The sequence below is a fragment of the Nocardioides guangzhouensis genome (assembly GCF_004519545.1).
GTDB lineage: Bacteria > Actinomycetota > Actinomycetes > Propionibacteriales > Nocardioidaceae > Nocardioides > Nocardioides guangzhouensis.
Window position 1 is genome coordinate 1 of record NZ_SDKM01000025.1, and the last position, 57,671, is coordinate 57,671.

The window sequence follows — 57,671 nt, forward strand, 5'->3', positions numbered from 1 at the left end:
AGTCCTCGTACTGCCGCAGGAACGCCTGCAGGCCGGACTCCTTCTTCCCCCCGGCGAGCTGGTTCGGCCCGTGCTCGGCCAGCCGGCGGGCAGCCTCGGCAGCGCTCAGCCCCTGCTCGGGGTCAACGCCCAGCGCCTCGGCGACCTCCCGGGCATCTGTTCCGGCAGGTGTGCCCGGATGGATGTCAACCTGTGGCATCGGCGCCTCCTGCCTCTCTCACTACCGGAGACGGTGCCAAGGGCTCCCTCCGTCGGGTTCCCCCGAAGGGGGTGAAAGCAACTTTGCTGCTCGCGAGATCGGTAGGGTGCCAGCCGAATCCCGACGGGCAGTGCGGGGAGATCCCCGGTCTCGAGCTCGGAAATGGGGTGGAGACCGGACCCAAGGGCGGCGGAGCCGAGACCATTCACGAACAGCAGAGACGGGCAGAGCTGGTGGGGAAGCGCCGTCCTCGCTGGTTCCGGCCGCAGTAGCCGCAGGCGTCCCCGCGCGTGACGCCACCGGGGCCGCCGACGAGTCCGAAGGCTGGTGGTGGCGCATCCTGGCCGAGGCTGCTGCACTGACCGCCGTCGGCTTGGCGCGGACGATACGCAACCCCTGGAACTGACTCAGCGGGGCTTCGTCGAACACGCCGCGCACTCGCCTACCCGTTCGCGCTCGCGCTGATGGCCATGGAGATGCGATCGAACGGGGACGGTCCTGATCGGAATGGCCTTGGTGCCGCAGGGAACGTGACTAGCGCTCTCTGCGGAGCGAGGTCGTGATGCGAGGCGTCGAGACCACAGCCAACTACTGAATCGCGAGTCACGGCCGCAGGTTGGGCTGCTACGCGCTTCGTCCTCCGGCTCGTACAGTGCGGGTAGGGGGCAGTCGGAAACGAGGAGGCTGCGGCGTGGCTGCTGACGAGACTGCCGGCCGGGCTCGCGACGCAGACAGAGCGCGGCGGCAACTGCGACGCGGTCCCGATGCACGTGGCGAAGGTCCGGGGCGGCCGAAAGCCGCGTACGACGACCAGCACGGGATCGACCCGGTGATCGCCGACTGCGGCGTCTACGAGAACGGACGGCGGGTTTCCGGCCGGATTTCGTTGGACCGGGCGGCGGAGGCAGCCCACAGCACCTCCGGTTTCGTGTGGGTTGGGCTGCAGGACCCCACCGCGGAGGACATCGCCGTGGTCGCGGACGCTTTCGGGCTGCCGCCGCTGGCGGTCCAGGACGCGGTGCACGCACACCAGCGGCCGAAGCTCAACGTGTACGACGACGTGGTGTTCATGGTTCTCAAGCCGGTCCGCTACGTCGACCACGAGGAGGTGGTGGACGTCAGCGAGATCGCCCTGTTCCTCGGCCGCAACTTCGTGGTCACAGTCCGACACGGCCGCAGCGACGTGCTCGGCAGGGTGCGGGCCGAGTTGGACCGCGGCGGCTCGGAGTTGGTCTCCCATGGCCCCAAGGCGGTGCTCTACCGCACCGCCGACATGGTGGTCGACGGCTACGAGGAGGCCATCACCTCCATCACCGAGGACATCGACGAGATCGAGAGCCAGGTGTTCGGGACCGACGAGGACGACCACGCCGAAAGGATCTACAAGCTGAAGCGGGAGGTGGCGGAGTTCCGTCGAGCCGTACTACCGCTCGCCGCGCCGCTGCAGCGGTTGGCCGATGGCTTGATCCCCGGCATCGACAGCGCGGCCGCGCCGTACTTCCGGGATGTTCACGACCACGCCCTGCGCGCGTCGGACGCCATCGAGGGCCACGACCGGCTGCTTTCCGACGTGCTGCAGGCCGACCTGGCCCGGGTCGGAGTGCGGCAGAGCAAGATCGCGGTCCGGCAGAACGAGGACATGCGCCGTATCTCCGCGTGGGCAGCGATCGCGCTGGCGCCGACCGCCATCGCCGGGATCTACGGCATGAACTTCGAGTTCATGCCCCTGTTGACCTCGAGGTATGGCTACTTCGTGATCCTCGCCGTCATCGGGGGCGTCTGCTGGATCTTGTATCGGCTGTTCCGCCGCAGCGACTGGCTCTAGCCAGGAGCGGCGGGCGGGGCCGGTGCCCCACAGCAGGGCCACATCGTTGTGGAGGCTCGCACAGAAGCGCTCGCGCGCGGTCGAGGCATGTTGGCCTCATTTATTCGCGAGCTGGGGTGCCGTCAATTCGCGAACACCCCCCGTCCGTTGGGGTGTTCGTGGAAAGGAGGATGCCGAGGTCAGCGAGTTGATTCTGCGACCACGGCAGAGGGCCTGCACCCTCGGACGTCAGAATCAGCACCCATGTTCAGGTACCCAAACGCGGTACCAAGCAGCCTGGCGTCCGAGCCGCCTTTCACTGTCCGGTTCGGGTCATCACGAGCCAGCTACTGCACCTCCGATGCTCGGTAGCCAGCATCTTCTGCCGCATCCCGGTCGACGAAGCATTCTTCCGGAACTGTGCGGTCGTAGTACTGCCATCCCGGGGCGTGGTAGATCTTGTTGCCAGTCTGCGAAACGTTCCCCTTCACCGGGTGCTGCGCATCGCATGTCCCGCCGTCAGGTTGCGAGCTGGGTTGATCGCCAGACCTGCTGACCGCGAAGGCCAGGCCCGAGGCAACGATCAGGACCACGACGCCGATCAAGGCCGCGAGCCACCAGTTTCGCCGGCTGCCGGACCGAGCCTTGGCAGGCTGCGAGGTGGGCGCAGCAACGGCTGTGGCTGACACTTCGGCCAGGAGCCTCGTCACGGTTTGGCGGCACCATCCGTTCTTGTGGATGACCTGGTTGTTTGTGAAGTGCTGGACTTCCCACCCGAGATCCTTCAGTTCGCCATCCCTGACCAACGACCTGTCGCGCTCGTCGAGCGGAGGATCCGCCGACTTACGGGCGCCGTCGATCTCGATGGCGATGGGCCGCTTGCCAGGCAACATGATGGCGAAGTCGGGGCGGAGCGGGGGCTTGTAGGGCCGGTCGACCTCGTACTGAACGTGAACATGAGTCGGGTCCAGTCCCTCGACCTTCTTGAGCACCTCTTGCATGAAGATGAGCTCGTACTCCGAGCCGTCGTCCGCGCCGCTGTGCTGCTCGGTTTCAAGGTCGAGTCTGAGCCAGTCGAACCAGCCGGGTTCGTGGCTCCAACAGCGCTGACATGAGGTGACCTTGCCCCATGCCACTTGGCTCAGTGCGACCTCGGTAGGAGCGTAAGTCGACCAGCCGTCGCGTCTTGCTTTCTCCTGCCCGTCAATGAGTCCGGGGCAGTCGGGCCGGGAGTGGTAGCGAGAGCCGCTCCGGGTAGCCCAGACCTGTCTCACCGCGACACCCACATGACGCGAAGCCTAGACCGGTCTGGGGACGCGCGCGCCGCATGGGCGGTCGATCCTGCCGTTGATCGGGACGCTGAGACATGCCGCTCCCTAGTGGGTCAAGTGCGGGACTGTTTGGCCGGGAGGGCCCGCAACCTCGTCGTCGGGTTGTCGGTGATCTCGTGACACACGGCCCCGGGCCTCTCGGTCAGGGCACCCGGACTCGGACGGTCGCGCTCCACGGGCCGCGGCCCACGCGGTTCACGGCTCCGATGCGGTAGCTGTGCAGCCCCGACCGAACCCGAGGTAGCACCAGCCGCGTGGCCGAAGCGCCTGGCCTGCCAACAACGCGACCGTTGTCGGTCACCACATACCCGATCAGTGCGGTGCCACCGTTGCCCGGGCGCCGCCAGGTCAGCACCACCTTCCGACCGGTGCGGGCCGCGCGCACCGAACCCACCCGGTTCGGCGTCGTGGCGGGGACCACGGATGCGCTTGGCTCGCTGACCGACCGGCCGCCTGCCTCATTCATCGCCATCAAGGTGAACCGGTAGGTGCGGCCGTTGACCAGCCCAGTGACCCGGACGGTCCGGCCGTCCGGGCCGGTGCCCGCCATGGCCCCTCCGGGGGAGGCGGTGACGACGTAGCTGGAAATCGGTGCCCCGTTACCTTCGGCCGCCCCTGCCCACGACACCTGGACTGACCTGTCGCCGCGCACCACCGTTGGAGTCGGCACCTGCAGCGGGTTGCCCGCCGGGACCACGCCGTTCGACGCAGCCGACGCCGAACCCACGCCGACCGGGTTCACCGCCTGCACAGTGAATGTGTACGGACCTCCGCCGTTGACCAGGTCGCGCACGACCCCGAAGGTGTCCGTGCCGACCGCGACGGTCGCGCCGCCCGGCTCGACAGTGATCACGTGCCCGGACACGGCGGCGCCGTTCGGGTCTGCCGCCGTCCAGCGCACAACCGCGGCACCGTCTTCGCGGCTGGCCGTCACGTTCGTCGGCGCGCCCGGGAGCCCCGCCGGAACGGCTGTCGCGGTCGCCGCCGCCGAAGTCCCAGCGGCGTTGACCGCCGTCACCGCGTAGGTGTACGCGACACCGTTCGTCAGGCCATCGACCGTCGTGCCGGTGGCTTCCGCCGGCAGGGTGAGGGTCCGGTTGCCGGGCGAGACGGTGACCTCATAGCCAGTCACCGGTGTGCCGCCATCGGTCCCGGGAGCCTGCCAAGACAGGGTTGCCTCTCGGTCGCCGCGAGTCGCGGTGACCGAGTTGGGCGCGGCCGGCTCCACCGCGGGAACCTCGGTGGGCGGGCTGGCGAGCAGAGGCTCGACGTCAACGACACCGGGCCGGTTCAGGTTGTCGTCCTTGTCCGCGACCCAGCCCTTCACCTCGGTGATGTCGGTGCTGCCGAAGTAGTTGTTCGAGGCGTCCATGGCCCCGTCGATGCTGACCTCCAGAATGCGGGGCCGGATCGAGGTCTCGAAGACGTTCCCCTCGACCAAGAGCGGCGTGCCGTAGGCGGCCCACGACACCACTTGGGAGGTGCCGTTGTAGCCGCTGAACCCGCCCGTCGGGGTCTGCCGGAACCGGTTGTTTCGGATCACGGCGGCAACGTGGTTGGTGCCGATGTCGAGGGTGTTCACCCGAGTGAACACGTTGCGCTCCAGCACCAATTTCGTGGGGTACCAGATGTAGTTCCGCGCGCTGACGTCGGAGATACGCGAGTCGGTGATCTCGATACCGAGGTAGCGGCTGTTCCCGGTTCCCATGAGGGCGCCGGGGCCGGTGATGTTGGCGTGCCTGATCCGAGCCTGACGGGTCGGTTCGTTGTACGCGGTGCCGGCAGATTGGAACAAGGGCACGTCGGTCTGAATACGAACCGGGGCCTCAGCGGTGCCGGCCACCGTCAGCCCACCCTCCAGCTGGAAGGACGAGTCGACCACGACCTCCGCGCCAGCCTCGATCGTCAGCGTGCTGCCGGCAGCGATCTGGACCGGGCCCTGGACCAGGTAGGGGCTCCCACTAGCCGGCCACGTGGTGTCGGACCGGATGATGGTCGAGGTCACCACTGTCCCGTCCGCGGCAGCTGCCCGGCCTGCACCATCGATTCCGACCATGGCTCCGGCCACTGCCAATGCGCTGGCCAGCACCAGCGTCCCAGCTACCTTGAACAGGCCACAACTGCGCACAGCGTTCCCCACGAGATCTCGTTCCTGAGCGCACTGCGCCCGGCGGCCCAGAAATGGGCGCCCCACCGCCGATGATGGTGCCTGACTGAGCCCCTGTTCACCGAATTCCGGAACAGTCGCATCCCTGAGGCACGCGAAGGCGCGACCGGCGCCGCAGCGTCCGGTCCGTTCGGCGTGATCAGCGAGCTGGCAGCGGTCGAATCGTCGCCCCTGAGCCGAGGCTTCCGTGGGCTCAGTCTGCCCACTCGACCTTGATCGACCGGACGCGATTGGTCATGCGGCAGGGTTTCCCCGCCTCTTCGACTGTCAGGGCATGGTTCCAGTGGTCGTCGTCGAAGGTGTCGTAGCGCAGCAGCTCGAGCTGCCTCGTGAACTCCTCCACGAGGCTGGGCGGAGCGTTGGTGACACGGACCCGGATCCAGCCGTGCCACTCGTGCTCGACCCGCACGGAGAAGCGGCCGTGGGGGAAGTGCCGCTTGAGCTCCAACCGCAACAAGGCCGCGGTGTCCTTCGTACTCAGGTGGTGATCTGCGCGGCCGTGTCGCACGGGCACGGGCGCGGAGAACGGGACCCTAAGGTCCGAGACGCGGGGGTTCAGCGGGAGGGAGGTCATGGAGTTGCTCCTGAGTAGTGGTGGGTGCCAGCCCAGGTGGTGCCGGCCAAGGTGAAGGTGCAGGGGATCGCCAGACTGCGCAATCGCCGCACGCCGGCGTGCGGTCCGCCCCCTCACGAGGGCTCTGCCCTCCGACCGTTCAGCCACGGACGTCGAGGAGAACCACCGCACGTCGCCCACGGGACTTGTCGCCCGGCGCAGCGCCGCGACGGTGCCTATCGAGCGCATCGCGCTCCGTGTCACGGACCGGCATCCACGCCGGCCGGGCACCCACCGCCCAGGAGGGCGAGATGTCCACAAACAAGCAGAGCCCGATCACCGGCCGGGTCGTCGCACTGGCTGAGGTCAAGCAGCGGCGCCGGTTGGAGAACCTGATCTACACCCGCCGTCGGGTCGCGCAGCTGGCGGCTGAGCACCGCTCCCACCGGCTCGACGACGCCGTCGAGCTCTACGTCCTGCAACTCGAAGTCGAGACCGTTCTGGCCGACGAGTTCCCGGACGCCTTCGACACCCACTTCGCGGACTGGGCCGACGAGGAAGCCGCTGCCGAGCACCACCCGGAGGCGACGTCGCCGACCTGCAGCATCTGCGAGGCCATCGCCAAGAACCGCGGGGGTGACCACTCGCCGCACGCCGCCTGACAGGCGGATCACCACTGTGGGGTGGGCCGAAACCGGCCCACCCCACAGTCACGCGCCTAGTCTCTTGTCGCAACGACCGAGAGTAGACAAGAGGCGCCCACCTACCGCACACGAACTCAGCCTCGACGGACCCGATGACCGCTCCAGCGGCGCCGCCGGTTGAACAACCCCACGACAGCTCCATGCACGCACCCGAACGGGATGAGCACCAAGCCCCCGGGTACGAACAGCCTGAATCCGGCGCTGATCGAATCCGCGCGGCATGTCGTAGTGCACGGCATAGGAGACGCCGCCGATGGCCGCGCCGGCCGGCGTTCCCGCTAACTGGCGGCACCGAACGTAGAGTCTCGACACGACTTGTCGCTCGGTAGGGCGATCTCCCTCTTCGCGGGAGCCTGCGGCTGGGCCAGCCGAGCCTGGCGAGAAGTTCCGCCACCGGCCCGGCCGCCTTCCCGTCCATCACCAGACGCGGAGTCCTGAGGTGCGGCCTCGTCAGGATCGGGGTCGTCGTAGTAGCCGCTCATGTCCCACTTGGAGGCCCCCTCCGCGTCCGCGGGATCTTCTCCAGTCACCGCGATCTCGTCCGAGTACAGCTCGCCCGCGACGTTGTGCACGAGTTTCTTGTTGAATGCCCATTGTGAGTAGTCAGGGGCTCCGGCCGGTTCTAGCTCGTGCCGGTCGGTCTGGACGACCTCGATAACCGCATGGATCCGCTGGAAGGACAGCCGGCAGCGGCCCTGGTCCTTCACCGCGATCGCGTCCAAGGGCAAACCGGCAGACGCCCCAGCCGTCAGCCGGGCTCAACCACGGCGTCCTCGTCCTCGCGGTCCGCGTATTGTCTGCGCAGAGCCTGGGTCAGGGCATCTGCGGCCTGCACCAGCTGGGCCGGGATCTCGACATCGCCGGCCAGCGCGACCGCCACCGCCATGGCCCGCAGATCCTGGACGGCAAGGCATTGGAGGTATTCCAGCCCTCCAACACCGGTTGATCCCGCCAGGAGCCCACCGTCAGCCGCGATCTGCTCCAGACGCTTCTGGAGTGCGGCGGCACGGAGGAAAATAAGCACCTGCCCGGACTCCGGCCGGTCCAGCCCGATCCGCGACCGGATAGTCTGCAGGATCAGGGAGCGCAGGCCCCGGACGTGCTCAGGTGACGTGCCCCCAGTGCCCCCGGTGCCGACTTCAGCGAAGGTCTCCCAGAGCAGGGCCAGGACCAGGTCGAACGCGGGCAGCCCCCAGCGAGACGCCAGACCCCTGCGGAAGTAGTCGGCTGCCGCGTCGAGCATCTCGTCGCGGCCGCCTTGAGACCAGGCCGTCAAGATCGCCAGCATCCCGGCGGGCAGTACGAACTCGACCTGGTCAAGAGTCACCTGGGCCGCGGACACCAGGCTGCGCGCTCTCCCGACCAGCTCCGCCGCCCGTTCGCCCTCTCCGCCGGCCGCGGCCGACCACGACGCGCACATCAGGTCCTCCACGGCCGACAGCAAGGCCGGCGCCGGGCGCAACTCTGCGCCGGCCAGCGTGGAGTTGGGCTGCGCGACGAACCGCACCAAGTCGTCCCACCACAGATTGGCCGGGTCGCCTCGGGAGAGCCGGGCACGGACCCGACCCCAGGTGTAGGCCGACTCCTGGTCGCCCATCCACTCCAGCCACGGAATCCGCGGGGGACCCAGTGGCCCACCGGTCAGCTCGTAGAGGTAGCCGCTCCACTCAGTGGCGGTCCACGCCCAGGGCATCAGCCCCTCGTCGTCGAGGTCGTCGGTGTCGAGCCGGGTCAGGGTCGCACATACCGTGGCGAGGGCGTGGTGGGCGACCGCGGCGGGCCCAGGTTCGGTCGCCAGCGTCTGCGGAGCGACGCACACCAGTGCACGCTGCAGGGCGAGGATCCTCAGCTGGAGCACCAGGAAGAATCGGTCGTCGTCGGACCGATCTGGCAGCAGGGTCGCCGGCGGGCTGTCCTCGAGCTCGGCCACGGCGAGGGCGAGCCGTGCCGGCGCCCACGGCCAGGCAGGGTCCTGCGAGTCCGGGCCTAGGTCCCAGAACGGCAGCGCGGGGCCGGCCGTCATCGACGCATACCCGAGCTCGCCGTCGCGAGGCCAGCCGGAACGGTTGCGGGCCTGAAGCCGGGTCGCCTCGACTAAGTCGGCGCGCAGCGGGCCGAGCTTGATGGCGGCACGCGTCAGGGTGGACGGAGCGAAGCCCGCGCTCTCGCACAGCCGGTCCTGGGTGACCCGCGCCCTGGGGTTCTCGCTCAGCAGGTCGATGACGTTGCGAACGATGTGCGCCCGTGTACGAGCCCTGCGCGCAGCACCACCCTTGACGGCCCCCTCCTTCGTTCCAGCCATGAGCGCTCCAATCGAACCTTGCAATCAATGGGAATGATTTGGCCTGTTCCACCATCGTTCGCGTTGGAATCCTAGTTGATCCCAACCCACGAGGGGAGAGCACATGAACGGGAGCCGGAGCCGTCACGGCCAGGTCCCAGCCAGAACAGGCAAGCCATCGAAAGGGAGTGACCCAATGGAAGGAACGCAGACGGCACGGAACGCCGCTCAGGTGGTGCACTACGCCGAGCAGCTGGTGGACTGCGGTCAGGGCAAAGGCATGGTCCGCAACCTGGCCGAGTACGCCGGCTGGGACCCGGCCCTGCTCGCCGACGCGCTCGACACCTGGCTCGATCAGTGGAATGAGGACGTGCGGTTCCAGCACCTCCCTTACACGCCGAACGGGCACGTCGACTCGCTGGCGGCGCGGCAGCGCTGGGAGGGCATCAAGCAGGCCCTGGGCAAGGCCTACGAGAACGCCAAGAACCGGGCTGCGGGACGCAGCCGGCGACTTCAGTGCGAGGCCGCACGGGTCCGGGCCGCAGCGAACAAGCGCAAGGCGAAGGCGCTGGATGCCGGCTAGCGGGCGATCCCCCACCCGAGCAAGACGAAGACCCCTTCTCCAGGCGGAGAGGGGGTCTTTGCGTGCGTGTGGAGACTCAGATGCCGGTCAGCCCGTCGAACGGGCCTGTGGAACCGGACGATCAGGTTCGCGCCGGCGTGCCGGTCCAGGGTCGCTGAGGCCCGGACAGGCGACTCGGTGTCCAGGACACTGTCGACCGCCCGCTGCTGTCGACCGCGGTTCGCACGACCCGGGTGCGGCGCCTCGCCGTACGCGTGCCGGGCCGCCAGCCGCAGCGTGTTCGCGAATGCCTTCTTCGTCAGCTGCTCGGCTTACTTGAACACCTTGCGGAGCTCGATCAGCGCCGCCAGCCGGGACACCAGCTCCCAGCGCCTCCTTGCCCCGACACGGCACCGTGGCCCCTCTCGTTGACTCGGGGCCGAATTCGATAGCCGTTGTTGGCTGAGGTTCGGTTGCCGGCCGGTCAGTCGGGCGACCCATCACCGTGCCGACCTGGCCGCCCGGGCCGAGGAGGTGGCTGGCGGCACCGACGCCGCACCCGTCATCGACCTTGCCGACGAGGCGCCCTCGGGCCGCATCGTACCGAACGGCCCAGGCGCCCTCGACGGGCCGACAGTCAGGGGCACAGGTACTCCCGGACGTAGCCGTACATCTCCCGAGCGTCGGCGGGCGACGCCCCAACTGAGACGTCCTCGTCGACCAGGTCTTCCCACGTCGTCACGCCGCCCGCAACGTCCTCACAGTGCGACAACATCAGCAGCGCCAGGTCCTTCGCTTCCCCGAACCCCAGCGTCGTGCCCTCCCCGTACCCGTACCCGGTGTCGTCCGCGACCGCGCCGAACAGCCGAACGGCCTTCGCGTTCAATGCTCCCTGCTCGGGGTCCGGCGGGGCCGGCTCCGGTGACTTCTGTTCCTTCAGGGCCCTCGAAGCTTTCTGGGCAGCAAGCAGCCGCTCCTGGGCCCTCATCATCCGCAACGCCACCTTCGGGCACGCATCAAGCAGGTCCAGGGACGAACCGGTGCCGTGCTCGATGACGTAGGTCTCCAGCGCCCTGACCAACGCCTCTGCTTCCAACGGGGGGATCTGCCGGGCCGCGGCACACCGCATCTGGGTCTCCGCGTCGGCTACATCCTGGCCGTACGGGCTTGGCGTTCCCGACGCGCCGTTATTCGGGTCCGGGTCGCCCGGCTTGGACGCATCGGCGATCAGCAGCGCTACGAAGACCGCTGCCGCACACCCGGCGAGTATCCATTTGGACTTGCCCACGAGCTCCCCGTCTCCACTCGGGCATACCTTCACGGCGGATCCTAGGCGTGCCCGGCGGCGTGTCGCTGCACATTCGAGTGACCGGGCGCAGCGGGGGCGAGGTATACGCTGCCGCGGTTCCCCGGGGGACGGAGCGACCTCGGAAGCGGCGTGCCCGTCGACGTCTCGGACCCGCGCCCGGGACCCCGCACGGGTCCCATGCGAAGTGCATGTGGAGAGTCTTGAACGTTGGGCGGGAGTTCCACGAGGGACACTCGGTGCCTCATGGAAGTGAATGGCGAGGACAGCACGAGTCTCCAGCCAAGGCGCCCACTCTGTCTCAGTCGCGCCGGTGTGCCCCGAGGGACGCGAGTGAAGCAGCCTCAGCTGCGCGCGTCGAGGAGACGCACCAAGGCGTCGAGGACCCGCCTGGCGGCCCGGTTCCAGGCTCCGGCGCTCTCGAAGTGCCGGGCCAAGTGCGGGCTGAGCGTGTAGTAGACACGGATGAAGGCCCGGCCGGTGGCGGACCGGGCCAGGTGTTCGTCGCGGAACCGCCGGAGAGTGAGCACCGGCTCCGAGTCGTAGGAGCCGTACACGGCGGTGGCGATGTAGCAGGCGCCCTTCGCGGGCGCGGTCGTCCTCTGTGGACCCGCGGCTGACTGGGCGGTCCGCTCATGTTCGCGCCTGTTGGCATCGGCTTCGGCGACCAGGGACAGGGCCGTGGGCTCGCCTGCCTCGGCGGCCTTGCGGATCCACGCCCAACCTTGGGCTGCGGCCTCTCCGCCGGCCGCCAGCGCGCCGCGCTCGATCAGGTCGAAGCTGCGTACTCGCAACAGCGCGCCGAGGCCGGCCATCGCGCGGACGTGGCCGCCCTCGGCGGCAACGGTGAGCCATCGGATCGCTTCGTCGGGCTTGACCTGCTGTCCCATGGCCTGTCCCATGGTCAGCCCGAGTGTGGCCGCGGCCTCGAGGCTGCCAGCCTCGGCGGCCCTTCTGAACCAGCGAGCCGCACTCTCGAGGTCACCTTGCTGCTTCACGGCGACGCCGAGCCAGTACATGACCTCGGCCTCGAGGTCGGCGTCCAGGTGCCCGCCGTCGAGGACGCCGGTGAAGCAGCGGATCGCCTCGTCGAGGTCTCCCCGCCGTTGGGCGGCGAGGCCCTCCTCGGCCAGCGACAGGGACGAGAGGACCTTGGGGCTTGCGGCCGGTGCAGGCACTGGGTCCGCAGACGCGGGCTCCTCGTCCGGAGGGTCGCTGAGGAGCAGCCCCAGGTTGTGCAGGATCAGCAGGTCTTCGTTCTCAGCGCCAGGCACCCGGGCGACGGCCTCCCCATAGGCCACCCGCAGTTGCGCCATCTGCCGCTGCTTCGCGGTGGAGGCCGACTGCACCTGCTCGGTCAGGCCGCGGTCCTCTAGGTGGTCTGCCGCCCAGGCCGGAGCTTGAACGTTGGTTCGTTGCGGTGCGACCAAGGACTGCCACCGTTTCAGGTTGCGCGCGACCCGGTCCAGGTCGGCATCACTGGCCCTGCCCTGGGGAACCGGTCGGCCGAACCCGCTCTCAGCCACGAGAGCCCCCCAGTCTCCGGTCGCGTGCGGCCGCGGCCGCAGCCCTGGTCGGGCCCTTGGTCGGGTATTCGGGGTGGGGTCGCATGACGAGAGCGTAGGGCCCGCTGGTAGGGGTCATCTCGACTTTGCGCACCCAGCATCCTGCGATTCGCCGCGCATACCGCGTCCGACGCGCACCCCTACCGATGCACACGTCGCGGTGACTGCAGGCGCACGGGTCCTCTTCACGGCGGTGTGCGGGAGCGTCCAGAGAGGAGGTGGCGGAGTGTCCCCGTCGGAACCGCTAGCGTCCTGTCCAGAAGCGACTGTTCCCGTCGGGCTCAGGACACTCGAGCCAGACTTCGCGACAGTAGATGGCGTATCCGGCACCGCTCCGGACAGTGCCCGGTCATGCCTACAGACACCCACCCCGCAGCCGCCCCGCGCCTCGGCGCGGACCGCGCCGAACTCGAGGAATTCCTGCTCGCCTACCGCCCCACCGGTGTACCCGACGAAGCCTGGACTTCCGTGCACGGTGAGGCGACCCGCCTGGTCCTGGACGCCGGGGAACTGACCCGCCTCCGGGTGGAGAAGGACATCCAGGTCCTCGGCGCCGTTGCTGCGCACCTCCTCGACCGCGGCCGACTCCTCACGCTGGATGAACTGCTGTCCGAGACCACGCTTCTGTCCTACGACGCCACCCTCACCGCCAGCCGGAAGACGCGCGAGAACAAGCGCGGCATCCTGCGTCGGCTCCAGAGCGTCCACCACGGGGTTCCCTGGCGGCAGGCCCGGCGCTCCGACGGAGAGCGGGTCGCGTCGCTGATCAGCCACAATCTGGTGCCCCACCTGCACCGAGTGGAGCTGGCAGCACGGGACCTCCTTTCACTTCCGGCCGCTCGGCGAGGAGACGTGGACCAGACGGGGGCCACTGACTTCTTGGAGGCGCTCGATCGGGCCAGGGCGGCCCGCGTGGCGGGAAGGAAGACGACAAGCCCGGAAGCCAGCACTTGGCGCCGCGCCCGAGCCTTCGCTCGCGAGCACGGGATGGACATGACCGTTCCGGTCCTTCGGGCGCTGGTGACCCACGAGCTGCTGACCGCCGAGACCCCGGTCGCCACCGCGATTGGTCGGCACGGTCTGACGCGGCGCGATCTCGACCTCGCCCTGACCTCTGCCGCGGAGCTGCCCAAGCTGCCCGGCGAGGACGTCCGCGCGCTGCTGCGGGGAATCTGACCCCGCTCGAGCCGCCCAAGTCTCGAAACACCACGGCCCCGTTGTGCAGGCATTGCACAGCGGGGCCGCGTCGTCACGGTACCGATCCAGATCGCCCGCCACAGCCGAGCGACTGGACGGAACGGAACCCTCATGACCAGCCAGAACCAGCGGCGCAAGAAGCCCAACAAGGCCGCCTTCGCCCGCGCCCTCGCCGCCGCCGAGGCCGAAGCGCAGGCATCCCGCACCCTGAGCGCCGACCTCGCCGCCGTCATCGACAACCACCAGCCCGCCAACCCCACCGGCCGCCGGATGGAGAAGATCCGCCCCTTCCTGCACGCCGCCATCGCAGCTTCGTCGCTGCAGGGCACCGAGAGCGTCCGCAAGCACTGCACCCACTTGACCGAGCTCGCCGCCTACGCCCTCGGCCGCGGCGCCGCCCTCGACGTCGCCACCCTGCTGACGACGACGTTCATCGACGAGTTCGTCCGGGTCGGCATGGCCGACGACGGCGACCACCTGCGCGCCGAGCGCCGCCGCCGGCTGCTGGCCCTGGCCCGCACCGCCAACCCGGGACCGGACGTGCCGGCCAAGCTGACCCCGATCGGGCACAGCGCGATCAAGCCCTGCTACTCCCCCGCCGAGATGGCCGTCATCCGCCGGGTCAGCCAGGTGCAGCCCACCCAGGCCCGCAGCCGCGACCTCACCCTGGTCGTGGCCCTCGGAGCCGGCGGTGGTCAGGACAGCGTGGACATGCGCGACCTCTACACCGACCACATCGAGGACCTCGGCCCGGACGGCATCCTGATCCACGTCCAGGGGCCCCGCCCCCGGGTGGTGCCGCTGCGCGCCGCCTACGAGGCCATGCTCCGGCAGGCACTGACCGACCGCGGTCCCGGTGAGCTGCTCATCGGCACCAAGCAGGACCGCCGCAACACCGCCGCCCGGGTGATCGAGCGGGCCGCCCTGCACAAGGTTGCCCACATCGAGCCCGCGCGGCTCCGCGCCACCTGGCTGGCCGACCTGATGACCGACCCCATCCCGGTCGCCCTCATCCTGCAGGCCGCCGGCCTGAAGTCCGCACGCACGCTCAGCGAGCTTCAGCCCCACCTCGGCCCCTGGCTCGAGCACAAGCAGGTCTCGGTCGAGGGCGTGCAGGTCCTGCGGGGTGAGCAGCTGTGAGCGCCAAGCGCATCACCCGCCCCATGCTGGAGCGCAGCATCCACATCGTCGACACCAGCGGGATCCTCGACATCCTGGCTCCCCCGCCGCCGCCCGGCCGCCGTGGACGCAAGGGACGCATCCGGGAGAACATCCGGCTCTGGCTGCTCGGCGTCCTGCTGTGCACCCGGCTCGGTCACGAGACCACGGTGCGCGGGGTGCACGAGGTGCTGACCGAGGCGCTGCCGCGCGACATGCAGTGGGAGCTCGGAATCCTTCGCCCGCTGACCACCCGCGCTCCCAAGCTGCCCGGGGACTACGACCCCGAGACGGCCAGGCTCACCAAGTCCCGCAAGCCGCGCAAGGAGCTGTGGGTCGAGGAGGGCTACGAGCGCCTCGGCTACGACGACCTGATCAACGCCACCACCAAGATCCGCGCCGCCCTCGACTACGGTCACGGCACCCAGCCCAACCTCGACGATGCGGAGCGGGAGCGGCGGCGGAGCCTGGTGGAGGACGCCGTGCACCGGCTGATCACTGTCACCGTCGTTCCCCGGGTCGGGACGTCGTTGGCCATCGACGGCACCGGCCAGTGGGTGTGGTCTCGCGGGTCCGAGACCGGGCGCACCAAGGCCAAGAAGGACCTCAAGAATGGCAAGGACAAGCTCCCCAGCGAGGACGGCAGCGAGGACCTCGAGGTCGCCGACATTGCCCTGGACGAGGAGGGCGGCAGTGCACCGTCCGACGACGAGGAGCGTCCCGTGCCCGCCGGCGCACGGGGCCGCTGCCTCGACGCCGCCTGGGGCTACAAGACCAGCAAGACCGGCAAGCGCGAGGTCGGCTTCGGCTTTCACCAGCACACGCTCGTCCGCACCCCCGACCCCGGCATGCCGGCTGACGCGGAGCCGCTGCTGATCGAGGGCCTCGTGGTGGTCCCGGCCAACGCCGATGTCGTCGATGCCTCCTTGCGGCTGATCGACCGCGCGGCGGAACGGTCCAAGGTCACCCGGCTCATCGGCGACCTGCTCTACACCAACCTCAAGGCCGACCGTTGGGCCGTCCCGCTCGCCCAGCGGGGCATCAAGCAGAGCCTGGCCATGCGGTCGGACTCCGCCGGCATCGTCGACATCAACGGCGCCCTGATGCAGTTCGGGTGGATGCACTGCCCGGCTGCCCCGATGGACCAGCGGCCGATGCCGGCCGACTTCGCCCGGGACGAGGACAAGGACCACTACGAGGCCGTCGAGCAGTTCAGGGCCGACTGGGCCTTCGACCGCAAGGAGTCCGGCCTGGGCGCCAACCGGTCCAGCAAGTGGATCTGCCCGGCGATGGCCGGCCGGACCGGCTGCTGGGCGCGCGGCGCGGCCCAGGTGGCCGCCGCCCAGGTCCGCGAACTGCCGATCGTCACCCCTCCGGAGGATTGGCAGACCCGCGGGTGCTGCACCAACAAGACCATGGACTTCACCCCTGATCCCACCAAGCCTCACGACCAGCGCAAGCTGATGCAGCCCGAGTACGTCGGCACTCGCCGCTGGCGGCGCGAGCGGAACCTGCGGAGCTTGGTCGAGGGGGCGTTCGGGATCCTCAAGAGCAGCAGCCGGCAGCGGATGCGCCGAGGTCAGAACCGGCTGCCGGGCCTGGCGATGGCCAACCTGATCAACGGGCTCAAGGGAGCCGTGTTCAACGAGGAGCAGCTGCGCGCCTGGCACGAGGAGACCGGTCGTGGCCCGGCACATCACCCGCTGCTCCAGCCCGACCCGCACGACTGGGGCTTCACCGACCTCACCCGTGAGCAGGCCAAGGCCATCGACGCCGGCTACCTCGGCACCGGTCCTGGCGAGGAAGTCACGCCGTTGCGCGCGGCCTGACCGGAATGACAGCACCGCCTCCCGCGGCGCCTGCACCTTGAGAATTCAACAGCGGAAGATCTGTGAGTACGCGAGGACTCGGCGACGAGGCCGGTCAGGCGACCGTGACGTCGGGCAGGGCGCGGTCGCGGACCTGGCCGAGGATCGCCACCAGGTCGTCGACCTGGTCCTCGGTGAAGATCATGTCCGGTCCCTGGGGGGCGTTGTCGGTGAACGGCGACTCATACAGTCGGGCGACCTCCATGACGCCGTTGGCGGTGAGGTGCTCGACGATGAGCTGGATGAACCGGAGCTGGTTGGCCGAGAAGGTGGCATCGGTGAGGTAGCGGTCGAACGCCGCGGTCGCGGCCTCTCGGTCCAGGCCGACCAGGGAGCGGACGAAGAGGCCGAGGCCGTGCGCTTCCTCCCGGGCCCGGGCGATGTCTTCCTGGGTACCGGCGCCGGACTCGAGCAGCATGGTCTCCAGGGCTGCCAGGTCCTCGGGGGTGAGCTGCAGGTTGCGGCGTAGCCGCTGCAGGGCGAGGTGGTCCTCGTGGTCGCGGAGGTAGGCACGGGCCTTGGCCCGGAACCGCTCCCAGTTGGTGCCTGGGGTGACGCCGGGGAGGTCGACCACGGTGCCCTCGCCCAGCTCGTCGGCGAAGTCGGAGTAGACGATCGCGCGCCGGGACTTCTCCACGAACCGCACCAGGCCACGGACCCGGCGGCGGGCGAGCTCGAGCAGCGGCAGGGTGACGTCCACCCACCAGGAGTCACCCGCCAGCTGGTCGAGCAGCAGCTCCTGGGCCTTGACCGAGGGGATCGTCGTCTGGCCGAGCAGGGCGCCGGCGATGTCCTGGACCTGGGTACGCAGCCGCTCGAAGAGGACGGCGTCGCCATCGAGGCGGGCGAGCTGCAGCCGCAGCAGGATGAGGTCGAACCGCTTGGCGTCCTCGTCGTCGTCGCGTTCGGAGGACGGCAGTCCGGCCAGGTGTCGGGCGACGTCGCCGGCCTCCTCGGGGGGCAGGTCCTGCCAGGCGTTCCAGTCGCGGTACTTCTCCACCCACTGCCGGGCGGGGCGGACCAGGAAGTTCTCGAGGTTCATGCCGGTGACGACCTGGTGCAGCGACCAGGCCACGTCGACGCGCAGCCCGCGTTCGGAGGTTTCGCCCTCGCCCACCGGCGGATCCTCGGCGTCCGTGGCGACGGCATGGTCGAGGGCGGTGACCAGGCCGAGGCGGGCCTCGAAGAGCCGCTCGGCCAGGGACTTCTGCACCGAGCCCTCCGAGGTGGGAAGGTCCTGGCTGAAGAACTCGAGGTTGCCGCAGAAGTCGAAGACGTAGAAGTTCTTCTTGTCCTGCCCGGGTCCGAACAGGTCCGGGCACAGGCGGGTGCCGCGGCCGATCATCTGCCAGAACTTGCTCTTGGCGCGGACCATCTTGAAGAAGACCAGGTTGACGACCTCGGGGACGTCGATGCCGGTGTCGAGCATGTCGACGGAGATGGCGATGTGCGGGGCCCTGTCCTTGATCGAGAAGTCGTCGATGAGGGACTGGGCGTAGGTCACCGAGTGGGTGATCACCCGGGCCAGGTGGCCGGCGTGCTCGGGGTAGTTGAGGTTGAACCGTTGCTCGATGAACTCCGCGTGCTTCTGGCTCTTGGCGAAGATGATGGTCTTGCCGATGCGGTCGCCGCCGGCGACCTTGTGCCCGTCGGTCATCAGGGTGGCGAGCACCTTGTCGACGGTGTCGGCGTTGAATAGGAACCGGTTGAGGTCTTCGGCGGACACCGCGTCGGGGACCTCGCCGTCCTCGTTCCACTCCAGGGAGTCCCAGTCGTCCTTCTCCTCCTCCGACAGGTCGTCGTACCGGATGCCCTGGCGCAGGAACTTGGTCGGGACCGAGACGCCCACCGGGGGCACGAGGTAACCCTCCGCGACGGCTTCGTCGAGGCTGTAGGCGTCGGTGGGGACGCCGTCCTCGAGGTGGAACAGGCTGTAGGTGTTGCGGTCGACCTCGTCCTTGGGGGTTGCGGTGAGGCCGACCAGCAGGGAGTCGAACCAGCCGAAGATGGCGCGGTAGCGCTGGTAGACCGACCGGTGTGCCTCGTCGATGACGACCAGGTCGAAGTAGCCGGGCCCGAACAGCCGCCGGCCGGCGTCGGTCTCGTCGATCAGGTTCATCATCGTCGGGTAGCTGGAGACGAACACCCGGCCGTCGGCGTTCTTCTCGGTCACCAGGTTCACCGTGGTGACGTTCGGCAGGTGGGTCTTGAAGGCGTTGACGGCCTGGTTGACCAGTGCGGTGCGGTCGGCCAGGAACAGCACCCGCTTCACCCAGCCGGCGCGCATCAGCTGGTCGACCAGGGCGATGGTGGTGCGGGTCTTGCCCGATCCAGTGGCCATCACGAGCAGGGCGTCGCGTTGCTTGGCGGTGAATGCGTCGCCCACGGCGCGGATGGCGCGTTGCTGGTAGTGGCGGCCGACGATGTCCTTGTCGATGGTGGTGTCCGCCAGCGGGAGGCGGCCCGTGCGGCGCTGCACCGTCAGTTCGAGCTCGTCGGCGGTGAGGAACCCCTCCATCCGGCGGGGTGGGTATCCGGCGGCGTCGTCCCACAGCCAGGTATGATAGCCGTTGGTGTAGAAGATCACCGGCCGGCGGCCGGTCATCTGCTGAAGGCAGTCGGCGTAGAGCTTGGCCTGCTGCTGACCGATCGCGGGCTCGACGGTGGTCTTCTTGGCCTCCACCACCGCCAGCGGTAACCCGTCGCTCCCCCACAGCACGTAGTCCACGAAGCCCACACCCTGGGCGTTGGGCATCCCGGTGACCTCGAACTCGCGGTCCCGAGCCTCGGTGAGCAGCCAGCCGGCTTCGCGGAGCAGCTCGTCGATGATCAGCTCGCGCGTCTGCGCCTCGGAGTAGTCGTGGGTGTCGATCGCGGCGGTCGCGGCCTGCGCCGCCTCGATCTGCCGGCGGAGCTCCGCGATCTCGGCGTCCTTCGCCGCGGCGAGGTCGTCACGCTCCCGCAGCGCGCGGGCGTGTGCCTCGTCCTGCTGCCGGAACTTCTCCGCCAGCTGCGCGACCTCGGCCCGGCTCAGCGGAGTGTTCTGCCCTGCCAGCTTCGGGTCGAACACGGCGCCGGTGGGCACCGCGGCCGGGTCGGTGGAGTAGCGGAACGCCGTCCACACCACGATGTGGTGCAACTCGCGGAGCACGTCGACCGCGACGCGAGGAGGCAGCGGCTGCACGTCGTGCACGGCGCGGTTGCCCAACTTCCGGATCAGGTTCAGCTTCTGCCCGATCCCCACACCCACCCGGCGCTGGAAGGCCGGCTCGTTGATCCGCGCAGACAAGTCGTCCCGGTAGGGCACCGGCAGCCTGTCGACGTCGTAGATCAGCCCGACCAGCTGTTCGGCCCCCCGGCGGGCGTAGATGCACGCGGTGCGCGGGTCAGACGCGAGGTATCCCTCGGCGCGCACGCAGTCCGTGTGGACCTCCGGCCACACGGTCTTGATGAAGTCGAAGTTGCTCACGCCTGAGTCCCCCGGATGCCCTTTAGATGCCTAGATTGAACGTATCGGCCGATTCGCGGAGGGACCCTGTGAATGCAGAGGTCCGTAGCGATTCGCGGAGCTCAAGTAGAGCTTCTAGGCCGTCTTGGGCTCTCAACCCCAAGGCCCTGATCGCCTGCATGCGCACCACGAAGCGCAACTGCTGTTCCATTGGGGGAGCGATGACATAGAAGGCCTTGATGTCCTTCAAGTTCACGGTCTTCTGGGCCGCGCCTCTTGCGGCGGCGTCGGCTTGCCGCCTCACCGCTGGTGACGCCATCTGAACCCAGAGAAACTCCGGATGAATGAGCTCGCGATGCGGTTTCAGATGTGCGATGTGCCTCTGGAAAGCGAACTTCCTCGCCGTTCGCACAACTGCCGGAACGCCGTACGAACCGACCGTCGAGTAGAGGACGTCACCTGGCTCAATGGGGCAACGGGCTGTCAGTTCTGCATGTGTTTCGTCGGAGATGAATTTGCTCGTCTCCAGGTCGATCTCGCCAGAGGCGATGTTGCTGACGAAGAGAAAGGGATGACCCGTTTGCGCCCAGGTCGGCGATTGGTGTGTTCCGTCGGTGATCCGCGTGCAGAGCTCGGCGAGCGGCACAGGTTCTGAAGCGCAATCGTCGAACATCTCGCGGAAGAGTGCCTGCGGAAGGGCATTGAGGTAGGCGAGGGCTTGGCGCCGCTTGGTGCGGAGCTCGTCAGCCTGATCGAGGATGGCGGCGATGCGGCGCTGCTCTTGGACGGACGGGAGAGGCACTTCGACCCGCGCAACGGTTGCCTTCGAGACCTCCTTGAACGTCGCCCCGTTACCCAATGACTGCAGGTATTCCTTGTGGGAGCTGAGCCAGTGGTAGAGGTACTTGGCATCAACGAGGCCAGCCTTTGGAATGAGGCTCTTGAAGCCCTGATTCGTCGCCATCGGAATCGTGTTGATGGCCACGTGTCCGATGGGTGCCCGTGAGCTCAGAAGCACAGAGCCCACCGGCAGGATCCTCGCAGAGCAGCTGGCCAGTCCGGCGGCAGTGAGCTTGCGTGGCGTGCTCCCGATGTATGCACGCTCAAGCACGCTCAGGTCGGCAGGCGTCGCCCACGAGATGTCCCCGCCCCAGTACTCGGCTACGGCGCTCTTGGGCGTCGCACCAGACACGATCTCGCAGCACTCACCCAATGCCACTCGCTTCAAGAGAGCATGCCCTTCAAGTCGGCCAGCCCGCGCTGGATCTCGCCATCCAGCTCCTCGAGGTCAGCAATGATTTCGAGTGGTGGGCGGTGCTCGACCTCGTCGTGCACGACCTGCTTGTACCGGTTCAGGGAAAGGTCGTAACCCTGCCCGACGATGTCCTCTTTTTGCACACAGAAGCTCTGCTCGGTCCGAGGACGATCCCGTTCTTCGCGGTCGCGCTGAGCCCATCGGGCGAGGACGTCAGGCAGGTCATTGGCCGCGACAGGCGTGCGCTTGTCGTCGAGACTGAATCCGTCCGCCTGGACGTCGTAGAACCAGACATGATCGGTCCCACCGCTGTTGGTCTTGGTGAAGAAGAGGATCGCGGTCGAGACCCCGGCGTAGGGCCGGAAGACACCAGATGGCAGCTTCACCACGGCATCGAGCTTCTGGTCTTCGACCAGAATCCGGCGCAGGTCTTTGTGCGCCTTGGAGGACCCGAAGAGGACCCCGTCGGGGACGATGACGGCGGCCCGGCCGCCCGGCTTCAACAGGCGGAGGAAGAGTGCAAGGAAGAGCAGTTCGGTCTTCTTGGTCTTGACGACGCGCTGAAGGTCCTTGGACGTGGACTCGTAGTCCAGGCTGCCGGCGAACGGCGGATTCGCCAGAATGAGGCTGTACAAGCCCTCCTCCCCGGCGGCCCCTTCCGAGAGCGAGTCGCGGTAGCGAATGTCGGGGCTCTCGACACCATGAAGAAGCATGTTCATGCTTCCGATACGCAACATCGTGGAGTCGAAGTCGTAGCCGTGGAACATGCTGCGGTGGTAATGCTGACGCTGCTGCTCGTCGGTCATAACGGACGGGTGTTGGGTGCGCACGTACTCCGAGGAAGCCACGAGGAAACCGGCGGTACCGCAGGCTGGGTCGCAGATCTGGTCGGTCGGGCCGGGCGCAGTCAAGTCGACCATCAACTGGATGATGTGCCGCGGAGTGCGGAACTGACCGTTCTGCCCGGCCGACGCAATCTTGCTGAGCATGTACTCGTACAGGTCGCCGTTGGTGTCGCGGTCCTGCATCGGCACGTCGTCGAGCATGTCGACAACCCGGGACAGCAGTGCCGGCGTCGGGATGGTGAACCTGGCGTCCTTCATGTGCTCGGAGTACGTGGAACCGTCACCGCCGAGCTGGCGGAGGTAGGGGAACACCTGCTCCCCGACCACCTTGTACATGACGCCGGGCTCGAGATCCTTGAAGTGCGACCACCGCAGTTCGGCCTGACCAGACTGGAACACCGGGTTCTCGATCGGTCTGCCCGTCCTGTTCGACTTCTTCTCGGCCAGGGTCTGCAGGTCGTCGAGGCGGCGGATGAACAGCAGGTAGGTAATCTGCTCAATCACCTCCAGCGGGTTGGAGATGCCGCCAGACCAGAACGCGTCCCAGATCCTGTCGATCTTGCTCTTGAGCTCACCGGTGATCACCGGGCAACCCTAGACGGCTCCACCCACAGGCACTTGAAGACACGAGAGCCGCCCCGACGGGTGTCAGGGCGGCTCTCGTTCAAGAGGGCTGGCTCTCCGCGGCGTGCGCCGCGATGACCGGCAATCTGCGAAGAATCTCCGCCAATTCTGCGAAGACCTCCCGTTGAAGCCCACGGGAATCGAATACGCGTCCTTGGTACGCCGGAGGAGTAGGCGAAGGAACCCCGGGTGCGCACACCGGCTTCTACGCGTCAGAAGCGTCTGGTGCGTGCTGGGGGCCGCCGGGGTCCATCAGCCTGGGCTGATAGCACGAAGGGTCCAGGACGCCAAGGTCGGCAACCGTCCACCACGTGCGCTGGTTCACGTCACGGCTTCGCCGCGGCGAGAGCTTCGCGCGCTCACCCACTGCACGGCGGACATCCCCCGGCACCCTCTCGGTCGCCGGCATCCGCCGGCCGCTCCCAAACGAGCCCACCGGAGGTCTCCGTGTCCCCCAACCAGCCCACCCCCGCTGATCCCGTTCCCTGGCCCCCCGACCAGACGCCTGCCGACCTCAAGGGCCTGGCGCAGGCGCTGTCTCACCTCCGTGTGTCCTCGTCGGCCACCCCAGCTCACTACCAGCGCATCACCAGCTTGGTCGAGACCGCGCCTCGGAAGATCACCGCAACACGGTTGGCGACCGCGGGCTTCCTGGACGGCGTCCAAGCACGCTCTGTTCTCGCCCGAAATGAACACCGGGATCTGACCCTCACGTGGGTCGCGGCAGGCACGGTTCACAATCGGGCGCTCACGTCCTTCGAACAGCGCCTCGCGGTCGTGTGCAGCGCTCGGGACGTGGGGCTCGTGCGCAACGCGGGGGCCGTGCCGATCGTTGAACTCCGCGAGATCCACCCTTCGAATCTCGCGCTCGCCACGGATGCCTGGATTGACCAGACGCGGCAGAAGCTCGAGGCCCAGGTCCTCGCGTCAACGCCCTGTCCTCCCGGGCAGGTCGTGGTGGTGGACGGCTCGCTGCCGCCCGGATGCGGTCGTGACGACGCGATCGGCATCGTGAAGTCGGCTCTGGACACCACCTGGATCAGCGACCCGGCCCTCTTCCCCGCTATCGGGGGGTGGCGTAGTCCTGCCTTGAGACTTTCGGCGCTCTGCCAAGGTGAGAGCGACCGCCTCACCGCATTTGTCCGTCTGCGCACAGCCACCGGAGCGCACCCGTGGGGATTCTCGCTGATCCGTGTTGAGACCTTCGACAACGCCGGCGGCATCGACTTCCTCGACGCCGCCTGCGCCCTCGCCGTGAGCCAGGCCCAACACTTGGGAAGCGCTGACCCGCGCGCGGAGTGCCAGCCCGCCGGCATGTATCAGACAGAGCTCTGCCTCAAGGCGCAGATTCCGCTCGCCCTCCGAGTGCTCCGCTGACCAGCACCCGGCGTCGACCGCTCGCACGGAGTGGCGACTGTGACGAAGTCCTAGCGGTGAATCATTGCGCGCTCCGATCTGCGCCGAACCATGCCGTTCATGAGCACCCCTGGAGGCATCCCCACGCACACGCTCACCCCCCTGGCTCTCGCGATCGGCGATGCGCTCGACGCGGGCTGGGATCTCGCCCACCTGCACGACGCGGTGCTCGCAGACTGCCCGGCCGAATCCTCCGCTCGGGACGTGCTCATCGACGTGGTCCTCGCGGCGCACGCGCTGCTGGTTGGGCTCGACCCAGCATGGCTCGAGCTCTGCCTCGTTTGGCCCGCACCGAGCTTGGACACCGCGGTCGTGCTCGCCACCGCCCGAGCGCGGCACCTCTCCTCGAAGAGCTGAAGTCATTGGTTGGGCCTGCTGCCCGCGCGCTCACGGTCCGCACCCGACACCCCGTGTCCGCATCACGGGTCCCACCGGGTCCCGGGTGCCCAAACCAATGGAGAAGAACCCATGCCCAATCAGTTGGAAATGGACCTCGAGAAGCGCGTCCACGATTCCCTCCCTCCGACCAAGCAGCGCCGACTGCGGTGGCTGGTCGCCGCGCGCAAGTACGCCGCCCAGGCCATCGCCGAGGCCAGCTGCCTCGGCCTGCACGACGCTCCGGGACTCGATCGCCAGGTCGTTCTCGCCGAGTCCGCGATCGAGGACCTCATCCCCGACCGGGCCGCGGCCGCAGCGCTCATGGCGGAGTACGCCGTTAGCGACGCCGCGTTGATCCACAACCGCGGCGACAGTCCCCTCGGATTCGACTGCGCCGTGTGCTCTGGTCGGTACGGGATCGAGAGCATCCTTGCCCGAATCGCCGATCTAGGCGACTAGCTCCACCTACTGCGGCCGGCACTTCACAGTGCCGGCCGCAGTCGTATGACCAGCGCTGGGCGTGAGACGCCAACGAAGTCGCTGGGTGGTTCAACCTGGCCACGCCTTGTCCGGTGAGCAGGTTGCGGATGGACAGACGCGGCGGACGGTCCCGACCATGTCAGTTGACTCAACATCGGCCACGGAACGCGCAGAAACGATGGCCGCGCCGCTCACCGACCCCGCATTCGTTCGAAAGCTCCTGCGATGGGCCGAGGACCCGGAATCTCCATCGCCAGAGGGCTGGTCTGGCGATCGACTGTTGTTCAAGGTTCTGGTCGTCGACGACCCTCACAGCGACCGCAGCCAGGGCAACGGCTGACCCGACATCAGTCTGATGACATTCGAATTTCGGTGAGCGATGGCGGCCTGTTGAGTCAGCTCAACGATGTGCCCTACACAACTTGTGAGCCTATTGCATCTCGACGAGGACCGAGCACGGTCTCCCGGCAACACCGCCCTACCGCCAGGAGAATCCATGCCGTTCAACAACAAGTACGCGCGAGAAAACAAGAGCGACCGCGCCCTAGCCGTCTTCGAGAGAGCCGGGCTGCAGACTCGGGACGTCGCGGCCGCGCTGGTGAATCGGATCAGCGCCGAGACCAGCGCGAAGTTCGAGACGCAGACCGATTCGGGCGTCGCCAAGTACGGGGTCCTGTACCCCGAGCTGACGTCCCTGAAGCAGAGGGACGCGTGGGTGTTCGAGGTCTGTGGGGGCGCTAGCGGCCGACGAGCGATGGAGGAGCGCACCCGACTCGGCATGGTTCCGATCTACGCACACCAGGTCAGCCGCTCCGCTGTGAGCCCTAACGCGCTGGTTGCCTTCGCATGTGTGGTCGGCCGCGTTCTGGTCATCGACGTTCTGAACTCGGCGGCAGAGGACAACATCGAAGACCAAGACGACGTCGACGACTTCGGCCACAACCTGTTCACGCAGTTGGTCCGGCTGGCGGTCGTCGCGCACGAAGGCCACCTGACGGACCTCATGTTTTCGCGCTGGGACCGAATGCTCCGCAACAGCCGCCACGGCGCCTACCTCAAGGAAACGATCGCCCGACGGGCCCACCTGCTGACACTGTGGGTGGACGGCAACCGACGAGACGTGAGCGCGCTGGGTTCGGAAGTCGAGCAGGTGGTCGCGATCGCGAACAAGCTCGCGGACGCCGAGAAACAGTTCAGCGGCGCCTACTCCAAGTGCCAGAACCACGAGTGGACCCGCCCCGAGTTCCACCTACCCTCGGGTGCTCGTCTCGGTGTCGGGCGCGACAAGAACACCGTCCACTGGTTGCCCGGTGAGATCGCGGTCGTTGCGGAGCTCTACGCTGCCTGCGCCCGTGGCGTACCGATGGCGCGCATCACTGACCTCGCCGTCGAGAAGGGTCTGCTGATGCGGCACCCACAACACCGTCGACCGGACGGGTCGATGAAGACTCTGGCTGAGGCGTATCCCGGCACCAACCGCGACACAGCTGAGCGCGACAAGGCTCGCCGCGAGGCGGCCGTGGCTACGCTATTTCGCGAGCCAGCACGCCGGGCCTACCGCACCGGCCGCTACCCGTTCCGGATCGTGGCCCCCGCACCTGGCAAGGCCATGGTCGATGGCGCCAAGGTTCAGTTCGCCAGCGGGCCTGAGCCTGTGTGGCATGAGCGTGAGCGAGGCAGGTCGCCACTGGACCTTCGGCACTACGGCTACATGGACTTCGAGCTCGACTGGGGCCTCCCCATCATGCCTGACGATCGCGCGACCCCGATCGACGATTCGACAGATCCGGTCGAGGGCCTGCATCTGAGGCGTAGTCAGTGGGAAGCCATCGAGAAGCGATACCACCGCGCAGATGCGAGCTTGCCGGCGAACGACCAGCCCACCTTGAACCGAGGCCGCGGCGGCGCCACCAGCGTTGACGACGACGCACGGCGGCCGTTCGTCGGGCTTGCGACGTGGATCGACCGAAGCACCCTCAGCGGGCTGACTCCTGGGGAGCAGCTTCAGGTCGACGAGGACGGTGCATTTCGGAGGGTGGAACGCAAGATCTGTGGGGCTGGCGCGGGCCTGCTCACAGTTCGCGAGCGCATGCCTCAGGAGCGCGGCTGGGACACGAGAGAAGGCACTCATGTGGTGACAGTGGCCGATGGGGCCCTCGCGCGAAGCGTTGTCGGGTTCCTTCGGCGGATCGTGCACGAGGCCGGAGAGGGCACTGTCCAATTCACATCTTCTCGACGCGTGAAGTCCGGCACCGATCGCCGTACCCGACTCGAGCGCGACGCCTCAACGGCCGAGCGGGAGGCCGACGACCACGCAAGGCAGGCGGCCGCGTTCCGCGTCATGGCTGCGGCAGCCCTCGGACAGCACGACGACATGACCAGTGACGACGCCCTCAAGGCCGCGCATCCGTACCAGGAGGACGCCGCCGAAGCCGCACGGTCGGCAGAAGCGGCCCGCGCCACCGCCGCCTCCCTACGAGCAGAGGCAAGCACCCTCAGCGGGACGCGCCAGGTCGAACTCGACCTGACGGAGCTATCCGTCCTGGCTGACGTCCTCGAGGCCAAGGCAGATGAGCCTCAACCCCGTTTCGTCCGGGAAGTGTCGGACGCCTTCGTGGCCGTCTTCCGGGACACGTTCCGCCTCGTGCCCGACGATACGAACCCACGGCTCGCTTGGTGGTCGGGCACAGCCCACGTGACAAGGGACGGCGAGACCATCACCCACGCGTCGGGACGCCTGCCGCTCGTGAACCAGCGACGGCCATCCACCTCGTCTTCCTCGGCGCCGGCGCTTGCCGAGGCTCTCGCTGCCGTACACCTGCGAGACGGATTGCCGCTATCGGATGCGCTCGACCTGCATCAGGGCGAGCGCAAGCGCGCCCTCACGCGCATCCGTGGGTGGCTTGCCGACAAGGAATTGACCAAGCGCGGGTTGCGCGAGGGCCTCCTGGACTGCCCAATCCCCCAGGCGAGACTCGCGGTCTGGGCGACAGTGACCGACGACTATGATGCGGCCGCACATCTCCAGCAGGGCTTTCGGCAACACCTCGGCACCGTCTACCTCAGCGATCAGCACCACCACTTCCGATGGGTCTACGGCCGCACCCAACTCGCCCGTCGCGCCCTCAACGCCATGCTCAGCCAGACCCGGCATGGCGACGGGGTCCTCGTGCAAGAACTTGCCCGCAGCCTCAGCGCCGGCGTGGGCGAGATCAACTACCTCACCGACGGCGGCACAACCTCGAAGTTCACCAAGGTCTTGGTACGAGACCGAGCAAACCGCAATGTCGTCCGGCTCCGCGCCTGCCCGCACGACGGCTGTCCCGCCGCCGAGGGTCACCGATGGGCAAGCCACTACATCCCCGTACCCGAGACCCTCGTGGATGGTGGCTACGGGCTGCTCTGCCCCGACTGCCGGCGCCTACCGAACCAGCGTTACGCCCACGTGGTCTTCCCGGCGGCCTACTTGGAGTACTGGGACCTCGCGGAGGACGTCTACGAGCCGGGGCGGACGCTGCTCGATGGACCCTTCACGATCGTGCGTGACGAGTCGCACTACCGGCCAGCAAGTGACATCTCTACCCGTCCACGGGAACTGGGCATCGAAGAAGCGGCGGCCCTCCTCGGCGTCCGAGCTAGTGCCCTCAGACATTGGGACAACCGCGGGCTCGTCCACGCGCGACGAGTCCAAATGGGCCCCGGAAGGCCGCAGCGAGTCTTCGCGCGCACCGAGCTTGAGCGGATCTCCACTCTCCCGTTCGTCCTTAGGTACTTGGCATCGGAAGGCTAGGTGATCAGGAATCGCCCACGCCTGGCCGGGTTCGTCCACCAGCTGTCATGGGATCGGTTCGACCCGTCCCCAAGTCGAGGGCGCGCCTCGTCCGCACCGATCACCATGCGAGTGCCTGTTGGGCCGCCCTCAGCCAGGTCGTGGCACAACGGATCGCCCACCGACGGGAGCAATACCTTCACTCGCATCCATACGATTGGGGACGCCGTCGCCTGCCCTATTCCGCCCAGAATGACGCTCGCTAATCACCGCCGAAGCAACATCGTCTTGACGGCTTGCGTACAAACCGGTATTGAACGGGTACTTTCTGGCGTCCGATCTCAGTCGCTCAGTCGAGCGTGTCATGTGAGGGACCGCGTTTCTCCCCTTCAACTGTCCGTAAGCGCAGGTAGGGTGCCGCCACAAGATCTACAGGGGGAAAGAACGTGCCGAACTACCCGTACATCTCCGGACCGGCAGGGCTCGTCGCAACGTTTGGCCAACTGCGAAAGGGCTTTCCGACCAAAGTCGACGCAGGCTACCTGAAGCGGTTCAACATCGCGCCCGCCAACGAGTCGTACGTCATCTCGATCCTGAAGTTCCTCGGCCTGATCGACGAAGAGGGCAACCGAGTCGAGGACAAGACCGACTACTTCTGGGGCAATGACGACGCGTTCGCCTCGGGCTTGGAGGGCACGCTCCGGAACGCCTACCAGATGCTCTTCGATGAGATGGGTGGCGACGCGGCCCTCGACGCCGACAAGAGCGCCTTGGTGCACTGGTTCCGCGCCTCCGACAAGACCTCTGACCTTGTCGGTCAGCGTCAGGCGACGACGTTCCAGACCCTGGCCGCGCTGGCGGGACATGGCGACCTTCCTCCCGTCCGCAGCACCGCTGCCAAGAAGACCGCCGCCGCCGGCAACACCGGGGCGACCAAGAAGACGACCGCGGTCAGGAAGGTGGCTCCGAAGAAGGAAGCCGCGACTGCGTCCGCGACCGGCGAGGGTGACGGCGAGGTCGGAACCGGCGTCAAGGTGCAGACCGGGCAGGACGTCGGGCTGACCGTCCGCGTCGAGGTCAATCTGCCGCCAGGCGGCGACGCAGACACCTACGACGCCATCTTCGCGAGCATCAAAAAGCACCTGATGTCGTGAGCGGCCCGCTGGACCGCTTCGAACGCATCGCGAGGTCTGTCGGCGCGGAGCAGGCCGAGCGCGTCGTAGAGGCCGCCGACACTGCCGTGGTCATGGAGGCCGCCCTCGTCGAGATCATCCCGGAGGCCGAGGCCGAGGAGGCGCACCCCTTCGAGTCGCGGAACATCCACCCCGACCTACCGCCAAAGGTCCGGAAACTCTTCGACGACGGCCACTGGGAGGAGTCCGTATTCCACGCATTCAAGTTCATCGAGAAGGAGGTCAAGCGGATCAGCGGGGTTCGCGGGAAGATCGGATTCGACCTCATGATGAACGTCTTCAACGAGGAGAAGCCCGTCCTCCAGTTGAACGCCCTCTCGACCGACTCGGACCTCGACGAGCAGCGCGGCTACAGGTTCATCTTCGCAGGGGCCACCGCAGGCATCCGGAACCCACGGGGGCACGAAGTCGAGGTCGGCGACACGCCGGACGAAGCCCTGGACTACCTCGCGCTCGCCTCGCTCTTGTTGCGCAGGCTTGATGCTGTGAAACTCCGCTAGCACCACCCGCTGGCAGCAATGCGGGAGCCGTCGATCAGTTGGGCCGCAAGCCGGACAGGGCATGTCGTGGCCCAGCGGCACGTCCAGCGCCCTAGTAGCCCGGTTGGCATCGCCAGGACCGCGTCAATGGGCTGGGCCATGGTCTCGTAGTTCGCGGTCGTGAACGTCGTGCCGATCAGCCCGGCCTCCTTGGCGACGATGGCCCACATGGCGTCCTGGAGCGCGTTCTCCAGCCACGGGCCACGGGCAGCATCGACGGCTTTGCATGCGAGGTACCAGGCACGTTCCGAGCGAGCGGCGACCTGCTTGCGGACGGCGGTCGTCGCCGGAGCGGCGTACAGGTTCTGCCGGGCCGTGTAGATGGAGGCCTTGGTGGACGAGTAGGTGCTCTCGATCGTGTCGCGCTGGGTGCTGGTTGTCGCCGCCAGCAGGTCGAGGATCGTGGCCACCCTGCGTCCCGCCCCTCGTCGCCCGAGACGATCTGCCGGATCGTGCCGACACCGCCGGGCCAGGTCACAGCCTCCATCCCGTGAGTACTCGCGCCGCGTTGACCACGGACGTCCCCACCACGGGGAGTACTTCATACCCACCCTCGTCGGGCTACTGACGCTCTGCACGACGCTCTGCTCGGACAGGTAGGAGACCAGCGTCTCGCTGAGGAGCCAACCGTGGTTGTAGACCTGCGTCCCCAGAGAAGCACCGGAGTCGTCGGTGACGATGTTCGGGTCGCGACGACTGCGGAACACCGACTGGCAGAAGCCGCTCGGGGCTACGGTGTTCAGCGGATCGTCCCCAGCGGGAGCCTGCTTGGTGAGATTCATGGGTGCTCCTTGTGAGGTGGGACGGACGGTGCGAGCACTGCTCGATCACTTGCCCCACAAGGGCTGGGCCACTGGCCCCTCGACAACCAACTGGTTGACGGGTCAACGATACCTCGTCCTCAGGGGGAGGGGTTAGCCGATCTAGTTCCGGCTCGGTATGTCGACTAACCGACCTATGTCGGCTAAGGTGCTCTCATGAAGGCTCGACGGACGCAGGCGCGATTGGCAATCGCTGCCGCCCTCTTGGCTGGCCCGCAGAGCGTGAAGTGGGGCTACGAACTATCCCGACAGGCCGGGGTGGGTGCCGGGTCTATGTATCCGTTCCTGGCTGAACTGCTTGCGGCCGGACACTTGACGGACGGGTGGGAGGAGCAGCCGGCAGCAGGTCGACCGGCCCGGCGCTACTACCGGATCACCGACTCGGGCGAGGAGTACCTCCGCGACTTCCTCGCCTCGGCTCCCGCCGCTAACCGCTCACGCCGGCACACAGCCATCCGGCGGCGTCCGGGGACGGTAGAACCGTGAGCGCCCTGACGTTGACCTGGACCACGCTGGCCGTGCTGTTCGTGCTCGGGGCCGCGCCGGTCTTCGTGGTCCGTCTGGCCGCTCGCATCTACCCGAAGGGTCACCCCCGTCGCGCCGAGTTGGTGGCCGAGATGCAGCACGTCGCGGGGCTGCGCATGGCCCTGGCGCGCTGGTACTGGATGAGCGAGACGGTTGCGCTGGCCGTCTGGGAGGGAGTGGCCGCACGGCTCGACCAGACCGTGGAGGGCACGCCTGAGATCTTCACGATCACCACCTACGGGCCAGCCACGGCCACGATCTCCCGTGGGCCCGACAGGCTCCACTTCACCTTCGACCGCCCGGCCAGCGAGAGAGTGCTGGACCCGTCCAATCAGGACGACGCGATGCTGATCGACCGTATCAAGCAGCAGAGGAAGGCCGGTCGCAGGTCGCGCCCCTTCAGGTCGGCTCTCGCCTACTACTACCTCGTCCGCATGACCATGGTGCGGACTAGGCCGACGCGATACCGCCGAGTGCGCGTGCCTCGGCCCGACGGACGGCACCGAGCACATGCTCGTACGTCCACGTTTCGACGTCGCGGACCTCTCCCGTCCGGTCGTCCTTGACCGGACGGCGCACTCCCTCCGCCATCAACTGACGGGCAACAGCGGAACCTGAGAGCCCCGCGGCATGGAGCGCGGTGATGCGATCCTCGACCTCGACCGGGATGACGCTGGGGCGTCCGGTGTGCTTGCCCTCCCTGCGGAGTTGGGCAAGGACTGCCGAAGTCCTCTTGCCGAAGAGGCGACGCTCGAAGTCACCGAAGAGCGAACTGGGCGAAGGCGAGCCATCCCTCCGGCGTGCTGGTGTCGAACGCCTGCTGGATGGAGTAGATGTTCCACCCGGCTCCCCCCTCAGCCACCGGGTCCACCAACCGGAGCAGCCGCCAGCCCTTGCGGTAGAGCCGGTCCACGTGCCGCACCACGACCACGTCGGCGTCCCCGCCGTCGACAAGCGCGGCGACCTCGGCGAAGCCAGGCGGTCGTCGTCGATGCCCGACAGGGCGAAGTCCTCCACGATCCGGAGCAGGTCCCAGCCCCTGGCCTCGCAGGCCTCGCGGACCTCGGCCTCCTGCTGCCGCAGCGACAGCCGCTGCTCCTGCTCGGTCTTGTCGCGGTCGGCCTTGCTGATCCGGACGTACCCCACTGCTCGCATGTCGTCTCCTCGTCCTGCCACGGGCAACCGGGCGGTTGAGGTCAACTCGCTCACTGCCGGATGCCTCGAGGTCGCGAGTGGTTCCGAGCCTTGTGTCGATTGCGCAGACCGGAAGTGTCCGCACCGTGCTGGCCATGATGAACACCCCTGAAGTCGCCTTGGTCGCGACCGTCGACGACCGCATGATGGCCAACAACTGGCCCGTAGTGGCCCGTGAGCATCCTCGCGTCGGCCCGCCAGGAATCCGCCACGAAGTTCTTTGGCACCGCACCGGTAAATCTGCGGACTGCCTGTCCTGGCGTGACAACGCCGGACAGGTGCGGGGTCTGCTGTACCACTACCGGTGCGACTTCCCTCCGTATGAGCGACGCGGGAACGTCAACCTCTTGATCGATCCGGCGTGGCATCGGCGCGGACTCGGCAGCTACCTTCTGGCCGAAGCGGACAGGCGCTGGGAACTCGACTTCTCCCAACAGAGCTACACGACGGCCGGTCTCGCGCTGGTTCGGACGCACCTCGGCACGACAACGAGAAGGCCGTTCTGATCGGCGGTGGGCTACGACCGTCCGAGCCTACGTCGCCCGCAGCGCGCGGACGTTCTCGTCCGCGCGCCATCGTCGTGCTGTAGTGCTACGGACCTGCCGCGATCCGCGCATGGGCAGCCGCGTCATACCGCGTACGAGACTGGACCCCGGTCAGGATGCTTGGGCGGGGTCGGGGCGGTGGCTCTTCCAGATGAGGTCGAGGGCGACGCTCAGGGCCAGGATGACGAGCAGGGCCACGAGTGTCCCGGGTTCGTCGACGAGCGTGGTCACGGTGAACGACACCAAGACGACCACGGTCGTTAGGTCGGCGACCAGGAGTACCCACAGGTTGGCTCCGGTCTCCTGGCGGATGCGGAGGTGGCCGAGGGTGACCAGCGCGAAGACGACTAGCGCGACCGCGCTACCGATCGAGGCGATCGCGTTGAGGTCGAAGAAGACCGCCAGCACGATGGCGGCGATCGCCGTGGTCACGATCCCGGTCGAGGCGCGTCGGCCGACCCGCGCGCCCATGGCGGGTGGGAACTGACCACGGGCGGCCATTTCGTCGGCCAGACCGGTTGCCGGGTAGAGCCCGGAGTTGGTGGCGCCTGCCGTCGCGAACAGCGCCGTCACCGTCATCATCCAGTAGCCGGCCTGGCCTAGCGTCGGCTCGGCGGCAACGGCGAGCGCGGTGCCGCCGGAGTCGATGACCTCTTGCACGGTGAGGGTTCCGAACACCCCGATGGAGACACCCAGGTAGACGACGGTTGCGATCCCCAGCGCCAGGTACACGGCCCTTGGGAGCTGCCGCTGGGGATCGGCCAGGTCCTTGGCCGTGAAGGTGATGACGCCGAAGCCGAGGAAGGCGAAGAAGGTCAGTGCGACGCTGGAGACGATGTCGGCGAACGGTGGGTACCCGGAGAACGCCAGCAGGTCGCGGTCGGCGGAGGAGAGCGTGGCGACCGAGAACACTGTCAGGATGCCGACGACCACGACGACCACGACGGTCTGTGCTCGGGCGACCGTCCGCGACCCGAGCACGTTCAGCGCCGTCATCACCAGCAGCACCAGGACGGCGAACGGCTTGACCCAGGCGTCGTCGTTGGTGAACGCGTCGCTCGCGTAGCTTCCGAAGGAGACGGCGACCATCGCGGTGATGATCGCGTTCACCGCGAGCAGCATCCAGGCGATCGCACCTGTGAAGTGGCCATCGCCCCAGCCGCGGATCACGTACTCGAGGAATCCTCCGCCCGATGGGTAGCGCGCGCCCAACTTCGCGAACGAGTAGCCCTGCAGCACGGCGACGATGCCGGCGAGCAGGAAGGAAACCCACACCGCAGCGCCGGCGACCTCGCCGGCCGAGCCGAGCAGCGCGAAGATGCCGGCGCCGACCATCGAGCCGACTCCAATGAAGGCGGCCTGACGCACGGACAGCCTGGGGGCCGTGCTGTCACCAGGCCCCGACGGGTCACCCGACAGGTCCTCGACCATGGCACGACCCCCTCGCCCACCTGCGCCGCTCATGAGCGGCCTACCGTCAGGGTGCCGCTTCCTCCCACGCAAGCGCCATCCCCGGGCTTAGGTCATTCCGCGATGTTGCGAACCGGCGTTGCTGGTGCGGACTCGCCGATCTCCCTTGCTTGCTCGGCTCAGATAGCCCAGCCCGAGGCGAGACGGCCCTCGAGCCAAGGACTCGAGGGCCGCCGGTGAGACGGTCGGAGCCGTCAGACGGTGCACAGCGACTTCCCCGTCGCTAACCGGGTCACTTGGACTCCTTCACCGTCGTCTTCGGACTCGCCTTCCCGTGCTTCGCCGTCACGTAACGGCCCGAGATCGCGCTGCGGAACTTTCCTCCGCCGGACTTACTCCCCTTCGCCATGGACATCACCTCCCTTCACTTCAGACACACCTGTCACTCGACAGTGTGTTCGAAGTTGCGGGAAATCTACGGCCGGCGCGGCCGCCCAGGCACTACGTCTTGTGGTCTCGAAGAGTCCCGGGCCCGGTCGGGTTCCTCCGAAGTCACTGCAATCGAGAACCAACCTGCGGTCTGGTCTCAGCGCCGGCGCACTCGGGCGAAGAAGGTGCGCGTGGCCTCGGCGCTCTCGTTCGTGACCATCCGAAGGCCGCCGTGCTCGCGAACCGGATCCTCGACCAGGAGGCCCTTCCTGATGCGGGTATCGAGCATCGCCACGGAGACTCCAATCTCCTTTGCGAGCGTGCTCAGCCGGGTGGCTCGCTGCAGCAAGGCGTCCTGTTCCTTGAAGTACAGGCGAACGTTCTCAGCGGTGTCGACCGGTGCGTGGGCGTCACGCGCGGTGAACTCCTCGAGCGCAAGCCCGGCGCGACGGATGTAGTGCCGGACGACGTCGTAGTCACGCAGGACTTCGGCGGCGAGGTCCTTGAGGGAAACCTGGCCGGCGACTCGCTCCAGCTCCGCCAGGAAGTCAGACTCGCGGATCAGGTACCCGCCCTGGTACCGGACGGCGGGCAGCTCGCCGGCGCGGATGCGCCCGGCGACGGTCTGCTCGGTGCGTCCGAGCGCCTCGGCGACCTCAGCGGTCGTGAACGTCGCCTCGCCGTCGACCTCAGGCAGGATCAGCCAGCCCGCGTCAAGCAGCAGGGCGTCAATGCGGGCGGCGTCCTGCGCGAGAGCGGGGTGGTTTCCCGTGGTGCAGCGTTGAGTCGTCGGGACCTGCAGCGTGCCCAAGTCGGAGATGATGGACTGCTGCATCAGCTGGGAGATCTTGCGCAGCTTCTTGAGGCTGCGGTCCTCCAGGGTGTACGTCGTGTGCACCAGGGCCGCGCTCGGACGGTGACCGATGGCGCTCTGGATGTGCGACTTCTTCACCTTGCCGACTTCGAGGTCGGTCACCAGAGACTTGCGCAGGTAGTGCGGCGTAGGGAGGCGGAACTTGCCCTCGATCTCGTCCTTGTCCGCCGAGCACCGGATTCCCTCGGCCTTCGCAGCCAGAGCGAGTTGTCGCCGGAAGGACCCCGCTCCGGACTTGTCTCGTGCCTTGAGCCCGGGGATGAGCCGCGCTCCGTCCCGTTCGAGGCCGTTCTCGTCGACGTGGAAGACGCGGATCACAAGGCGGATGAGGTCCATGAGGGAAGGTGGAACGACCACGAGTCGCACGGAGCGGAGGTTCTTCAGCTGGTCCTTGGAGTCGGCGACGACCACTTGTCCTTCGGCGTTCGTGAACTTGAACGCCCGGCCGCCCTGCTTCCAGATGCGCAGGACTCCGGGCTTGCCCGGGCCGTGGTCGGTGATGTCGGTGAGGTGGATGCCGAACGCCTCGCTGATTCGCAGCCCGAGGGTGCGCATGAGCCACAGCGCGAGCTGGTGGACGACGTGCAGGTGGCCGGCCACGCGGGCGCAGTCCTGGAGGCTTGCCGCGACCACCCGCTCCTTCTTCTTGATGCCGGGCTTGCCGGGCAGCTTTGCATTCCCGACGTTCGGAGGCACCTGGATCCCGCTCTGACGTGCATGCTCGAGAACCGCCAGCAGCACCCACCGGGTGTTGCGGGCCGTGGACCGCTTGAGCGGACCCCGGGTCTCGCCTTCGGTGGGGGTGGCGCCGCGGCGAGCGGTCACGAGCCGCGCCGCAGGGTCGTAGAGATCGGCGATGCGGAACTTCTGGACGGGCGCGGTCACGGCGGGGCGGATGTCATCCTCGCGCAGCCGCGTCTTGAAGGTCGACAAGGAGGCCATGCCGGGGATGGCCAGCGCCTCGGCGCGGGTGACGAGGTCGTCGGGGTGGACTCCGTCGGGGAGCTCGGCGCAAGGTGTCGGGTCCCCGTCGAGGAGCCAGCGGTACAGGTCCCGCTCGTTCTGGCGGGAGAACGTCTCCAGGTGCAGGTCGTGCCGCTTGAAGAACGTGTCGATCCGCCGGATGCCTGCCTTCACGGCCTCGGCGCGGACGGCGTCGGCGCGGAAGTCCTCGAGGTAGACCTCGCGATGCCAGTCGGCCGCGACCTTGGCGAACTCGGTGCCGGCGCGACGCTTCTGAGACAGCAGCTCGGGCGACGGCACAGGGAGCGGCTGGCCGCTTCGGCGTGCGCCGTCGCCGCGGACGAGCCAGTCGAGGGCGTCCTGGCGTGCCTTGAACGTGTAGCCCTGTCGTTCCCTGGCGCCGATGGCCTTGGGCAGGCTGGCCTCCCAGGTGCCGGCGCGGGTGGGTCGGAGGTTTCCCGGGTGCGTGCTCACGCCGCCGCCCCCTTCGCGCCGAGCACCGACTCGAGCAGCGCGATGGTGCGGTCCCGCTCGGAGGCGACGGCCAGGGCTGCGGAGAGCTCGGCCCGAAGCTGGGCGATCTCCTCGCGGAGGGTGCCGACGAGCCGAGACTCGCGGGCCGCGGCGAGGGTGGGAGCGACCTCGCGGACCTGGTGGGGCTCGAGGTCGCCGGCGTCGACGAGGTCGGAGGCGGGGACCCGCCAGGTGCGGCGCCCGGTGGCGTCCTGAACGGCGTTCGGCCAGCGGCCGGCGGCGCGCCAGTCCTTGACGGTGCACAGGTGCTTGCCGATCAGGTCGGCGGCCTCGGCCAGGGTCAGCAACTGGTTGGCGTCGCACGCCGGGTCGGGCTGCGTCGGGGTAGTCATGGCCGGGACCGTCGTGAGCACCGGAGGCTGCGCAATCGCTGCACGTCGAGGGTCAACCAGGATGGTCAGGAGGGTGCCGCGGCACCCCTGATGACCCCCGTTCCCCCCTGCGACCGGGGGTCGCTCCCAGCGTAGGCAGGCGGGGACGACGACCTGGGGTGACCGGGGGTGTCCAGGGGTCAGACCCCCGGGATTCCCAACATGATTCCCAAGATTGGGGTGCCCGAGGCCCCCTTCAGGGCCAAAAACGGCCGCGAAAACGCGTTGACCCCCGCCTGAGGCGGGGGTCAACGTTCCCTGAAACGTGGCAGGTGCAGGATTCGAACCTGCGAAGCTTTCGCGACGGATTTACAGTCCGCTCCCATTGGCCGCTCGGGCAACCTGCCGTGCGCACCCCCGCTCTTGGCCGGGGGACAGCAAGTGGGAACAATAGCGCAGCAGCACATCAGTCGTGAAAACGCCGCCGCCCCGCCCGAGAGGGGCGCCCAGAAGGAGCAGAGATGGCCGACTCGTCGTTCGACATCGTCAGCAAGATCGACCGGCAGGAGGTGGACAACGCGCTCGGCCAGACGGCTCGGGAGATCGCGACGCGGTTCGACTTCAAGGGCACGGGGGCGACGATCGAGTGGCAGGGCGAGCAGGCGATCGAGATCACCGCGAGCGCCGACGACCGGGCCAACGCGGTGCTCGACGTGTTCAAGGGCAAGCTGGTCAAGCGGCAGGTGTCGCTGAAGACCCTCGACGCCTCGGAGCCGCGTCAGTCCGGCCAGCAGAGCAAGATCGCGGTCGCGCTGAAGGAGGGGATCAGCTCCGAGAACGCGAAGAAGATCACCAAGCTGATCCGCGACGAGGGCCCCAAGGGCGTCAAGGCGCAGATCCAGGGCGACGAGCTGCGGGTGTCGTCGAAGAAGCGCGACGACCTGCAGGCGGTGATCGCGCTGGTGAAGGCGCAGGACTACGACTTCGCCGTCCAGTTCACCAACTATCGCTGACGGCGTGACCGCCACGGGCAGCACGACCGCGACCGCCGATCCCTCCGAACCCGGAGCGGGCCGGCCGCCACGACGACGTCGGATCGACCCGCTCGGCCCCGTGCTCGCGCTCGCCGCGGGCGTCGTCTACGTCCTGCACGGCTTCGGGCACTACCTCAGCCGTGACCTCGGCCTCTATGCGTACGCCGGCCAGCAGGTCGCCGACGGCGTCCTCCCCTACGAGGGAGTGATCAACCGCAGCGGGCCGCTCAGCCACCTCGTCCCGGGCGTCGGCGCGTTCCTCGGCCGGCTCGTCGGGGTCGACGACCTGCTGGCGATGCGGGCGTTCTTCCTGGTCCTCTCGATGGCCTGCATCTGGCTGGCCTACCTCCTCGGGCGCGACCTGCTCGGCTCCCGCCTCACCGGTGTCACGGTGGCCGTCGCCCTGCTGTTCGTGGACGGCTTCACCCAGTACGCCTCCGGCGGCCCGCGTGAGAAGACCACGCTGATGCTCTTCCTGCTGGCGTCCCTGATCGCGCTCGCCCGGCGCCGGTTCGGCTGGTCCGGGATCTTCGTCAGCCTGGCCACCCTGACCTGGCAGCCCGTGTTCTTCGTCGGCCTCGTCACCGGCCTCGTCGGGTTGATCGCAGTCGAGCGCGGCCGCCGGCTCGGTGCGATGGTCCGGTTCCTGGTCGGCGGCCTGGTGCCGCTGGCGATCTTCCTGGTCTGGTACGCCGTGGCGGGCCACCTGCGCGACTTCCTCGACTGCTTCGTGCTGATCCACGTGCAGTACACCCAACAGGAGGGCTTCCAGTCCGAGCCGGACGTGATCTGGGAGGAGGTCCGCAAGGCCTACGGCCCGTCGCTGTGGATGCTGATCGGCGGCGGCATCACGCTCCTCGTCGCCTGCGTGCGGATCCTGCTCAGCACCGAGCGCCGCGCCGACCCCGACCGGCGGCTGGTGCTGGCCTGCGGGGCCGGCTTGCTCGCCGGGTTCCTGTGGAGCCTGCGGGCGTTCAACGGCTGGCCCGACGCGTTCTTCGTGCTGCCGATGTGCCTCATCGGCGTCGGCGAGGTCGCCCGGGCGGTCGCGGCGCGGGTCCCGGCCCGGGTCGCGGTCGCGCTGGTGGCCGCCTGGACCGTGGCGGCGACCGCGAGCGCGGTGGACTTCTCCTGGACCGGGCGCTCCGACGTCCTGGACGAGCAGCAGGCCAGCGTCGACGCCGTGATCGGGGTGCTCGGGGACGACGTCGAGATCACCTCGGTCGAGGCGCCGCAGGCACTGGTCCTCACCGGGAAGACCAATCCGACCCAGCACCAGATGTTCACGCTCGGCCTCGAGGACTACGTCGACGACACCTGGCCGGGCGGGCTCGAGGGGTTCGCGGCCGGCATCCGGGAGGACGCACCCACCCTCGTCGCGCTGGGCACGCTCAACCCGACCTGGCTGCGCCCGGTCCTCGACGAGGACTACTGGAAGGTGTCGACCACGCCGGGCTGGACCTGGTACGTCAACAAGTCCGTCGGCCGCGACACCTACCAGCAGCTGCTCGACGCCACCCGCTCCTCCTCCTGACCGTCCCGTCGAGTTGCGCCTCGCTGTCCGTTGAGTTGCGCCTGGCTGGCCGTTGAGTTGCGCCTCGCTGGCGGTCGAGTTGCGCCTCGCACCGGCGAGACGTCGCAGCGAGGCGCAACTCGACAGGGTCAGACGCGGCCACGAGCCAGGCGCGGAAGCTAGGCGACGCCGACCGGCTCCCGGCGAGGCTCCGGCACGTCGCCGGCGGGCGGCTCGGCGAGGACGTCGTCCAGCGACGACCTCGCGTCGTACGTCGCGCGGTCGAGCAGGCCCTCGCGCTGCGCCACGATCGTGGGCACCAGCGCCTGGCCGGCGACGTTCGTCATGGCCCGCATCATGTCCAGCACCGGGTCGACGGCGAGCAGCAGCCCGACGCCCTCCAGCGGGAGGCCGAGGGTGGACAGGGTGAGGGTCAGCATCACCACGGCACCGGTCGGCCCGGCGGTCGCGGTGGAGCCGACGATCGAGACGAACGCGATCAGCAGGTAGTCGGACACGCCGAGGTCGACGCCGAAGAACTGGGCGACGAAGATCGCGGCCAGTGCCGGGTAGATCGCCGCGCAGCCGTCCATCATCGTGGTGGCGCCCAGCGGCACCGCGAACGAGGCGTACTCCGGCGCGACGCCGAGGTTGCGGGTGGTGACGGTCTGGGTGACCGGCATCGTGCCGACCGACGAGCGGGAGACGAATGCCAGCTGCAGGGCCGGCCACGCGCCGGCGTAGAAGCGCAGCGGGTTCAGCCCGTGCAGGCGGAGCAGCACCCGGGTAGACCACCAGGAGAACGATCGCGCACCCGACGTAGACGTCCACGGTGAAGACCGCCAGCGGCGAGAGCAGGTCCCAGCCGTACGTCGCCACGGCCGCGCCGATCAGGCCGAGCGTGCCCAGCGGCGAGAGCCGGATGATCCACCAGAGCACGGTCTGCACGACCGCGAGGAACGACTCCGCGAAGCGGAGGAAGGGCTCGGCCCGCTCCCCGGTCTTGAGGACCGCGGCCCCGATCAGGGCGCCGAGCACCACGATCTGGAGCACGTTGAAGCCGAGCGCGATCGAGCCGTCGTCGCCGGCGCTCGCGGACAGGCCGAGGATGTTGGCCGGCACCACCCCGGTGAGGAAGTCCAGCCAGGACCCGCTGGTCCCGGGGTCGGCCGCCGCCCCGGCGTCGACGCTGGTGTGCAGGCCCGGGTCGGTGAGCAGTCCGAGGCCGATGCCGACGGCCACCGAGATCGCCGCGGTCACCGCGAACCAGAGCAGTGTCTGGCCGGCGAGCCGGGCGGCGTTGGTGACCTTGCGCAGCTGGGCGACGCTGACCACGACCGCGAGGAAGACCAGCGGGACCACGATGGTCTTGAGCAGCGTGACGAAGCTGCCGCCGATGGTCTCGAGCGCGAGCGTGAGCCGGTCGAGCTGGTGGTGCGGGCCATGTACCCGAGCACCACGCCGAGCACGAGACCGGTGAGGATCTGCGCCCAGAACGGGAACGCGAAGGAGCGGGTACGTGCCGGGGTCGTGGCCTGGGACACCGTGAGTGCCTCCCGAGAGATGGTTGTGCTGTCCAAAGGTTCTGCAACCGCGCGCAGCCCCACCGGATTCCGGCCCGGCCAGGGTCGTGCGTCACGTCGGCCGTCGCGCCGCGCCTCCCCGCGGTCAGCTCGGGGAGGCGCAGCCCGACGGGTCAGACGGCGGCCATGGTCGGCACCGTGGTGGCGCCGGTGGCCGCGGTCAGCCAGACGTGCTGGCCCTCCTCGAGCCCGAGCGCGCGGGCGTGGGTGCGGGTCATCGTGACCTGCACCTCCTGGCCGTCGTCGGTGAGCACCGTGACCCGGACCTCGAAGCCGATCCGCAGCATCCGCGAGATCTCGCCCTGGACTGCCCCGGCCAGGGTCGGCGCGGTGGTGACGTCGACGTCGTGCGGACGGATCAGGTTGCCGTTGAGGGACGTCACCTCGCCGAGGAAGCCCATGACGAAGTCGTTGGCCGGCTCGTCGTACAGCTCGTCCGGCGAGCCGATCTGCTCGACCCGACCGTCGTTGATGACCACGATCTCGTCGGCGACCTCGAGGGCCTCCTCCTGGTCGTGGGTCACGAACACGGTGGTCACGTTCACCTCGTCGTGCAGCCGGCGCAGCCACTCGCGCAGCTCCTTGCGGACCTTCGCGTCCAGCGCGCCGAACGGCTCGTCGAGCAGCAGCACCGTCGGCTCGACCGCCAGCGCCCGGGCCAGCGCCATGCGCTGCCGCTGGCCGCCGGAGAGCTGCGAGGGCAGCCGGTGCGCGAACTGCGAGAGGTGCACGAGCTTGAGCAGCTCGTCGACCCGGTGCGCGATCTCCTTCTTGCTCTTCTTGCGGATCTCGAGGCCGAACGCCACGTTCTTCGCCACGGTCATGTGCTTGAAGACCGCGTAGTGCTGGAACACGAAGCCGACGTTGCGCTTCTGCGGCGGCAGCTTCGTGGCGTCGGTGCCCTCGATGCTGATCGTCCCGGTGTCGGCGGTGTCCAGCCCCGCGATGATCCGCAGCAGCGTGGACTTGCCGCCGCCGCTGGGGCCGAGCAGCGCGGTCAGCTGACCGGTCGGGATGGAGACGTTGACGTCCTCCAGGGCGACGAAGTCACCGAACAACTTGTTGACTCCGGTGATGTCGATACTCACGTGGAACTCTCCTTCGGGCGGAGCAGGGAGACCACGACGATGCACAGCACGCTGGCGGTGGCGAGCAGGAACGACGTGGCGTACGCCGTGTCCTGCGCGAAGTCGAGGTACTTCTCCTGCACGACGAGCGTGGCGGTCTGGGTCTCCCCGGTGATGTTGCCCGAGACGACGCGCACCGCGCCGTACTCACCGAGGGACCGGGCGAGGCTGAGCACTACGCCGTACACGACCGCCCACTTGATGCTGGGCAGGGTGATCCGCCAGAACGTCTGGGGACCGTTGGCTCCGAGGCTGCGGGCGGCCTGCTCCTGGTCGTCGCCGACCTCGGTGAGCACGGGAACGACCTCCCGGATCACCAGCGGCAGGGCCACGAAGCAGGTCGCCATGATCATGCCCGGCGTGTCGTAGATGACGTAGTAGCCGGCCGACTCCGCAGCCCGGCCGAGCCAGCCGTCCTGCCCGTTGTAGACGAGCACGAGGGCGAGGCCGACCACGACCGGGGACACGGACAGCGGTACGTCGATCATCGCCGACAGCGCCCGCTTGCCCGGGAACTCGTAGCGCACGAGCAGGATCGACGTGGTCACGCCGAAGACCAGGTTGATGACCACGGCGATGCCGGCGACCTGGGCGGTCAGCAGCAGGGCGTTCTGCACCTCGGGGTCGGCCAGCGTCTCCTGCAGGCTGGCGAGGCCGTTCTCGAAGGTGTGGGCGACCACGAGCGACACCGGCCACAGCACGAGCAGGAAGACGTAGGCGCAGACCACGATCCGGAGCAGCCAGCGCACGGCGGTGGGTTCCCTAACCACGGCGGGCCACCCTCCTCGAGATCACGTCGACCGCGACGATGACGACCAGCGCGACGATCAGCATCACGGTGGCCAGCGCCGCGGCGGCCGCGGTGTTGCCCCCCTCGATGAAGCTGAGCACCCGCACGGAGACCACCTCGGTCTTGAACGGCAGGTTGCCGCTGAGCAGCACCAGCGAGCCGTACTCCGAGATCGCCCGTGCGAACGACAGCGCCGCACCGGCGGCGATCGCGGGGACCAGGCTGGGCAGGATGATCCGCCGGAAGATCGTCATCCGGCCGGCGCCGAGGGAGGCAGCGGCCTCCTCGACGTCGTGCTCGAGCTCCTCGAGGACCGGTTGCACGGTGCGCACGATGAACGGCAGCGTCACGAACGCCAGCGCGAGCCGCACCGACATCTCGGTGTTGGCCCACTCCAGCCCCAGCGGGCTGCCCTTGCCGTAGAGCGCCAGCAGCACCAGGCCCGCCACGATCGTGGGCAGCGCGAACGGGATGTCGATCGCGACGTCCAGGATGCGCTTGCCCCAGAACCGGTCACGCACGAGCACCCACGCGATCGCGGTGCCCATGAACACGTTGAGCGCGGTCACCCCGAGGGCCGACCCGACGGTCAGCCTGAGTGCGGCCAGGGTCTGGTCGTTGGTCACGATGCGCCAGAACTGCTCCCAGCCGCCCGCCGCCGTCGTGGCCACGATGGCGGCCAGCGGGATCAGCACCAGGAGGCTGAACCAGGTCATCGCGATGCCCAGCGCCAGCCCGGAGCCCCTCGTGAGCGTGGACGTGCCGACGACCGGCCGGCGCGTGCGCGCCGGCCGGTCGACGGGTGTGGCTAGGGCCGAGGTCACTCGGTTTCCTTGCCGGCGGCCGCCAGCAGCTTCGGGATGATGCCGTTCTCCTCGTCGAAGAACTTGTCCGCGGTCGCGTCCCAGCCCCCGAAGTCGTCCTCGATGGTCAGCAGCTTCTCCGGAGCGGGGAACGGGTCGGCCGGGTCGTTGGCACCCTCGACCTCGGTCTGCACGTCGGCGCCGACCGGCCGGAAGCCGAACTTGGCGTACTCGGTCTGGGCCTCCTTGGTGTGGATGAAGTCGAGGAAGGCCTTGGCGGAGTCGTTCGCGTCCTTGGTGACCGCGCCGGTGTTCTCGATGAGGAGGGTCTCCGGCGGGATCACGTAGTCGATGTCCTGGCCCTGCTGCTTGGCGAGGATCGCCTCGTTCTCGTAGGAGAGCAGGACGTCGCCCTGGCCGCCGTCCACGAACGCGGAAGTCGCCTCACGGCCGGAGCCGGGCAGGTTGATCGTGTTCTTGATCAGCTTGGAGGTGTACTCCTCGGCCTCCTTCTCGGTGCCGCCGTTGGCGATCACGTGGCCCCAGGCGGCCAGGATGTTCCAGCGCGCCGAGCCGGAGGACGCCGGGTTCGGCGTGATGATCTCGACGCCCGGCTTGGTGAGGTCCTCCCAGGTCTTGATGTTGTCCGGGTTGCCCGGGCGCACCACGAAGACCACGACCGAGGAGGTCAGGACGCCCTTGTTCTCGTCCTGGTTCCAGTCCTCGGCCACCTTGCCCTCGTCGACGAGGCGGGTCACGTCGGTCTCGAGGGAGAAGTGCACGATGTCGGCGGCCTGGCCACCCGCGACGGCGCGGCTCTGGTCGCCGGAGGCGCCGTACGACGTCTTGAAGGTGACGTCCTTGCCCTCGTCGGTCTGCTCGAAGGCCTTGAAGACGTCCTCGTTGGCGGTCTTGAGGATCGAGAAGCCGACCAGGTCGACCGTCTCGTTGCCCGCCGAGTCACCGCGGGCCGAGCAGGCGGACAGCGCCAGTACGCCGGCGAGTGCGGCCGCAGCCCCGATCTTGAAGTTCTTGGTCATCTGCCATCTCTTTCTGGGTCACGCCTCCCCACGAAGGCGTCCGTTCCGCCTCCCGGGGAGGCGCTTGTTGAGCAATGTCGAGCAATTTACTACATCTAATCCGAAAGCGGGACATTGGCTCGCCGTGTGGAACATCACGCCGCCGGCTCGGCCCACAGGGCAGGACGAGGTGGGTCCGGGCGACAACGCGACTAAGGTGGGAGGCCGCACAAGGCACAGATCTCCACGGCAAGGAAGTAGGTCAGCGGTGGAAAAGCAGGTCCGGCAGCTCGACCGCGTGATCATCCGCTTCGCCGGCGACTCCGGCGACGGCATGCAGCTCACGGGCGACCGGTTCACCCAGGAGTCGGCGGCGTTCGGCAACGACCTGGTGACGCTGCCCAACTTCCCGGCGGAGATCCGCGCCCCGCAGGGCACCCTCCCCGGCGTCTCGTCGTTCCAGGTCCACTTCGCCGACCACGACATCCTCACCCCGGGCGACGCCCCCGACGTGCTGGTCGCGATGAACCCCGCCGCACTGCGGGCCAACCTCGGAGACCTGCCCAAGGGGGCGACGATCATCGTCGACACCCACGACTTCACCGCCCGCAACCTGACCAAGGCCGGCTACACCGAGAACCCCCTCGAGAACGACGACCTCGCGGAGTACGCCCTGCACCCGGTCGACCTGACCGGAATGACGGTCGAGGCGGTGAAGGCGTTCGGCCTGTCCCGCAAGGACGCCGCCCGGGCCAAGAACATGTTCGCGCTGGGCCTGCTGTCCTGGATGTACGGCCGGCCGACCGACACCACGATCCGGTTCCTCGAGAAGCGGTTCGCAAAGGTCCCCGACATCCGCGACGCCAACGTCACCGCGTTCACCGCCGGCTGGAACTTCGGCGAGACCACCGAGGCGTTCGTGGTCAGCTACGAGGTCAAGCCGGCCCCGATGCCGCCCGGCACCTACCGCAACATCACCGGCAACCTCGCGCTCGCCTACGGCCTGATCGCCGGGGGCGTGCAGTCCGGGCTGCCGGTGTTCCTCGGCTCCTACCCGATCACCCCGGCCTCCGACATCCTCCACGAGCTGAGCAAGCACAAGGCGTTCGGCATCACCACGTTCCAGGCCGAGGACGAGATCGCCGGCATCGGCTCGGCTATCGGCGCCTCCTTCTCCGGCTCGCTCGGTGTCACCACCACCTCCGGCCCGGGCATCTCGCTCAAGAGCGAGGCGATCGGCCTGGCCGTGATGACCGAGCTGCCGCTCATCGTGGTCAACGTCCAGCGCGGCGGTCCGTCGACCGGCCTGCCCACCAAGACCGAGCAGTCGGACCTGCTGCAGGCGATGTTCGGCCGCAACGGCGAGGCCCCGGTCCCGATCGTGGCGCCGCAGTCGCCGGGCGACTGCTTCGACGCCGCCCTCGAGGCGGCGCGGATCGCGGTCACCTACCGGACCCCGGTCATGCTGCTCTCCGACGGCTACCTCGCCAACGGCTCAGAACCGTGGCGGATCCCGGACGTCGACGCCCTGCCCGCCATCGAGCCCGGTTTCGCGACGCCGGTCGAGGGCGAGGCCTTCCAGCCCTACCGGCGCGACGAGGCCACCCTGGCCCGCCCGTGGGCGATCCCGGGCACGCCCGGCCTCGAGCACCGCATCGGCGGGCTGGAGAAGGGCGACGGGCACGGCAACATCTCCTACGACCCGGCCAACCACGACTTCATGGTCCGCACCCGGCAGGCCAAGGTGGACCGGATCGCCGACAGCCTCCCGCCGCTCGAGGTGGACGACCCCAGCGGCTCCGCGAAGGTGCTGGTCCTCGGGTGGGGCTCGACGTACGGTCCCATCGGAGCCGGCGTACGCCGCGTGCGCCGGGCCGGCTACCACGTCGCCCAGGCGCACCTGCGCCACCTCAACCCGTTCCCCAAGGAGCTCGGCGAGGCCCTGAAGCGCTACGACCGGGTGCTGGTGCCCGAGATGAACCTCGGCCAGCTCTCGATGCTGCTGCGCGCGAAGTACCTCGTCGACGTCGTCGGCTACAACCACGTCCGCGGGCTGCCGCTGAAGGCCGCCGAGCTCGCCGACGCGATCGGTGAGCTGGTCTCAGCCGCCGAGGGCGTGGACGTCGATCTCTCATCCCCGGCACAGGAGGCGCTGCAGTGACCATCGAGCTGCCCTTCCCCGGCCTGCGGGGCGTTCCCACCGCCGACGAGCCGCAGACCGCCAAGGAGTTCACCTCGGACCAGGAGGTCCGCTGGTGCCCCGGCTGCGGCGACTACGCCGTGCTCAAGGCCGTGCAGGGGTTCCTGCCCCAGCTCGGCATCCGCCGCGAGAACGTCGTGTTCGTCTCCGGCATCGGCTGCTCGTCGCGGTTCCCCTACTACCTCGACACCTACGGCATGCACTCGATCCACGGGCGGGCCCCGTCGATCGCCACCGGACTGGCCACCTCGCGCGAGGACCTGTCGGTGTTCGTGGTGACCGGTGACGGCGACGCGCTGTCGATCGGCGGCAACCACCTGATCCACGCGCTGCGACGCAACGTCAACATGACGATCCTGCTGTTCAACAACCGGATCTACGGCCTGACCAAGGGCCAGTACTCCCCCACGTCCGAGACCGGCAAGGTCACCAAGTCCACGCCGATGGGCTCGCTCGACCACCCGTTCAACCCGGTGTCCCTGGCGCTCGGGGCGGAGGGCTCGTTCGTCGCGCGCACCATCGACTCCGACCGCAAGCACCTCACCGCGGTGCTGTCCGCGGCCGCCGCGCACCGCGGCACGTCGTTCGTCGAGATCTACCAGAACTGCCCGATCTTCAACGACGGTGCGTTCGACGCGATCAAGAACCCCGACACCAAGGCCGATGCGATCATCCCGCTCGAGCACGGTCAGCCGGTCCGGTTCGGAGCCCCCGACGAGGACGGCCTCGGCACCAAGGGCCTGGTCCGCGGCGACAACGGCGGCGTCCGGGTGGTCGAGGTGGCCGAGGTCGGGGTCGAGGCGCTGCTGGTGCACGACGCCCACGACGAGGACCCGAGCACGGCGTTCGCGATCTCGCGGCTCACGGACGCGGGCTACCTCAACCAGTCCCCGATCGGCATCTTCCGCGAGGTCGAGCGGCCGACGTACGACGACCAGGCGCGGGCCCAGATCGCCTCCGCCGCCTCGGCCGCCCCCGGCACTGCCCAGGATCGTCTCGCCGGCCTGATCGGCGGCGGCGACACTTGGACGGTCGTCTGAGCGGTCAGCGACCGACCACCGCGCGAGCCGGTAACCGTGAGCGGGTCGTGTAGTACTGGACGCCGTACCCGCGCACGAAGCGCGGCAACGTGTCCTTGACGGTGGACCGCCAGATGAACCGACCGGTGCGCGGAACGGTGATCCGGGCGGAGTAGCTTCCGTTGCGGGTGGTCCGCACGGTCGCGTAGGTGTGCCACCCGCAACGGGCAGCGGCGCAGTTCTTCTTCTGGATGGTCACCGGCTTGCGTCCCCAGCCCGGATCGACGTTCCCGCGGTAGAACGTCCCGCGCCGCGTGAGGACCGCCTTGCCGTGGGGGTTGCGCGACCCCTTGAGCGTCGGCGAGTTCCCGGTCCGGGAGCCGGCGTAGCCCTGCGACGTGCCGCCGCTGTAGACGATCCGGTAGACCGCACGACCGACCGAGGGCGTCACGAGCGTCGTCAGGGCGCCGGTGGCCTGCTTGGTGGTGACGGTGCGCCAGGCGGTGGTGCCGGCCAGCCGACGCTGCAGGGCGATGGTGTCACCCGTCTCGTCGACCGGGGAGCAGCCGTAGGGGAGGGGGTCGGCGGCGTCGCACTGGACGGTGACCGTGGCCTCGAACCTGATCCTCTGGCCGAAGCGCCAGATGCCGTTCCCGTCCGGCGCGCCGTAGTACTGGCCGTCCACGCTGCTGGCGAGGGCCGTGCCTGCCACGGCCGAGGTGGAGGTCAGGGCCACCGGGAACGCCCCGACGAGCGCGGTTCCGAGGACACCGACCAGGAGACGTTGACGTCGCATGGCATCCTCCGCGGTTTCTCGGAGTATGGCAGCAGCCGCGCCGGCCCCACCATGGCCCACATGACCCTGATGTCGGGTGGTCCAGCAGTCGGATCGTGAGCCCGCGCGATCGCCGAGTCGCCGGTCAGCTCGCGACCGCGCGACCGTAGACCGTGCGGGTCGTCCACAGATTTCCGTAGCCCCTGACGAAGCGCGGCGAGGCGGCGGCAACCGTCGAGCGCCAGAACCACTTGCCGCGGCGCGGGGCGCCCACACGCACGCTGTACGAGCCGTTACGGGACGTGCGGACCGACTTGTACTTTCGCCATGCGCAGGAAGCACAGCTCTTCTTCTGGATGGTCACGACCTTGCGACCCCAGCCGGGGTTGACGTCTCCGCGGTAGTAGAGGCGGCCGTGCGACGTGACGACCCTTCCCCCGGGATTGCGGGAACCCTTGAGCCTCGGCGAGGTTCCAGACTCGGAGCCGGCGTATGCCCGCGACGTGCCACCGCTGTAGACGATCCGATAGATGGCATTGCCCACCGACGTCGTTGTGATCGTCGCTGTGACTCCACTGGCCTGCTTGGTGTTGACGGTCCTCCACGCGGTCGAGCCGGCCATCTGGCGCTGCAGCGAGATGGTGTCGCCCGTCTCGTCGACCGGAGGACAGTCATAGGGGTAGCTGTCGGAGGCGTCGCACTGGACGGTGACCGTGGCCTCGAACCTGATCTTCTGGCCGTACCGCCAGATGTCATTGCCGTCCGGCGCGCCGTAGTACTTGCCGTCGACGTTGCTGGCCAGGGCAGCGCCGGCGTCGGCCGACGACGAGGTCAGTGCGACCGGGAGCGCGCCGAGGAGCGCGGACCCGAGAACACCGACCAGGACTCGCTGAAGTCGCATGGTGGTTCCCCCGTGTGACGTTGATGGAGCCTCGGAGTATGGCAGCGACCTGTTGCCCGGACTGGGCAACGGCGAAACCTCGTGTCGAGGGGCCTTCCCGGCCACCTAGACTGCGCTCGTGTCCGAGTCGCGCCGTGGGTTCCTGCTCGGGGTCGCGGCGTACGGCATGTGGGGCGCGTTCCCGCTCTACTGGCCGCTGCTCGAACCGGCCGGTGCGGTCGAGATCCTCGCCCACCGGATCCTCTGGTCGATGATCACCATGGGCCTGCTGGTCCTCGTGCTCGGCCGGTGGGGCCACTTCACCGCCCTGTTCGGTGTACGGCGCACCCGGCGGCTGCTGACGGTGGCCGCCCTCGTCATCGCCGTCAACTGGGCGACGTTCATCTACGGCGTCAACACCAACCACGTCGTCGAGGTGTCACTCGGCTATTTCATCAACCCGCTGGTCACCGTGCTCATGGGTGTGCTGGTCCTGCACGAGACCCTCCGTCCGGCACAGTGGATGGCGCTCGGCATCGCGACCGTCGCGGTGGTCGTGCTCACGGTCGACTACGGGCGGCCCCCGTGGATCGCGCTGGTCCTCGCCTGCTCGTTCGGCACCTACGGGCTGGCCAAGAAGCAGGCCGGCGCCGGTGCGGTCGAGAGCCTGGCCTTCGAGACCGTGCTGCTCGCGCCGCTCGCCGCGGCGTACCTCGTGTGGCTCGCGGCCCGCGGCGAGGGCGGCTACACCACCCACGGGGTCGGCCACATGCTGCTGCTGGCCAGCACCGGCATCGTCACCGCGCTGCCGCTGATCTGCTTCGGCGCGGCCGCGATCCGGCTCAACCTGGTCACGCTCGGGCTGCTGCAGTACCTCGCGCCGGTGCTGCAGTTCATCACCGGGCTGGTGATCTTCGACGAGCAGATGCCGGCCACCCGCTGGATCGGGTTCGGGCTGGTGTGGATAGCGCTGATCATCTTCACCTTCGAGGCGATCCACTACCGCCGTCGGCAGCTGCGGCTCGCCGTCGAGGCCAGCGCGATCTGAGCGAGGGACCGGGGGCAGAGCCAGAAGAAACCCCGGGACAGCCAGAACCAATGACGTCCCAGCCCCTCACTCGGTCGTCGCAGATCGGCCTGAGCGCGCACTGACGTGACCGGGCAAGACGCTGGCTCAGGGTGTCAGGGCACCGTCGGGACCATCCGGCTCCGCCAGGTCCTGCGCGAGCAACGCGGCGCGCGTCGGGGCCCCGTGATGCGCGGGCCCGCCGGTCGGCGTGGACGGGCTTGAAAAGAATCCGGGTCGAGGTGTCGTATCGGGACGAGTGCCTTCGTGGAGAAGGTGAGGGCGGCCGTCCGGGCTGCCCCTACACACAGAGGAGCTGGAGATGGCGCTGTACCTGATCGCATTCAACGACGAGTGGACGCCGGAACTCACCTTGGAGGAGCTGCGTGAGCGGGGCACGGCAGCCAGGGCCGTGATCGCGGAGGCTAGGGCCGCCGGCGTCTTCGTCTTCAGCGACGGCGGCCTGGACGCCTCCACCGTCGTGTGCAACGTCGTACCGAGCGACGGCTCACCGGTCTTCACCGACGGGCCGTTCGTCGAGTCCAAGGAGCACCTAGGCGGCTTCGCGGTCGTCGACGTGGCCGACGACGAGGAGGCGCGGTACTGGGCAGGCCGGATCGCGGTCGCGGTGGGCTGGCCGCAGGAGGTGCACCGCTTCCCGCACCGCCTGGCGATGAGCACCGACACGTAGCCCGACGGGACGGGGCGTGCCGTTCACTCACTCGCCATGTTCGGCACACCACGTGCTCACCGGGCATCCCTAGGTTCCGATCATGACCATCACCCCGCCATCCCCTGACCGTCAGCGTCGACTCCTCCCGCTGGCCGGGCCGCACGGGTCCCGCAGCTGGGCAACCTGCTTCTACCGGTGCGGCAATGCCTGCGACCACCCGGAGCCCAACACCTCGGGCAACGAGCACGTTTCCGAGGTCATCGAGAACGCCATCCGTCGCCGGGCCTTCCTCGGCGGCAGTGCCGCCGCGGCCGGTGCCTCCGCCCTGGTCGTCAGCGGTCTCGTCTCCCCCGCCGCCGCCCTGGGCCGCGGGCAGGACCGCCCCGCAGGCGGCCACGGTCGCAGCGGCCGCACCGCCGCCACCGACGGCTGGACCCCGGTCGAGCCGAACGTCCGCGACACCGTCTCGGTGCCGTCGGGCTACCGGACCTCGCTGGTCGCCGCCTGGGGCGACGCGGTGGTCGCCGGCGCGCCCGCCTTCGACCCCTACGCCCAGACCCCGGAGGGCGCCGCGCAGCAGTTCGGCTACAACAACGACTACATCGGTGTGCTCCCGCTGGACCGTCAGCACGCGCTGCTGGTGTGCAACCACGAGTACACCAACGAAGAGCTGATGTTCCCGCCGGACACCTACGACTCGGCGACCACCAAGAAGATCGCGATGGCCTCACACGGCATGTCGGTGCTGAAGATCCAGCGCCAGGGCCGCTCCGGCTCCTGGAAGCGCACCAGCCCGCGCGCCTCGTCGTACAACCGCCGGATCACCGCCTCCACGCCGTTCGAGCTCGACGGCCCGGCCGCCGGCGACGCCCGGCTGCGGACCACCGCCGACCCGTCCGGCCGCACCGTCCTCGGCACCCTCAACAACTGCGCCGGCGGCACCACGCCGTGGGGCACGGTGCTGTCCGGGGAGGAGAACTTCAACCAGTACTTCGACAAGTCCGGCGCCCTCGACAGCCGCTACACCACGTCGTACGCCCGCTACGGGATCACCGGCACCGGTTCCCGCGGCTGGAGCGAGGTCGACCCGCGCTTCGACCTGACCACCGAGCCGCACGAACCGTTCCGGTTCGGCTGGGTCGTCGAGATCGACCCGCACGACCCGAGGAGCACGCCGCGCAAGCACACGATGCTCGGCCGGTTCAAGCACGAGGGCGCCAACATCCACATCGCCGACAGCGGGCACGCCGTCGCGTACATGGGCGACGACGAGCGCGGCGACTACCTCTACAAGTTCGTCTCCGCAGACCGCTTCGACGCCCGCGACACCCAGGCCGCGCGGCGGCGGAACCTGCAGCTGCTCACCCGCGGGACGCTGTACGTCGCGAAGCTCACCGGAGACGGCGGCACCGTGGACCCGGCCACCAACCGGTTCGTGCCGACCGACGGCGAGTGGGACGGCACCGGCGCGTGGATCCCACTGACCAGCGACACCACGTCGTACGTCGCGGGGATGAGCGTGGCGGACGTCCTCATCGACACCCGCCTGGCCGCGGACAAGGTCTCCCCTACCCGCATGGACCGGCCCGAGGACGTCGAGCCCAACCCGGTCAACGGCCGGATCTACGCGGCGCTGACCAACAACTCCAACCGCGGCACCAGCTACCCCGTCGACGAGCCGAACCCGCTCGGCTCCAGCAACACCCGGCCCGCGCTCGGCGCCGCCCTGACCCGGCAGTCCGGCAACCGCAACGGCTACGTGCTGGAGCTCGCCGAGAACGGCAACGACCACGCCGGCGCGGCGTTCACCTGGAAGCTGCTGCTCGTGTGCGGCGACCCGGAGTCGCCCGAGACCTACTTCGCGGGCTTCCCGAAGGACAGGGTCAGCCCGATCAGCTGCCCGGACAACGTGACGTTCGACTCGGTCGGCAACCTGTGGGTGGCCACCGACGGCAACGTGCTCGGTTCGCACGACGGCCTGTTCCGGGTCCCGGTCGCCGGCCCGAGCCGCGGACAGGTCCAGCAGTTCCTCACCGTGCCCGTCGGCGCGGAGTGCTGCGGCCCGCTGCTCGGCCCGGACGACGGCTCGGTGTGGGCGGCGATCCAGCACCCGGGCGAGGGCGGCACGTACGCCGCGCCGACCAGCACCTGGCCGCACACCCACGCGTTCCCGCGTCCCGGCGTGGTGGTGACCCACCGCGCCTGACCGGGAGCCCGGCCTCACGGCCCGTCACGGATCGCTCGGGATCCGCGGCGGGCCGTTGCCGTGCCGGGACGTCGTACGGCGTGGTCGCCGGGGCGCCGGGGCGACCCGAACGCATGACGCTCGGCGGGACGTCATACGACGTGGTCGTCGGAGTCGTCGGAGCGACCGGGACGGATGACGTCAGGCGGTGCGGGTGGCGACCACGTCGGCGAACGCGTCGAGCGCCTCGCGGACCGGGCCCTCGGGGAGCACCTTGAGCAGCGCCTTGGCCTCGTGCGCGCGGTCGACGACGTAGGCGCGAGCCTCCGCCATCGCCGGGTGCGCGCGCAGCAGCCCCAGCGCCTCGGCGTGCAGGGCGTCGTCGGTGAGGTCGGCGTCGAGCAGCTCGAGCAGCCGGGCGTCGGCCGGGTCCGACGAGCGCCTGGCCAGCAGCACCGGCAGCGTGGGCACGCCCTCGCGCAGGTCGGTGCCCGGGGTCTTGCCGGACTCGTCGGAGTCGGAGGCGATGTCGAGGATGTCGTCGGAGATCTGGAACGCGCACCCCACGATCTCGCCGTACGCCGCCAGGGCCTCCTCGACTTCGCGCGGGGCGCCCGCGAACCGGGCGCCGTAGAGGGCCGAGGTCGCGATCAGCGAGCCGGTCTTGCCCGCGACCACGGCGAGGTGGTGCTCGAGCGGGTCGGCGTCCGCAGCCGGGGCCACGGTCTCCATGATCTGCCCCTCGACCAGGCGGGTGAACGTCTGCGCCTGGATGCGCACGGCGTCCGCGCCCAGCTCGGCGGTCAGCTCGGAGCTCTTCGAGAACAGGAAGTCACCGGTGAGGATCGCGACGTGGTTGTCCCAGCGTGCGTTCGCCGAGTCGGCGCCGCGCCGCAGCGCGGCCTCGTCCATCACGTCGTCGTGGTAGAGCGAGGCGAGGTGGGTCAGCTCGACCACGCAGGCCGCGGTGACCACGTCGTCGGAGGCGGCGTCGGGGCCGGTCTCCGCGGCCAGCAGCACCAGCAGCGGCCGGAACCGCTTGCCGCCGGCGTGCAGCAGGTGCCGGGCTGCGGTGGTGACGTACTCCGTGCGGCCGGTGACGTGACGCTCGAGCTCGCGCTCGACCTCCGCCATCCTGGCGCGCAGCCGCTCCGCGAGGGCCTCGTCGAGGACCGGCAGGGCGAGGGCCGCGGGGGCTGGCGTGGGGGTCACCTGATGAATTCTCCCGCATGCGCGGCCAGGTCGAGCACCGGCCCGGGCACGATGCCGAGCAGCAGCGTCGCGGCGACCCCCAGCGCGATGGTCACCGCGGTGAGCACGCTCGGCAGGGTGACCGACGGGCCGGCGCCCACCGGGTCGGCGAAGTACATCAGCACGATCACGCGGACGTAGAAGAACGCCGCCAGGGCGCTGGTCAGCACCGCGACCACGACCACCGGCCAGGCACCGGCCGACATCGCGACCGCGAACACCGCCCACTTGCCGGTGAAGCCTGCGGTCAGCGGGATGCCGGCCATGCTGAGCAGGAAGAACGCGAAGATGCCGGCGACGATCGGCGACTCCTTGCCCAGCCCGGCCCAGCGGCTCAGGTGGTTGGTCTCGCCGCCCGCGTCGCGCACCATCGAGACGATGGCGAACGCGCCGAGGGTCATGAAGCCGTAGGTGACCAGGTAGAACAGCACCGCCTGCAGCGAGGTGATCTCGCCCGAGGAGAGCTCGCTGGCGCTCTGCGCACCGAGGACGCCGGTCAGCAGGAAGCCGGTGTGCGCCACCGAGGAGTAGGCCAGCATGCGCTTGATGTCGGACTGCGCGATCGCGAGCAGCGCGCCGACCAGCATGGTCAGGATCGCGATCACCCACAGCATCGGCTGCCAGCTCCAGCGCTCGTTGCCGAACGCCACGTAGTAGAGCCGCATCAGCGCGCCGAACGCCGCCACCTTGGTCGCGGCCGCCATGAAGCCGGTGACCGCGGTCGGGGCGCCCTGGTAGACGTCGGGCGTCCAGGCCTGGAACGGCGCGGCGCCGACCTTGAACAGCAGGCCGACCGAGATCAGGCCCATGCCGGCCAGCAGCAGCGTGCGGTTGCCGGTGTTGTTCGAGATCGCCTCGTTGATGCCGCCGAACTCCATCGTGCCGGCGTACCCGTAGACCAGGGCGATGCCGTAGATGAAGAACCCGGAGGAGAACGCGCCGAGCAGGAAGTACTTCAGCGCCGCCTCCTGGCTCAGCAGCCGCCGGCGACGGGCCAGGCCGGAGAGCAGGTAGAGCGGCAGCGACAGCACCTCGAGTGCGACGAACATCGTCAGCAGGTCGTTGGACGCGGGGAACAGCATCATGCCGCCGACCGCGAACATCATCAGCGGGAAGACCTCGGTGTGGTCGAGGCCGCGGGTGGACGCCTCCCGCTCTGCTTCGGTGCCGGGCAGCGCGGCGGCCTGGCCGGCGAACGCCGACACCCCGCCCTCGAGCTCGCGCTCGGCGAACAGCAGCAGGCCCCCGACAGCGATCAGCAGGATCAGGCCCCACAGGAAGATCGCCGGGCCGTCCACGACGATCGCGCCCTCGGCGGTGATCCCGCCCTTGGCGGCACCCCCGGCGGTCTCGTTGAGGTCGAGGCCGATCATGACCGTGCCGACGAACGCGGCGGCCAGGCCGACCAGTGCCAGCAGCACCTGGGTGGCGTAGCGGACCCGGCGCGGCGCGAACGCCTCGACGAGCACACCGGCGCACGCGACGCCGAAGACCAGCAGCATCGG

The 57,671-nt window shown here is 68.8% G+C and carries 45 protein-coding genes, 1 tRNA gene and 2 pseudogenes; 22 read left to right on the forward strand and 26 right to left on the reverse strand.

Annotated features, from left to right (window positions below; all coding sequences use genetic code 11):
* Positions 1 to 199: cation-transporting P-type ATPase (locus tag EKO23_RS16275; RefSeq protein ID WP_134719179.1), on the reverse strand; the 199-nt coding region annotated here is incomplete at its 3' end.
* 829 nt (positions 200 to 1,028) lie between these two features.
* Between EKO23_RS16275 and EKO23_RS16280 the strand changes: the two genes are divergently transcribed.
* Complete coding sequence (locus EKO23_RS16280) at positions 1,029 to 2,024, forward strand: magnesium and cobalt transport protein CorA (RefSeq protein ID WP_217702661.1); 996 nt, start codon at positions 1,029 to 1,031, stop codon at positions 2,022 to 2,024.
* Between the two features lie 326 nt (positions 2,025 to 2,350).
* Here the strand turns inward: EKO23_RS16280 and EKO23_RS16285 are convergent, their stop codons facing one another.
* From EKO23_RS16285 to EKO23_RS16295, 3 genes are all read right to left on the reverse strand, one after another.
* On the reverse strand, positions 2,351 to 3,139 hold the full coding sequence (locus EKO23_RS16285; protein ID WP_134719180.1) for a sunset domain-containing protein: 789 nt from the start codon (positions 3,137 to 3,139) through the stop codon (positions 2,351 to 2,353).
* 337 nt (positions 3,140 to 3,476) lie between these two features.
* Entirely contained in the window at positions 3,477 to 5,339 is a 1,863-nt protein-coding gene (locus EKO23_RS16290) for a fibronectin type III domain-containing protein (protein ID WP_167880515.1), read from the reverse strand.
* Positions 5,340 to 5,694: 355 nt separating this feature from the next.
* Positions 5,695 to 6,075, reverse strand: coding sequence for an LPD29 domain-containing protein (locus EKO23_RS16295; protein WP_134719182.1), 381 nt, complete (start codon positions 6,073 to 6,075; stop codon positions 5,695 to 5,697).
* 290 nt (positions 6,076 to 6,365) lie between these two features.
* Here EKO23_RS16295 and EKO23_RS16300 point away from each other — a divergent pair, with 290 nt between their 5' ends.
* A complete protein-coding gene (locus EKO23_RS16300) occupies positions 6,366 to 6,716 on the forward strand; it encodes a hypothetical protein (protein ID WP_134719183.1) in 351 nt (116 codons plus the stop codon).
* Between the two features lie 320 nt (positions 6,717 to 7,036).
* Here EKO23_RS16300 and EKO23_RS16305 read toward each other — a convergent pair whose 3' ends face one another.
* Both EKO23_RS16305 and EKO23_RS16310 read right to left on the reverse strand, forming a co-directional pair.
* Positions 7,037 to 7,480 (reverse strand): hypothetical protein, encoded by a 444-nt coding sequence (locus EKO23_RS16305; RefSeq protein ID WP_134719184.1) that lies wholly within the window; start codon positions 7,478 to 7,480, stop codon positions 7,037 to 7,039.
* A 26-nt stretch (positions 7,481 to 7,506) separates the two neighbouring features.
* Positions 7,507 to 9,060, reverse strand: coding sequence for a hypothetical protein (locus tag EKO23_RS16310; RefSeq protein WP_134719185.1), 1,554 nt, complete (start codon positions 9,058 to 9,060; stop codon positions 7,507 to 7,509).
* Positions 9,061 to 9,235: 175 nt separating this feature from the next.
* Between EKO23_RS16310 and EKO23_RS16315 the strand changes: the two genes are divergently transcribed.
* The gene (locus EKO23_RS16315; RefSeq protein ID WP_134719186.1) at positions 9,236 to 9,622 is read left to right on the forward strand and encodes a hypothetical protein; all 387 of its coding nucleotides are present in this window, start codon (positions 9,236 to 9,238) and stop codon (positions 9,620 to 9,622) included.
* Between the two features lie 616 nt (positions 9,623 to 10,238).
* On the opposite strand, the gene EKO23_RS16320 is transcribed toward EKO23_RS16315, so the two are convergent.
* Complete coding sequence (locus tag EKO23_RS16320; protein WP_134719187.1) at positions 10,239 to 10,922, reverse strand: hypothetical protein; 684 nt, start codon at positions 10,920 to 10,922, stop codon at positions 10,239 to 10,241.
* 329 nt (positions 10,923 to 11,251) lie between these two features.
* Positions 11,252 to 12,223: a tetratricopeptide repeat protein gene (locus EKO23_RS16325; RefSeq protein WP_134719188.1), complete on the reverse strand. Its 972-nt coding sequence runs from the start codon at positions 12,221 to 12,223 to the stop codon at positions 11,252 to 11,254.
* Between the two features lie 600 nt (positions 12,224 to 12,823).
* Between EKO23_RS16325 and EKO23_RS16330 the strand changes: the two genes are divergently transcribed.
* The 3 genes from EKO23_RS16330 to EKO23_RS16340 all read left to right on the forward strand — a co-directional run bounded on the left by EKO23_RS16330 (position 12,824) and on the right by EKO23_RS16340 (position 16,656).
* Positions 12,824 to 13,648, forward strand: a complete 825-nt coding sequence (locus EKO23_RS16330; RefSeq protein ID WP_134719189.1) for a hypothetical protein — start codon at positions 12,824 to 12,826, stop codon at positions 13,646 to 13,648.
* A gap of 132 nt (positions 13,649 to 13,780) precedes the next feature.
* Positions 13,781 to 14,809, forward strand: a complete 1,029-nt coding sequence (locus tag EKO23_RS16335; protein WP_134719190.1) for a hypothetical protein — start codon at positions 13,781 to 13,783, stop codon at positions 14,807 to 14,809.
* On the forward strand, positions 14,806 to 16,656 hold the full coding sequence (locus EKO23_RS16340) for a hypothetical protein (protein ID WP_134719191.1): 1,851 nt from the start codon (positions 14,806 to 14,808) through the stop codon (positions 16,654 to 16,656). Before EKO23_RS16335 ends, EKO23_RS16340 begins: the two co-directional genes overlap by 4 nt.
* Positions 16,657 to 16,750: 94 nt before the next feature.
* On the opposite strand, the gene EKO23_RS16345 is transcribed toward EKO23_RS16340, so the two are convergent.
* The 3 genes from EKO23_RS16345 to EKO23_RS16355 are packed head-to-tail and all read right to left on the reverse strand — an operon-like array spanning position 16,751 to position 22,828.
* Positions 16,751 to 20,164: a DEAD/DEAH box helicase family protein gene (locus EKO23_RS16345; RefSeq protein ID WP_134719192.1), complete on the reverse strand. Its 3,414-nt coding sequence runs from the start codon at positions 20,162 to 20,164 to the stop codon at positions 16,751 to 16,753.
* Positions 20,165 to 20,186: 22 nt separating this feature from the next.
* Positions 20,187 to 21,362 (reverse strand): restriction endonuclease subunit S, encoded by a 1,176-nt coding sequence (locus EKO23_RS16350; protein WP_167880516.1) that lies wholly within the window; start codon positions 21,360 to 21,362, stop codon positions 20,187 to 20,189.
* A 5-nt stretch (positions 21,363 to 21,367) separates the two neighbouring features.
* Complete coding sequence (locus EKO23_RS16355; RefSeq protein ID WP_134719194.1) at positions 21,368 to 22,828, reverse strand: type I restriction-modification system subunit M; 1,461 nt, start codon at positions 22,826 to 22,828, stop codon at positions 21,368 to 21,370.
* A 486-nt stretch (positions 22,829 to 23,314) separates the two neighbouring features.
* Between EKO23_RS16355 and EKO23_RS16360 the strand changes: the two genes are divergently transcribed.
* The 6 genes from EKO23_RS16360 (at position 23,315) to EKO23_RS16385 (ending at position 30,603) form a co-directional block, all read left to right on the forward strand.
* Positions 23,315 to 24,244, forward strand: coding sequence for a hypothetical protein (locus EKO23_RS16360; protein ID WP_134719195.1), 930 nt, complete (start codon positions 23,315 to 23,317; stop codon positions 24,242 to 24,244).
* Positions 24,245 to 24,343: 99 nt separating this feature from the next.
* A complete protein-coding gene (locus EKO23_RS16365; protein WP_134719196.1) occupies positions 24,344 to 24,640 on the forward strand; it encodes a hypothetical protein in 297 nt (98 codons plus the stop codon).
* 129 nt (positions 24,641 to 24,769) lie between these two features.
* Positions 24,770 to 25,120 carry a hypothetical protein gene (locus EKO23_RS16370; protein WP_134719197.1) on the forward strand — a complete coding sequence of 117 codons (351 nt, stop codon included), beginning with the start codon at positions 24,770 to 24,772 and terminating at the stop codon, positions 25,118 to 25,120.
* A 517-nt stretch (positions 25,121 to 25,637) separates the two neighbouring features.
* Entirely contained in the window at positions 25,638 to 28,931 is a 3,294-nt protein-coding gene (locus EKO23_RS16375; RefSeq protein ID WP_134719198.1) for a MerR family transcriptional regulator, read from the forward strand.
* 425 nt (positions 28,932 to 29,356) lie between these two features.
* Positions 29,357 to 30,064, forward strand: coding sequence for a DUF5343 domain-containing protein (locus EKO23_RS16380; RefSeq protein WP_134719199.1), 708 nt, complete (start codon positions 29,357 to 29,359; stop codon positions 30,062 to 30,064).
* Positions 30,061 to 30,603, forward strand: coding sequence for a TIGR02391 family protein (locus EKO23_RS16385; RefSeq protein WP_217702662.1), 543 nt, complete (start codon positions 30,061 to 30,063; stop codon positions 30,601 to 30,603). Before EKO23_RS16380 ends, EKO23_RS16385 begins: the two co-directional genes overlap by 4 nt.
* On the opposite strand, the gene EKO23_RS16390 is transcribed toward EKO23_RS16385, so the two are convergent.
* Positions 30,600 to 31,424: a hypothetical protein gene (locus EKO23_RS16390; protein WP_134719200.1), complete on the reverse strand. Its 825-nt coding sequence runs from the start codon at positions 31,422 to 31,424 to the stop codon at positions 30,600 to 30,602. The two genes, EKO23_RS16385 and EKO23_RS16390, sit on opposite strands and share 4 nt — an antisense overlap.
* A gap of 195 nt (positions 31,425 to 31,619) precedes the next feature.
* Here EKO23_RS16390 and EKO23_RS26730 point away from each other — a divergent pair, with 195 nt between their 5' ends.
* Both EKO23_RS26730 and EKO23_RS25365 read left to right on the forward strand, forming a co-directional pair.
* On the forward strand, positions 31,620 to 31,949 hold the full coding sequence (locus EKO23_RS26730) for a PadR family transcriptional regulator (protein WP_134719201.1): 330 nt from the start codon (positions 31,620 to 31,622) through the stop codon (positions 31,947 to 31,949).
* Positions 31,946 to 32,554, forward strand: coding sequence for a hypothetical protein (locus EKO23_RS25365; protein ID WP_167880514.1), 609 nt, complete (start codon positions 31,946 to 31,948; stop codon positions 32,552 to 32,554). The genes EKO23_RS26730 and EKO23_RS25365 overlap by 4 nt, the downstream gene beginning before the upstream one ends.
* 191 nt (positions 32,555 to 32,745) lie before the next feature.
* On the opposite strand, the pseudogene EKO23_RS26230 reads toward EKO23_RS25365, so the two are convergent.
* A pseudogene (locus EKO23_RS26230) lies at positions 32,746 to 33,143 on the reverse strand (recombinase family protein).
* Positions 33,144 to 33,277: 134 nt separating this feature from the next.
* Between EKO23_RS26230 and EKO23_RS16405 the strand changes: the two are divergent.
* Complete coding sequence (locus tag EKO23_RS16405; RefSeq protein ID WP_134719203.1) at positions 33,278 to 33,688, forward strand: GNAT family N-acetyltransferase; 411 nt, start codon at positions 33,278 to 33,280, stop codon at positions 33,686 to 33,688.
* A gap of 150 nt (positions 33,689 to 33,838) precedes the next feature.
* Here the strand turns inward: EKO23_RS16405 and EKO23_RS16410 are convergent, their stop codons facing one another.
* From EKO23_RS16410 to EKO23_RS16425, 4 genes are all read right to left on the reverse strand, one after another.
* Positions 33,839 to 35,095 (reverse strand): APC family permease, encoded by a 1,257-nt coding sequence (locus tag EKO23_RS16410; protein ID WP_246051132.1) that lies wholly within the window; start codon positions 35,093 to 35,095, stop codon positions 33,839 to 33,841.
* Between the two features lie 628 nt (positions 35,096 to 35,723).
* The gene (locus EKO23_RS16415) at positions 35,724 to 37,877 is read right to left on the reverse strand and encodes a helix-turn-helix domain-containing protein (protein ID WP_134719205.1); all 2,154 of its coding nucleotides are present in this window, start codon (positions 37,875 to 37,877) and stop codon (positions 35,724 to 35,726) included.
* A complete protein-coding gene (locus EKO23_RS16420; protein ID WP_134719206.1) occupies positions 37,874 to 38,269 on the reverse strand; it encodes a helix-turn-helix transcriptional regulator in 396 nt (131 codons plus the stop codon). The genes EKO23_RS16415 and EKO23_RS16420 overlap by 4 nt, the downstream gene beginning before the upstream one ends.
* A gap of 305 nt (positions 38,270 to 38,574) precedes the next feature.
* Positions 38,575 to 38,655: transfer RNA gene (locus tag EKO23_RS16425), tRNA-Tyr, on the reverse strand.
* 114 nt (positions 38,656 to 38,769) lie between these two features.
* Between EKO23_RS16425 and EKO23_RS16430 the strand changes: the two genes are divergently transcribed.
* Together EKO23_RS16430 and EKO23_RS16435 are read left to right on the forward strand one after the other, a co-directional pair.
* Entirely contained in the window at positions 38,770 to 39,261 is a 492-nt protein-coding gene (locus EKO23_RS16430; RefSeq protein ID WP_134719207.1) for a YajQ family cyclic di-GMP-binding protein, read from the forward strand.
* Positions 39,262 to 39,265: 4 nt separating this feature from the next.
* On the forward strand, positions 39,266 to 40,816 hold the full coding sequence (locus EKO23_RS16435; protein ID WP_134719208.1) for an ArnT family glycosyltransferase: 1,551 nt from the start codon (positions 39,266 to 39,268) through the stop codon (positions 40,814 to 40,816).
* A gap of 158 nt (positions 40,817 to 40,974) precedes the next feature.
* Here the strand turns inward: EKO23_RS16435 and EKO23_RS26600 are convergent.
* The 5 genes and pseudogenes from EKO23_RS26600 to EKO23_RS16460 all read right to left on the reverse strand — a co-directional run bounded on the left by EKO23_RS26600 (position 40,975) and on the right by EKO23_RS16460 (position 46,138).
* Positions 40,975 to 42,157, reverse strand: a pseudogene (locus EKO23_RS26600) (dicarboxylate/amino acid:cation symporter).
* 334 nt (positions 42,158 to 42,491) lie between these two features.
* Positions 42,492 to 43,466, reverse strand: coding sequence for a sulfate/molybdate ABC transporter ATP-binding protein (locus EKO23_RS16445; RefSeq protein ID WP_134719209.1), 975 nt, complete (start codon positions 43,464 to 43,466; stop codon positions 42,492 to 42,494).
* Positions 43,463 to 44,275, reverse strand: coding sequence for a sulfate ABC transporter permease subunit (locus EKO23_RS16450; RefSeq protein WP_246051133.1), 813 nt, complete (start codon positions 44,273 to 44,275; stop codon positions 43,463 to 43,465). Before EKO23_RS16450 ends, EKO23_RS16445 begins: the two co-directional genes overlap by 4 nt.
* Positions 44,268 to 45,119 carry a sulfate ABC transporter permease subunit CysT gene (cysT, locus tag EKO23_RS16455; protein ID WP_134719210.1) on the reverse strand — a complete coding sequence of 284 codons (852 nt, stop codon included), beginning with the start codon at positions 45,117 to 45,119 and terminating at the stop codon, positions 44,268 to 44,270. The genes EKO23_RS16450 and cysT overlap by 8 nt, the downstream gene beginning before the upstream one ends.
* Positions 45,116 to 46,138: a sulfate ABC transporter substrate-binding protein gene (locus EKO23_RS16460; protein WP_134719211.1), complete on the reverse strand. Its 1,023-nt coding sequence runs from the start codon at positions 46,136 to 46,138 to the stop codon at positions 45,116 to 45,118. Before EKO23_RS16460 ends, cysT begins: the two co-directional genes overlap by 4 nt.
* 247 nt (positions 46,139 to 46,385) lie before the next feature.
* Here EKO23_RS16460 and EKO23_RS16465 point away from each other — a divergent pair, with 247 nt between their 5' ends.
* Together EKO23_RS16465 and EKO23_RS16470 are read left to right on the forward strand one after the other, a co-directional pair.
* The gene (locus tag EKO23_RS16465; protein ID WP_134719212.1) at positions 46,386 to 48,278 is read left to right on the forward strand and encodes a 2-oxoacid:acceptor oxidoreductase subunit alpha; all 1,893 of its coding nucleotides are present in this window, start codon (positions 46,386 to 46,388) and stop codon (positions 48,276 to 48,278) included.
* Entirely contained in the window at positions 48,275 to 49,357 is a 1,083-nt protein-coding gene (locus EKO23_RS16470; RefSeq protein WP_134719213.1) for a 2-oxoacid:ferredoxin oxidoreductase subunit beta, read from the forward strand. Before EKO23_RS16465 ends, EKO23_RS16470 begins: the two co-directional genes overlap by 4 nt.
* A 4-nt stretch (positions 49,358 to 49,361) precedes the next feature.
* Here EKO23_RS16470 and EKO23_RS16475 read toward each other — a convergent pair whose 3' ends face one another.
* Together EKO23_RS16475 and EKO23_RS16480 are read right to left on the reverse strand one after the other, a co-directional pair.
* Positions 49,362 to 50,132 (reverse strand): hypothetical protein, encoded by a 771-nt coding sequence (locus EKO23_RS16475; RefSeq protein ID WP_134719214.1) that lies wholly within the window; start codon positions 50,130 to 50,132, stop codon positions 49,362 to 49,364.
* Between the two features lie 124 nt (positions 50,133 to 50,256).
* A complete protein-coding gene (locus tag EKO23_RS16480) occupies positions 50,257 to 51,012 on the reverse strand; it encodes a hypothetical protein (RefSeq protein ID WP_134719215.1) in 756 nt (251 codons plus the stop codon).
* A gap of 118 nt (positions 51,013 to 51,130) precedes the next feature.
* Here EKO23_RS16480 and rarD point away from each other — a divergent pair, with 118 nt between their 5' ends.
* The 3 genes from rarD (at position 51,131) to EKO23_RS16495 (ending at position 54,936) form a co-directional block, all read left to right on the forward strand.
* A complete protein-coding gene (gene rarD, locus EKO23_RS16485) occupies positions 51,131 to 52,039 on the forward strand; it encodes an EamA family transporter RarD (protein WP_134719216.1) in 909 nt (302 codons plus the stop codon).
* Between the two features lie 340 nt (positions 52,040 to 52,379).
* The gene (locus EKO23_RS16490) at positions 52,380 to 52,748 is read left to right on the forward strand and encodes a YciI family protein (protein ID WP_134719217.1); all 369 of its coding nucleotides are present in this window, start codon (positions 52,380 to 52,382) and stop codon (positions 52,746 to 52,748) included.
* An 82-nt stretch (positions 52,749 to 52,830) separates the two neighbouring features.
* A complete protein-coding gene (locus EKO23_RS16495; RefSeq protein ID WP_134719218.1) occupies positions 52,831 to 54,936 on the forward strand; it encodes a PhoX family protein in 2,106 nt (701 codons plus the stop codon).
* A gap of 180 nt (positions 54,937 to 55,116) precedes the next feature.
* Here the strand turns inward: EKO23_RS16495 and EKO23_RS16500 are convergent, their stop codons facing one another.
* Positions 55,117 to 56,127, reverse strand: coding sequence for a polyprenyl synthetase family protein (locus tag EKO23_RS16500; protein WP_246051134.1), 1,011 nt, complete (start codon positions 56,125 to 56,127; stop codon positions 55,117 to 55,119).
* Entirely contained in the window at positions 56,124 to 57,668 is a 1,545-nt protein-coding gene (gene nuoN, locus EKO23_RS16505) for an NADH-quinone oxidoreductase subunit NuoN (protein WP_246051137.1), read from the reverse strand. Before nuoN ends, EKO23_RS16500 begins: the two co-directional genes overlap by 4 nt.
* Positions 57,669 to 57,671: the final 3 nt, after the last annotated feature.

Coding starts and splice junctions, on each gene's coding strand:
- EKO23_RS16295 (WP_134719182.1), bottom strand. CDS start 6,075: ATGACCTCCCTCCCGCTGAACCCCCGCGTCTCGGACCTTAGGGTCCCG.
- EKO23_RS16300 (WP_134719183.1), top strand. CDS start 6,366: ATGTCCACAAACAAGCAGAGCCCGATCACCGGCCGGGTCGTCGCACTG.
- EKO23_RS16310 (WP_134719185.1), bottom strand. CDS start 9,060: ATGGCTGGAACGAAGGAGGGGGCCGTCAAGGGTGGTGCTGCGCGCAGG.
- EKO23_RS16315 (WP_134719186.1), top strand. CDS start 9,236: ATGGAAGGAACGCAGACGGCACGGAACGCCGCTCAGGTGGTGCACTAC.
- EKO23_RS16325 (WP_134719188.1), bottom strand. CDS start 12,223: ATGGCGCAACTGCGGGTGGCCTATGGGGAGGCCGTCGCCCGGGTGCCT.
- EKO23_RS16330 (WP_134719189.1), top strand. CDS start 12,824: ATGCCTACAGACACCCACCCCGCAGCCGCCCCGCGCCTCGGCGCGGAC.
- EKO23_RS16335 (WP_134719190.1), top strand. CDS start 13,781: ATGACCAGCCAGAACCAGCGGCGCAAGAAGCCCAACAAGGCCGCCTTC.
- EKO23_RS16365 (WP_134719196.1), top strand. CDS start 24,344: ATGAGCACCCCTGGAGGCATCCCCACGCACACGCTCACCCCCCTGGCT.
- EKO23_RS16370 (WP_134719197.1), top strand. CDS start 24,770: ATGGACCTCGAGAAGCGCGTCCACGATTCCCTCCCTCCGACCAAGCAG.
- EKO23_RS16375 (WP_134719198.1), top strand. CDS start 25,638: ATGCCGTTCAACAACAAGTACGCGCGAGAAAACAAGAGCGACCGCGCC.
- EKO23_RS16390 (WP_134719200.1), bottom strand. CDS start 31,424: ATGAATCTCACCAAGCAGGCTCCCGCTGGGGACGATCCGCTGAACACC.
- EKO23_RS26730 (WP_134719201.1), top strand. CDS start 31,620: ATGAAGGCTCGACGGACGCAGGCGCGATTGGCAATCGCTGCCGCCCTC.
- EKO23_RS16405 (WP_134719203.1), top strand. CDS start 33,278: ATGATGAACACCCCTGAAGTCGCCTTGGTCGCGACCGTCGACGACCGC.
- EKO23_RS16420 (WP_134719206.1), bottom strand. CDS start 38,269: ATGACTACCCCGACGCAGCCCGACCCGGCGTGCGACGCCAACCAGTTG.
- EKO23_RS16430 (WP_134719207.1), top strand. CDS start 38,770: ATGGCCGACTCGTCGTTCGACATCGTCAGCAAGATCGACCGGCAGGAG.
- EKO23_RS16460 (WP_134719211.1), bottom strand. CDS start 46,138: ATGACCAAGAACTTCAAGATCGGGGCTGCGGCCGCACTCGCCGGCGTA.
- EKO23_RS16475 (WP_134719214.1), bottom strand. CDS start 50,132: ATGCGACGTCAACGTCTCCTGGTCGGTGTCCTCGGAACCGCGCTCGTC.
- EKO23_RS16480 (WP_134719215.1), bottom strand. CDS start 51,012: ATGCGACTTCAGCGAGTCCTGGTCGGTGTTCTCGGGTCCGCGCTCCTC.
- EKO23_RS16490 (WP_134719217.1), top strand. CDS start 52,380: ATGGCGCTGTACCTGATCGCATTCAACGACGAGTGGACGCCGGAACTC.
- EKO23_RS16495 (WP_134719218.1), top strand. CDS start 52,831: ATGACCATCACCCCGCCATCCCCTGACCGTCAGCGTCGACTCCTCCCG.
- nuoN (WP_246051137.1), bottom strand. CDS start 57,668: ATGCTGCTGGTCTTCGGCGTCGCGTGCGCCGGTGTGCTCGTCGAGGCG.